General features: G+C 32.2%; 58 protein-coding genes and 3 pseudogenes (1 of these 61 running past the window's edge). 50 read left to right on the top strand and 11 right to left on the bottom strand.

The genetic code is table 11. From position 1 onward, the window contains the following. Positions 1-23: 23 nt before the first annotated feature. The 4 genes from T473_RS0103615 to T473_RS0103625 all read right to left on the bottom strand — a co-directional run bounded on the left by T473_RS0103615 (position 24) and on the right by T473_RS0103625 (position 4,185). Positions 24-1,103 carry a 2,3-butanediol dehydrogenase gene (locus T473_RS0103615; RefSeq protein ID WP_024620672.1) on the bottom strand — a complete coding sequence of 360 codons (1,080 nt, stop codon included), beginning with the start codon at positions 1,101-1,103 and terminating at the stop codon, positions 24-26. Between the two features lie 321 nt (positions 1,104-1,424). After that, positions 1,425-2,462, bottom strand: a complete 1,038-nt coding sequence (locus T473_RS19610; protein WP_330369361.1) for a sigma-54 interaction domain-containing protein — start codon at positions 2,460-2,462, stop codon at positions 1,425-1,427. Positions 2,463-2,644: 182 nt separating this feature from the next. Further along, positions 2,645-3,370 carry a GAF domain-containing protein gene (locus T473_RS19615; protein ID WP_330369362.1) on the bottom strand — a complete coding sequence of 242 codons (726 nt, stop codon included), beginning with the start codon at positions 3,368-3,370 and terminating at the stop codon, positions 2,645-2,647. 158 nt (positions 3,371-3,528) lie between these two features. Next, positions 3,529-4,185 (bottom strand): Crp/Fnr family transcriptional regulator, encoded by a 657-nt coding sequence (locus T473_RS0103625; protein WP_024620673.1) that lies wholly within the window; start codon positions 4,183-4,185, stop codon positions 3,529-3,531. 97 nt (positions 4,186-4,282) lie between these two features. On the opposite strand from T473_RS0103625, the gene T473_RS0103630 reads away from it, so the two are divergent. After that, positions 4,283-4,471 carry a 4Fe-4S dicluster domain-containing protein gene (locus tag T473_RS0103630; protein WP_024620674.1) on the top strand — a complete coding sequence of 63 codons (189 nt, stop codon included), beginning with the start codon at positions 4,283-4,285 and terminating at the stop codon, positions 4,469-4,471. Between the two features lie 6 nt (positions 4,472-4,477). After that, complete coding sequence (locus T473_RS0103635) at positions 4,478-5,053, top strand: 4Fe-4S binding protein (RefSeq protein WP_024620675.1); 576 nt, start codon at positions 4,478-4,480, stop codon at positions 5,051-5,053. A 277-nt stretch (positions 5,054-5,330) separates the two neighbouring features. Here T473_RS0103635 and T473_RS18435 read toward each other — a convergent pair whose 3' ends face one another. Then, the gene (locus T473_RS18435; protein WP_161627533.1) at positions 5,331-5,480 is read right to left on the bottom strand and encodes a hypothetical protein; all 150 of its coding nucleotides are present in this window, start codon (positions 5,478-5,480) and stop codon (positions 5,331-5,333) included. A gap of 649 nt (positions 5,481-6,129) precedes the next feature. On the opposite strand from T473_RS18435, the gene T473_RS0103645 reads away from it, so the two are divergent. The 9 genes from T473_RS0103645 (at position 6,130) to cplR (ending at position 14,947) form a co-directional block, all read left to right on the top strand. Further along, positions 6,130-6,837: a lantibiotic protection ABC transporter ATP-binding protein gene (locus T473_RS0103645; RefSeq protein ID WP_024620676.1), complete on the top strand. Its 708-nt coding sequence runs from the start codon at positions 6,130-6,132 to the stop codon at positions 6,835-6,837. A 1-nt stretch (position 6,838) separates the two neighbouring features. Then, positions 6,839-7,570 (top strand): lantibiotic immunity ABC transporter MutE/EpiE family permease subunit, encoded by a 732-nt coding sequence (locus T473_RS0103650; RefSeq protein WP_024620677.1) that lies wholly within the window; start codon positions 6,839-6,841, stop codon positions 7,568-7,570. Position 7,571: 1 nt separating this feature from the next. Next, complete coding sequence (locus tag T473_RS0103655) at positions 7,572-8,315, top strand: lantibiotic immunity ABC transporter MutG family permease subunit (protein ID WP_024620678.1); 744 nt, start codon at positions 7,572-7,574, stop codon at positions 8,313-8,315. A gap of 172 nt (positions 8,316-8,487) precedes the next feature. Next, positions 8,488-9,153, top strand: a complete 666-nt coding sequence (locus tag T473_RS0103660) for a response regulator transcription factor (protein ID WP_024620679.1) — start codon at positions 8,488-8,490, stop codon at positions 9,151-9,153. Next, positions 9,144-10,658: a sensor histidine kinase gene (locus T473_RS16145; RefSeq protein WP_024620680.1), complete on the top strand. Its 1,515-nt coding sequence runs from the start codon at positions 9,144-9,146 to the stop codon at positions 10,656-10,658. The genes T473_RS0103660 and T473_RS16145 overlap by 10 nt, the downstream gene beginning before the upstream one ends. Positions 10,659-10,790: 132 nt before the next feature. Next, positions 10,791-11,243, top strand: a complete 453-nt coding sequence (gene lspA / locus T473_RS0103670) for a signal peptidase II (protein WP_024620681.1) — start codon at positions 10,791-10,793, stop codon at positions 11,241-11,243. Further along, the gene (locus T473_RS0103675) at positions 11,243-12,160 is read left to right on the top strand and encodes an RluA family pseudouridine synthase (RefSeq protein ID WP_024620682.1); all 918 of its coding nucleotides are present in this window, start codon (positions 11,243-11,245) and stop codon (positions 12,158-12,160) included. Before lspA ends, T473_RS0103675 begins: the two co-directional genes overlap by 1 nt. Before the next feature lie 324 nt (positions 12,161-12,484). After that, positions 12,485-13,018 (top strand): bifunctional pyr operon transcriptional regulator/uracil phosphoribosyltransferase PyrR, encoded by a 534-nt coding sequence (gene pyrR / locus T473_RS0103680; RefSeq protein WP_024620683.1) that lies wholly within the window; start codon positions 12,485-12,487, stop codon positions 13,016-13,018. A gap of 276 nt (positions 13,019-13,294) precedes the next feature. Next, a complete protein-coding gene (gene cplR, locus T473_RS0103685) occupies positions 13,295-14,947 on the top strand; it encodes an ABC-F type ribosomal protection protein CplR (protein ID WP_024620684.1) in 1,653 nt (550 codons plus the stop codon). A gap of 88 nt (positions 14,948-15,035) precedes the next feature. Here cplR and T473_RS0103690 read toward each other — a convergent pair whose 3' ends face one another. Then, positions 15,036-16,814: an Rqc2 family fibronectin-binding protein gene (locus tag T473_RS0103690; RefSeq protein ID WP_024620685.1), complete on the bottom strand. Its 1,779-nt coding sequence runs from the start codon at positions 16,812-16,814 to the stop codon at positions 15,036-15,038. Between the two features lie 177 nt (positions 16,815-16,991). On the opposite strand from T473_RS0103690, the gene dapF reads away from it, so the two are divergent. From dapF to T473_RS0103785, 20 genes and pseudogenes are all read left to right on the top strand, one after another. Further along, positions 16,992-17,822, top strand: a complete 831-nt coding sequence (gene dapF / locus T473_RS0103695) for a diaminopimelate epimerase (RefSeq protein WP_024620686.1) — start codon at positions 16,992-16,994, stop codon at positions 17,820-17,822. Between the two features lies 1 nt (position 17,823). Beyond that, positions 17,824-18,705 (top strand): YicC/YloC family endoribonuclease, encoded by an 882-nt coding sequence (locus T473_RS0103700; RefSeq protein ID WP_024620687.1) that lies wholly within the window; start codon positions 17,824-17,826, stop codon positions 18,703-18,705. A gap of 54 nt (positions 18,706-18,759) precedes the next feature. Continuing rightward, entirely contained in the window at positions 18,760-19,377 is a 618-nt protein-coding gene (gene gmk / locus T473_RS0103705; RefSeq protein ID WP_024620688.1) for a guanylate kinase, read from the top strand. A 2-nt stretch (positions 19,378-19,379) separates the two neighbouring features. Then, positions 19,380-19,646, top strand: coding sequence for a DNA-directed RNA polymerase subunit omega (gene rpoZ, locus T473_RS0103710; protein ID WP_024620689.1), 267 nt, complete (start codon positions 19,380-19,382; stop codon positions 19,644-19,646). Between the two features lies 1 nt (position 19,647). After that, on the top strand, positions 19,648-20,841 hold the full coding sequence (coaBC, locus tag T473_RS0103715) for a bifunctional phosphopantothenoylcysteine decarboxylase/phosphopantothenate--cysteine ligase CoaBC (protein WP_024620690.1): 1,194 nt from the start codon (positions 19,648-19,650) through the stop codon (positions 20,839-20,841). A gap of 114 nt (positions 20,842-20,955) precedes the next feature. After that, positions 20,956-23,445, top strand: a complete 2,490-nt coding sequence (gene priA, locus T473_RS0103720) for a primosomal protein N' (RefSeq protein ID WP_024620691.1) — start codon at positions 20,956-20,958, stop codon at positions 23,443-23,445. An 89-nt stretch (positions 23,446-23,534) separates the two neighbouring features. Continuing rightward, a pseudogene (gene def / locus T473_RS16150) lies at positions 23,535-23,974 on the top strand (peptide deformylase). Positions 23,975-24,053: 79 nt separating this feature from the next. Next, positions 24,054-24,497, top strand: coding sequence for a peptide deformylase (gene def, locus T473_RS0103730; protein WP_024620692.1), 444 nt, complete (start codon positions 24,054-24,056; stop codon positions 24,495-24,497). A gap of 15 nt (positions 24,498-24,512) precedes the next feature. Continuing rightward, positions 24,513-25,441, top strand: a pseudogene (gene fmt / locus T473_RS16155) (methionyl-tRNA formyltransferase). An 8-nt stretch (positions 25,442-25,449) separates the two neighbouring features. Then, the gene (locus T473_RS19620; RefSeq protein WP_330369364.1) at positions 25,450-25,665 is read left to right on the top strand and encodes a hypothetical protein; all 216 of its coding nucleotides are present in this window, start codon (positions 25,450-25,452) and stop codon (positions 25,663-25,665) included. Continuing rightward, complete coding sequence (locus T473_RS16160; RefSeq protein WP_330369365.1) at positions 25,662-26,207, top strand: DUF116 domain-containing protein; 546 nt, start codon at positions 25,662-25,664, stop codon at positions 26,205-26,207. The genes T473_RS19620 and T473_RS16160 overlap by 4 nt, the downstream gene beginning before the upstream one ends. Positions 26,208-26,237: 30 nt before the next feature. Next, complete coding sequence (locus T473_RS0103745; protein ID WP_024620693.1) at positions 26,238-26,930, top strand: zinc metallopeptidase; 693 nt, start codon at positions 26,238-26,240, stop codon at positions 26,928-26,930. A 128-nt stretch (positions 26,931-27,058) separates the two neighbouring features. Continuing rightward, entirely contained in the window at positions 27,059-28,384 is a 1,326-nt protein-coding gene (gene rsmB / locus T473_RS0103750) for a 16S rRNA (cytosine(967)-C(5))-methyltransferase RsmB (RefSeq protein ID WP_024620694.1), read from the top strand. A 7-nt stretch (positions 28,385-28,391) separates the two neighbouring features. After that, positions 28,392-29,423: a dual-specificity RNA methyltransferase RlmN gene (gene rlmN, locus T473_RS0103755; protein WP_024620695.1), complete on the top strand. Its 1,032-nt coding sequence runs from the start codon at positions 28,392-28,394 to the stop codon at positions 29,421-29,423. A gap of 18 nt (positions 29,424-29,441) precedes the next feature. Further along, positions 29,442-30,194 (top strand): Stp1/IreP family PP2C-type Ser/Thr phosphatase, encoded by a 753-nt coding sequence (locus T473_RS0103760; protein WP_024620696.1) that lies wholly within the window; start codon positions 29,442-29,444, stop codon positions 30,192-30,194. Positions 30,195-30,210: 16 nt separating this feature from the next. Further along, entirely contained in the window at positions 30,211-32,148 is a 1,938-nt protein-coding gene (gene pknB, locus T473_RS0103765; protein ID WP_024620697.1) for a Stk1 family PASTA domain-containing Ser/Thr kinase, read from the top strand. A 199-nt stretch (positions 32,149-32,347) separates the two neighbouring features. Then, positions 32,348-33,030: pseudogene (gene fabG / locus T473_RS16165) on the top strand (3-oxoacyl-ACP reductase FabG). A gap of 99 nt (positions 33,031-33,129) precedes the next feature. Beyond that, complete coding sequence (gene rsgA / locus T473_RS0103775; RefSeq protein WP_024620698.1) at positions 33,130-34,014, top strand: ribosome small subunit-dependent GTPase A; 885 nt, start codon at positions 33,130-33,132, stop codon at positions 34,012-34,014. 1 nt (position 34,015) lies between these two features. Next, entirely contained in the window at positions 34,016-34,690 is a 675-nt protein-coding gene (gene rpe, locus T473_RS0103780; protein WP_024620699.1) for a ribulose-phosphate 3-epimerase, read from the top strand. Continuing rightward, a complete protein-coding gene (locus T473_RS0103785) occupies positions 34,687-35,328 on the top strand; it encodes a thiamine diphosphokinase (protein ID WP_024620700.1) in 642 nt (213 codons plus the stop codon). Before rpe ends, T473_RS0103785 begins: the two co-directional genes overlap by 4 nt. A gap of 444 nt (positions 35,329-35,772) precedes the next feature. On the opposite strand, the gene T473_RS0103790 is transcribed toward T473_RS0103785, so the two are convergent. Continuing rightward, positions 35,773-36,528 carry a MerR family transcriptional regulator gene (locus T473_RS0103790; RefSeq protein WP_024620701.1) on the bottom strand — a complete coding sequence of 252 codons (756 nt, stop codon included), beginning with the start codon at positions 36,526-36,528 and terminating at the stop codon, positions 35,773-35,775. 193 nt (positions 36,529-36,721) lie between these two features. Between T473_RS0103790 and T473_RS0103795 the strand changes: the two genes are divergently transcribed. Beyond that, positions 36,722-36,877, top strand: coding sequence for a hypothetical protein (locus tag T473_RS0103795; RefSeq protein WP_024620702.1), 156 nt, complete (start codon positions 36,722-36,724; stop codon positions 36,875-36,877). Between the two features lie 170 nt (positions 36,878-37,047). On the opposite strand, the gene rpmB is transcribed toward T473_RS0103795, so the two are convergent. Then, positions 37,048-37,236: a 50S ribosomal protein L28 gene (rpmB, locus tag T473_RS0103800; RefSeq protein ID WP_024620703.1), complete on the bottom strand. Its 189-nt coding sequence runs from the start codon at positions 37,234-37,236 to the stop codon at positions 37,048-37,050. Positions 37,237-37,577: 341 nt separating this feature from the next. On the opposite strand from rpmB, the gene T473_RS0103805 reads away from it, so the two are divergent. The 6 genes from T473_RS0103805 to T473_RS0103830 all read left to right on the top strand — a co-directional run bounded on the left by T473_RS0103805 (position 37,578) and on the right by T473_RS0103830 (position 43,360). Next, positions 37,578-37,925 carry an Asp23/Gls24 family envelope stress response protein gene (locus tag T473_RS0103805; RefSeq protein ID WP_024620704.1) on the top strand — a complete coding sequence of 116 codons (348 nt, stop codon included), beginning with the start codon at positions 37,578-37,580 and terminating at the stop codon, positions 37,923-37,925. Between the two features lie 18 nt (positions 37,926-37,943). After that, a complete protein-coding gene (locus T473_RS0103810) occupies positions 37,944-39,581 on the top strand; it encodes a DAK2 domain-containing protein (protein ID WP_024620705.1) in 1,638 nt (545 codons plus the stop codon). Positions 39,582-39,658: 77 nt separating this feature from the next. After that, entirely contained in the window at positions 39,659-41,719 is a 2,061-nt protein-coding gene (gene recG / locus T473_RS0103815; RefSeq protein ID WP_024620706.1) for an ATP-dependent DNA helicase RecG, read from the top strand. Between the two features lie 60 nt (positions 41,720-41,779). After that, a complete protein-coding gene (gene rsmD, locus T473_RS0103820; protein ID WP_024620707.1) occupies positions 41,780-42,343 on the top strand; it encodes a 16S rRNA (guanine(966)-N(2))-methyltransferase RsmD in 564 nt (187 codons plus the stop codon). Further along, a complete protein-coding gene (coaD, locus tag T473_RS0103825; protein WP_024620708.1) occupies positions 42,336-42,833 on the top strand; it encodes a pantetheine-phosphate adenylyltransferase in 498 nt (165 codons plus the stop codon). The genes rsmD and coaD overlap by 8 nt, the downstream gene beginning before the upstream one ends. A gap of 2 nt (positions 42,834-42,835) precedes the next feature. Then, positions 42,836-43,360, top strand: coding sequence for a hypothetical protein (locus T473_RS0103830; RefSeq protein WP_024620709.1), 525 nt, complete (start codon positions 42,836-42,838; stop codon positions 43,358-43,360). Positions 43,361-43,417: 57 nt separating this feature from the next. Here T473_RS0103830 and T473_RS0103835 read toward each other — a convergent pair whose 3' ends face one another. The 3 genes from T473_RS0103835 to T473_RS0103845 form a co-directional block, all read right to left on the bottom strand. After that, a complete protein-coding gene (locus T473_RS0103835; RefSeq protein WP_024620710.1) occupies positions 43,418-43,984 on the bottom strand; it encodes a tyrosine-type recombinase/integrase in 567 nt (188 codons plus the stop codon). A gap of 84 nt (positions 43,985-44,068) precedes the next feature. After that, on the bottom strand, positions 44,069-45,292 hold the full coding sequence (gene ylbJ, locus T473_RS0103840; RefSeq protein ID WP_024620711.1) for a sporulation integral membrane protein YlbJ: 1,224 nt from the start codon (positions 45,290-45,292) through the stop codon (positions 44,069-44,071). Positions 45,293-45,373: 81 nt separating this feature from the next. Further along, on the bottom strand, positions 45,374-46,762 hold the full coding sequence (locus tag T473_RS0103845; RefSeq protein WP_024620712.1) for a nucleotidyltransferase: 1,389 nt from the start codon (positions 46,760-46,762) through the stop codon (positions 45,374-45,376). A gap of 379 nt (positions 46,763-47,141) precedes the next feature. Between T473_RS0103845 and T473_RS0103850 the strand changes: the two genes are divergently transcribed. From T473_RS0103850 to T473_RS0103905, 12 genes are all read left to right on the top strand, one after another. Next, complete coding sequence (locus T473_RS0103850) at positions 47,142-48,338, top strand: acetate/propionate family kinase (protein WP_024620713.1); 1,197 nt, start codon at positions 47,142-47,144, stop codon at positions 48,336-48,338. A 165-nt stretch (positions 48,339-48,503) separates the two neighbouring features. Further along, the gene (locus T473_RS0103855) at positions 48,504-49,034 is read left to right on the top strand and encodes a YceD family protein (RefSeq protein WP_024620714.1); all 531 of its coding nucleotides are present in this window, start codon (positions 48,504-48,506) and stop codon (positions 49,032-49,034) included. Between the two features lie 13 nt (positions 49,035-49,047). Then, entirely contained in the window at positions 49,048-49,224 is a 177-nt protein-coding gene (gene rpmF, locus T473_RS0103860) for a 50S ribosomal protein L32 (protein WP_024620715.1), read from the top strand. Between the two features lie 427 nt (positions 49,225-49,651). Next, on the top strand, positions 49,652-50,209 hold the full coding sequence (fapR, locus tag T473_RS0103865) for a transcription factor FapR (protein WP_024620716.1): 558 nt from the start codon (positions 49,652-49,654) through the stop codon (positions 50,207-50,209). 75 nt (positions 50,210-50,284) lie between these two features. Then, the gene (gene plsX / locus T473_RS0103870) at positions 50,285-51,346 is read left to right on the top strand and encodes a phosphate acyltransferase PlsX (RefSeq protein ID WP_024620717.1); all 1,062 of its coding nucleotides are present in this window, start codon (positions 50,285-50,287) and stop codon (positions 51,344-51,346) included. 25 nt (positions 51,347-51,371) lie between these two features. Beyond that, entirely contained in the window at positions 51,372-52,358 is a 987-nt protein-coding gene (locus tag T473_RS0103875; RefSeq protein ID WP_024620718.1) for a beta-ketoacyl-ACP synthase III, read from the top strand. Positions 52,359-52,370: 12 nt separating this feature from the next. Further along, positions 52,371-53,300, top strand: coding sequence for an enoyl-[acyl-carrier-protein] reductase FabK (gene fabK / locus T473_RS0103880; protein WP_024620719.1), 930 nt, complete (start codon positions 52,371-52,373; stop codon positions 53,298-53,300). Positions 53,301-53,310: 10 nt separating this feature from the next. Then, positions 53,311-54,261 carry an ACP S-malonyltransferase gene (fabD, locus tag T473_RS0103885; protein WP_024620720.1) on the top strand — a complete coding sequence of 317 codons (951 nt, stop codon included), beginning with the start codon at positions 53,311-53,313 and terminating at the stop codon, positions 54,259-54,261. Next, complete coding sequence (fabG, locus tag T473_RS0103890; protein WP_024620721.1) at positions 54,261-55,010, top strand: 3-oxoacyl-[acyl-carrier-protein] reductase; 750 nt, start codon at positions 54,261-54,263, stop codon at positions 55,008-55,010. The genes fabD and fabG (T473_RS0103890) overlap by 1 nt, the downstream gene beginning before the upstream one ends. Before the next feature lie 86 nt (positions 55,011-55,096). Next, complete coding sequence (gene acpP / locus T473_RS0103895; RefSeq protein ID WP_024620722.1) at positions 55,097-55,321, top strand: acyl carrier protein; 225 nt, start codon at positions 55,097-55,099, stop codon at positions 55,319-55,321. Positions 55,322-55,351: 30 nt separating this feature from the next. Then, complete coding sequence (gene fabF / locus T473_RS0103900; RefSeq protein ID WP_024620723.1) at positions 55,352-56,590, top strand: beta-ketoacyl-ACP synthase II; 1,239 nt, start codon at positions 55,352-55,354, stop codon at positions 56,588-56,590. 266 nt (positions 56,591-56,856) lie between these two features. Beyond that, on the top strand, positions 56,857-57,671 hold the 5' portion of the coding sequence (locus tag T473_RS0103905; protein WP_024620724.1) for an ABC transporter ATP-binding protein. Its footprint extends 319 nt past the window's final position; only the first 815 of its 1,134 coding nucleotides appear in the window; its start codon is at positions 56,857-56,859; its stop codon lies beyond the right edge, outside the window.

Genomic DNA, 57,671 nt, shown 5'->3' on the forward strand with positions numbered 1-57,671 from the left:
TATATATCTAGTATATATTTAAATTATTCATTTAATAATGATTTATCTGGTGTAACAATTATCTTAACTTGTTTTTTCTTCTCAGGACCCGTTAGTGTGCCAAATCCTTCTTCAACGATATCGTCAAGATATACTTTTTTAGTTATATATCCATCGGCTTTGATTCTGCCATCATCCATTAATGCAACTGTTGCAGGGAATTCATGTCTATACGCTAAAGTACCCACTATTTTCTTTTCTGTAAATACTAATTGATTAGGGTTAAAACTTACATCGCCTTCCCAAATACTTGTTATTACCATAGTCCCATTATATTTCAAACTATTAAGACCTGTATCAAATCCAATTTTAGCTCCTGTAGTTTCAAATGCAAAATCTACACCAACGCCACCAGTAAGCTTTTTAACTTCTTCAGCGATATCAACAACATTAGGATCGAGTACAACATCTGCACCTGCTCTTTTTGCATACTCTTGTCTTATAGATTTCCTTTGTAAAACCACCACTAATTTTGCTCCAGCAGCTTTTAAGCATTCTATAGTTGCAAGACCAATTGGACCCGAACCAAGTACTATAGCAGTGTCTCCTACATTGAAATTGGCAATTCTTATAGAGTGCAGAGCGACAGCCATCGGCTCTATTAATGCCCCTTGTTCATAAGTCATACTGTCCGGTAATTTATGTATATATTCTTCTGGGAATACAGTGTACTCTGCAAGTCCGCCACCGCTACCGCATAGACCATGAAATCCTAATGATGAACATAAATTATATTTGCCTTCTAAACAAGCAGGACATTCTCCACAAACAACCATGGGTTCTACAACAACTCTGTCGCCAGTTTTAAAGTTAGTTACACCTTCTCCTATTTCGACTACTTCTCCTGAAAACTCATGTCCAAGAACTACTGGAGCTTGATTCTTACTTAATGCATGTGGTTGGTCAACTGGTATAAAAATAGGGCCTCCTAGATACTCATGTAAGTCTGAACCGCAAATTCCACACCATTTAACCTTGATTTTTACATTGCCCTTACTAACTTTAGGTTCATCGATTTCTTCGACCCTAATATCGTTTTTATTGTACCAAAGCGCTGCCTTCATAGTAAAAATTACCTCCTAATTATAATGATTGAATATATAGTTAAATTTCTAACATATAATTAGAGCAAATTTTATACCAAAGTTCAATTTTGTATAATTTTCTTAATAAATATTATTATTTATTTATTTATTTCTATATAAACGTTTATAATCAGCTAATTATATTACGGATTTTGTGGAAATTTAATAAAAATATAAATTCTAATTCATAAAAACATATTTATAAATTAACGAGTAATCTCACTTTGATACATTACGATGTGATTCATTTTGAGACTAATTATAATGTAATCTCATTTTGATACATTATAATTACTATGTTTATTCTATATTTATTTCTTTTATATTGTATTTTTTGAACTTCCTATATATAGTAGCCCTGCTTATACCTAATAATTCTGCAGATTTTAATATATTTCCATCACAGAGATTAATAGCTTTGATTATATTTTCTTTTTCCAAAATATCAAGAGGAACTATTTTATCGGTATTATCTAATACATCTTCTAGGATATCTTTTTTTATTTGTACTTTATCTGTAGATGATATAGAAATTATATTATTTTCACTGGAATAAAAATCTCTCTCGATAACATTTCTTAATTCTCTAACATTTCCCGGCCAATCGTATTTTTTTAGATGATTTATATAATCATTTTTTATAATCTTGTATCTAGACTTATTTTTCAAATTAAGATTATCTATAAAGTACTTTGCTAGAAGTTCTATATCTTCTTTTCTATCCTTTAATGGAATTGTTTTGATGTTCATTACATTTAATCTATAATACAGATCTTCTCTAAAAGTTTTATTTGAAATTTCTTCTTTTAACTTTTTATTTGTCGCTCCTATTATTCTAACATCTAATTTCTTCTCATAATTTCCGCCGACTCTGACAATGGTATTATTATCTAAGACCCTCAACAGTTTTGATTGCATGTCTAATGGTAGCTCGCCTAATTCATCTAAAAAAATAGTTCCACCATCTGCAAGCTCAAACTTACCAGGATGTCCTTCTTTAGCAGCCCCAGTGAAAGCTCCTCTGTTATAACCAAAAAGTTCGCTTTCCATTAAATCTCTTGGTATAGAAGCACAGTTTATAGCTACAAAAGGACCATTACATCTTTCACTATAGTTGTGTATAGATTGAGCAATTAGCTCTTTACCAGTACCGCTATCACCCTCGATTAATATATTACAATCACTCGAAGCTGCTTTCTTAGCAAAATTTATCATGTCCTTCATATTATTATTATTGGTAATTATGTCTTTGAAATTGTAAGTAGCGTTATAGCCTACCACTTTACTTACAAACTTATGTACAGATTTACTTTCTCTAAAAGTTATAACTAAGCCCATAAACTTACCATTTACATTCATTGGTACTACGTTTGAGATACATTTAATTATATTGTTTTTAATATAAAAATCACATTCTATACTGTTGAAATGTTCGTTGCTATTTTTGGTAATATAGTCAAAGTTTAAATTTTTTAATAACTTTTTAATATCTAATTTAAGAATTTTATCTCGATCGAGATCTAGAATACTTCTGCTATATTATTAGCTCTTTTAATATTGAATTTTTCATCTATAACTATCATACCTTCTACTATGGAATCAAAGGTTATATTTAATAAGTTATAGGACATAACAAGTTCTAATTGTTTCTCTATAGATTTTGCAGCAGCAATAACTATTCCTAAAGTATGCAAATGTGCATCTTTATAAATACCGGACATATTAATACATCCCAAGATATTACCATCATTATCGTGAATTGGTGCTGATGAACATGTCCACGAATGCTGTTTTATTCCATAGTGTTCAGCGCCTATAGTTTGAATAGGCTCGTTTAAATACAGACAAGTTCCTATTGCATTAGTGCCTACTGTCTTTTCTGACCATAAAGATCCTTTAGTAAACCTCAATTCTTCAGCCTTATTTAAAATACTATCATCGCCAATAACCTCTAATATATATCCTTCTTTATCAGTAAGGAACAAGGCAAAACCTGAACCGGATATAGTTTTATATATACTGTCCATTATCGACTGCGCCGCCGATACTAATTCGATATTCTCCTTTATCTTAATTTCTACAGGAATTTTATATTTATTGATACCACTACCATCCATGTAATCAACATTATATTTTTTACACCTTACCCAAGAATCTACTATATTTTTCTTTACTGTCTTATCGACTTTACCGTATTCAACAAAATCTCTCCATGACTTTACATCTAGTTCCTTACATTTATTCATAAAATCACCCTTATCCTAGAAATATATAAATAAAAGCTTTTGTAACTTATATTGCAGTTAATTCTCCAAGTATATATCGTAACTTCCAACTTTTACGCTCAAGAGCTCATGCTCTTAGCATACATAAAATTTATCATTCTTTCAACATAACATAGTGATTAATTTTCATCATACAAATTTTTTAATTTCTCCTCATCTACAATGGAGATTATTCCGCGTTTTGTTTTTAGAATGCCATCTTTTTGCATATAATTCAAAAGACGGCTAATTACCTCTCGAGCAGTTCCAAGGTGTTTTGAAATTTCTTCGTGGGTTATACTTAAATCTACCGTGTTATGATATAGGTATTCTTCATACAAAAATAAGGAGATACGACTAATCATATTTTTATTTAAAATCTGGTCTAAAAGCCACATTATATCAGAAAAGCGGGAAGACATAAGTTCATTAGTATAATTTGAAACAGATAAAGAGGTTTTCATTAGGTTTTCATATATATGTGCTGGTATTACGAAAACAGTTGTATCCTCTTCTGTTTCTAGCATAATATCAAATGTTATGTCCTTAAAAATACAAGATGATGAAAATAAACACATATCATAGTTGAAAAGCTTAAATAATGTTATTTCTTTTCCGCTATCAGATATTGTGTAAACTCTCAGTTTTCCGCTCTTGATTATAATAAATTCACATTTTTCTTTTTCAGTGATTAGACTTTTAGAAAGATATTTTTTTTCAAAACAATTTTTTTGAATGAGTTGCTTTTCTTTGGAAGATAGTTTATTCCAAAATGGTAAATATTCATTAATATTCATAATTACCCCCTTATCATTTCGTAACAATATCACATACAAGATTTATTATAAATGATATATATATATAGCACAATGAAAACGGATAGGAGGAAATAGAATGAAGAAAAAAGCAGTAGTAGACAAAAAACTTTGTGTTTCGTGTGGTAGTTGTTTCAAGGTATGCCCAGTCAAAGCTATTGAAATAGTCAAAGGTATATATGCAGAAATAGATAAAACTAAATGTGTTGGTTGTGGAAGATGTGTAAAAGAATGTCCAGCTTCAGTTATAAGTTTACAGGAGGTATAGGTTAAAATGAAAAATAAAAAAAATTGGTATGATTATTTATGGATAATTTCAGCTTTATATTTGATATTAGGATTATTTAATATTCTGTTTGCTTGGTTAGGACTTCTTTGCTTTTTCATACCATTAATAATTTCAATATTTAAAGGAAACAAGGCTTATTGTAATAAGTATTGCGGAAGAGGGCAATTATTTCAGCTGTTAGGAAATAAATTCAAGTTGTTGAAAGATAAAGATATTCCTCACTTTATGAAAAGCAAATGGTTCCGATACTCTTTTCTAGTATTCTTTCTGTTAATGTTCATAAATATGTTATTCATTACTGTTCAAGTATTTATACACGCTTCCAATCATAAAGAAGTAATAACTTTATTTTGGACATGGAAAGTTCCATGGGAGAGCGTATTTGGTAGTTTAAACGTTCCTGCTTGGATCACACAATTTGCATATGGATTTTATAGTATGATGTTAACCTCAACACTTTTGGGTTTAATCACAATGTTTTTATTTAAACCTAGGTCTTGGTGCGTATACTGCCCTATGGGAACAATGACACAAACTATTTGTAAAATAAAAAACAAATAGATTGGACGACAGCAGCAGAAATTCAAAAATGCACTATGAAATGGGGTTATATATCGCAAAGTCGATTTCAGTTAAATACGGCGGGGATTTATATATATCTAATTCAAAAACTACAGGTGGGGGACTGGTAAGTATTAGAATACCGATTAGGAAAATTAAGAGTCAATAATGACAGTCATGGTGTTATGTGTATAATATGTACATACGCAATTAGCTTGTACATGTGAAAATTGCATGTCGCCATGGCTTTTTGTATAATATAATAATATTTGGATAATTAATTAGTAGGAGGAACGAGTATTGATATATGCGTTCCATAGTGTTCAGCGCCTATAGTTTGAATGAGTTCGTTTAAATACAGACAAGTTTCAATTGCATTAGTGCCTACTGTCTTTTCTGACCATAAAGCTGCTTTAGTAAATCTCAATTATCAGCCTTATCTAAAATACTATCATCGCCAATAATCTTTAATATATATCCTTCTTTGTCAGTAGGCAAAACCTGAACCGGATATAGTTTTATATATACTGTCTATTATCGACTGCGCCGCAGATACTAATTCGATATTCTCCTTTAGCTTAATTTCTACAGGAATTTTATATTTATCAAGACCACTGCCATCCATGTAATTAACATTATATTTTTTACACCTTACCCAAGAATCTACTTTTTTCTTTACTGTCTTATCGACTTTACGTATTCAACAAAATCTCTCCATGACTTTACATCTAGTTCCTTACATTTATTCATAAAATCACCCTTATCCTAGAAATATATAAATAAAAGCTTTTGTAACTTATATTGCAGTTAATTCTCTAAGTATATATCATAACTTCCAACTTTTACGCTAAAGAGTTCATGCTGTTAGCATACATAAAAATTTATCATACTATCAAAATAGCCGTTAAAACTTATTTGAATTATTTATTTATGTTTAATATCGATACTTAAGTCGGATAACTTACTTTAAATCTATTTAGTTTTACATACATTAAAAATTATAATCTTTTTTAATCCTTATAAATTCCTTAAAATTGTTTTTTATAATGAAATTACAAATGAGGGAGGTATTAAATATGAACAATTATATACTACAAACTACAAATTTAAGTAAAACTTATAAAGAGCAAGAAGCAGTTAAAAATGTTTCTATAAATATAAAGAAAAATTCAGTCTATGGTCTTTTAGGACCAAATGGTGCAGGCAAATCTACACTGCTAAAGATGATTACTGGAATGATTAAACCAACTTCAGGAGAAATATTTTTCGATGGAGGAAAGTGGAGCAGAGATGATTTAAATAATATTGGATGCTTAATTGAGTCGCCACCACTTTACGATAACTTGACAGCTACAGAAAATTTAAAGGCTAGAACATTGCTTTTAGGTATTCCAGATTCTAAAATAGACGAAGCTTTAGAAATAGTGGATTTAAAAAACACTGGCAAGAAAAGAGCTGGTCAATTTTCAATGGGGATGAAGCAAAGACTTGGAATTGCAATAGCGCTTTTAAATAATCCAAAATTGCTTATATTAGATGAACCTACAAATGGGTTAGATCCTATAGGTATACAAGATTTAAGAGAGCTTATCCACAGTTTACCACAAAAAGGAATTACTGTTATAGTATCTAGCCATATACTCTCAGAAGTTGAAATGATAGCAGACCACATCGGTATAATAAGTGATGGGGTACTTGGTTATGAGGGTGAAATGGATAGAGGGCAAGATTTAGAGAAGCTATTTACTGATGTTGTTAAAAAAACTAGGAGAGAAGGGGTATAATATGTTAAATTACTTAAAATCAGAGCACTTAAAAATGAAAAGGACATTTGGAAAAAAGTTAATATTTATACTACCTTTAGCTCTATTAGCGTTGACTTTATCACTAGGTGCTATGTACTTTCAAGTTAATTCTTTGAATTGGTGGTACACTACGCTGTTGCCGGGATTAATAGCTTTATATTCAGCTATGGTAAATCAAAAAGAAGATAAAAAACTCTCTTACAGAGCTGTTTTATCACTTCCAGTGGATATGCATAAAGTTTGGATTTCTAAGATAATATTAATACTATTAAGTATATCAGTAGCATCAGCATTTATAGTATTAGGAGTATTTGTAGGTGGATTATTTTTACCAAAACTAGTAGATTACACTACATCACAGATTTTACTTGCATTTGTAGCTATGGCAGTAACAACGATGTGGCAGATTCCTTTATGTTTATTTATAGCTAAGAGATTTGGTTTTATGTTGACTTTACTATTTAATGTAGTGCTTTCAATTTTTGGTACGATCACAGCAGTGGAATCATTGTGGTGGTTATATCCTTATGCCTGGACACCACGTATAATGACTACAATTGTAAAAATTCTTCCAAATGGATTATTGGCAGAACCTTCAAATCCTATGATAGATACAAGTACGGTTCCGACTGTTTTTTTATCTTCATTGATAATTTTTACATTAGTCACATTTATTACTACAGGATGGTTTAGAGGACAAGAGGTGAAATAATATGGATGAATTATATAGATGTTTAAAATCAGATTTTTATAAGCTAAGACATACTTCAGTATTAAAGTTGCACATTGTTATACCAGTGGCTATAAGTTTTATATTTTTAATGTACTTTAAGACTACAAATTACAAGATAAGCACTATGGTAAGCGCTTATCTAGAAGTAGTGGCTGTAGGATTCCCGCTTATTATATCTATAATGACTAGTTTAGTAGTAGATCAAGAAGAGGGAGCGGGTCAATTTCAAGTACTCCTTGCAAGTACTAAGAAAAAGTCAGTGACATTTTTAAGCAAGTTAACTTTACTTATATGTTTAGCAATTATATCTGTTGTAATTTCTGTTGGTATATTTGGGATTGGTATAAAAGGAATGAGTATTTATTTTTATATAAAATCAGTTTTATATTTAGTAGTAAGTAATATTTTTATATACATACTACATTTAATTTTAAGCTTAAAGTTTGGAAAAGGGGCATCGATAGGAGTAGGTTTAGTTGGAACATTAACATCTGCACTAATGTTAACAGGTCTTGGTCAAAAAATTTGGTCATGCACTCCATGGGCTTGGGGAGGCAGATTTTCCGACTATATTGTTTTACAAGAGGTCGATCGAAATTTAGTCTCTATAGTTAGCGCTGAGATTAAAAGAGGTTTAATTCCAATGTGTGTTTTAACCGTATTGATTTTAATATTTTCAACTTTATGGTTTAAAGGTTGGGAAGGAAGAAAAGTTTACGAATAATTTGATGTATTTTAAATAAATACAAATAGCTAAATTAAAATATGTTATTATTAATAATTAATAGAAGTATTTAAATGAAATAATTGAATCAGATTGATTTAAAGTATTTTAAAGGGGTTATGAAATACGGTTATATATACTTATATGATGCAGTTATACAAAGGAGTTTATTATGGGGAAGATACTAGCAATTGATGATGAAGAAGATATATTAATTTTAATTAAAAATATACTAAATAAAGATGGGCATACTGTTTTAACTATAAGTGATTTAACCGTGTCAGATATGTCATTAGATAGATTTGTAGATTACGATCTAATACTTTTAGATGTAATGATGCCAAATATAGATGGATTTACTCTGTGTGAAGAAATTAGAACTACAGTAGATTGTCCAATAATATTTTTGACTGCCAAGACTATGGAAAACGACATAATGTACGGTTTAGGTCTTGGAGCTGACGACTATATCACCAAACCTTTTGGTGTTGGAGAATTGCGAGCTAGAGTAAATGCTCATTTAAGAAGAGAACAGCGAGAAAAGCACAGTTATCTAGTGATTTCAGATGTAAAGTTCAGCTTGGCAGGCAAAGAGGTATTTGTAAACGATGAACGTGTAAATTTTACAAAGAGCGAGTACACAATATGTGAATATTTAGCAAAAAATAATGGGCAGGTATTTTCAAAAGACAGAATTTATGAAGCCGTTTATGGTTACGATGGTGAAGGAAATAGCTCAGCGATTGCTGAACATATAAAAAATATAAGGTCGAAGTTTGATTCAGCTGGATTATCTCCAATAGAGACTGTTTGGGGAGTTGGTTATAGGTGGAAGTAAAGGTGAGAGCTGATTCTTTGAGAATGACATTTTTAAAATTTATTGCTTCGGCAGGTATCGCAGTATGTATAGTTGCTGCTATTCTTATAGTATCTATGAGATATATCGATATTTCGGGTTTTATTTTACCGGCTAATTACAGTGAAAAGCTAGCCATGTTATCGAAAGATACATTGTCTAAATCGAGTAAAATAACTCCTGATAAAATACCTGAAGGAAGTGAATATGCTTTAATTGATAAAAACTATAGAATAGTAGACTCAGATATAGACCCCAAATTACTAAATAATGTACTCGAGTATGTTAAATCAGATGATAAACAAGATAACAGTATAAATCACAATGATTTTTTGTATCAGATAGATAGAAAAGACGGTTATTTAGTACTTAAATACACATTGGAATCTAGATATAAGTCAGAGACTCTCAATCGAGTACTTCCAAAAAGCGATAACGTTATTCTAGCTGTGTGGGTTATATTAGAAGCAGTTACGGTTATTGCTGTAGCATTTTACTTTGCAAATAGATTAAAAAGAAATCTAGAACCCTTAATAAGAGCGACTGATAAAATAAGAGAACAAGATCTAGAGTTTGAAATAGAAAAAACTAAAATTGAGGAATTCAACGATGTTATTTGCTCATTAGATGAACTAAAAGTAGAGCTTAAGAAATCACTAGAAGAGCAATGGAGAGTAGAAGAGAGTAAAAAAGAACAGGTATCTTCTCTTGCTCACGATATAAAGACACCGATTACTATAATAAAAGGAAACTCAGAACTCTTGTTGGAATCTGAATTAGAAGAATATCAGCAGCTTTATCTTAAATATATATTAAAAAATTCAAATCAAATTGAGGCGTATTTAAAGAAATTAATTGAGATATCACAAGAGGTAAAAGGCGAAGAAATAAATATTGTAAGGGTTAAGAGCTCAGAGTTTTTAAAAGATATCAACGATCAAATAATGGCGATGTGCAATGCTAAAAATTTACAATTACACCTAAAAGAAAAAGATGTTCCAGAAGAGCTGTATTTAGACCACGATTTGTTAAGTAGAGCTATTATGAATCTTGTATCAAATGCGGTAGATTATTCATCACAAAGCAGTATATTAACATTTTCAGTTAGAAAAATGGTATCTGAGGATGAAGAAGATAGCAAAAAAGTCGGAAGTGAAGAGAATAGACAAGGAAATAAAGGCCGCAAAAAAGTCGGAAAAGAATATGCTAAAAAGGGAAGTAATGAAGGTAGTAGAGAAGATTTTATAGAGTTTACGGTAGAAGATAGTGGCAGTGGATTTCCTGAGAAGAACATAGCACATGTAACTAAACAATTCTATATGGGTGATAGCAGCAGAAATTCAAAAATGCACTATGGAATGGGGTTATATATCGCAAAGTCGATTTCAATCAAACACGGCGGGGATTTATACGTATCTAATTCAAAAACTACAGGTGGGGGATTGGTAAGTATTAGAATACCGATTAGAAAAATTAAGAGTCAATAATGACAGTCATGGTGTTATGCAGTATAATATGTACATATGCATTTTATTTGTACATGTGAAAATAGCATGTCGCAATGGCTTTTTTTATAATATAATAATATTTGGATAATTAATTAGTAGGAGGAACGAGTATTGATATATGCGTTAATAATAGTAGTACTTTTAGGGATAGATCAGATATCAAAGTTATTGGCACTAAAACATTTACAAGATGTATCGACGATACCGATTATAAACAATATATTCCACTTTACTTATGTGGAAAATAGAGGTGCTGCATTTGGGATGTTGCAAAACAATCAAATTATATTTGTTGTAATAGCTTTAATAGCATCGATTTTTGGAATGTACTATTTATGTACTAAAAAAATTCACATAGTGGGTAAAATAGGAATAATGCTTTTGATATCAGGAGCATTAGGAAATCTTATAGATAGAATAAGACTTGGATTTGTTGTAGATTTCTTAGATTTTAGAATAGTATGGCAGTACGTATTTAATATAGCTGATGTATTTGTTGTTGTTGGAACGATCCTTCTGTGCATTTTCATTTTATTTTTTGAAAGTAAAGAGAAGGTGAAGTAATGGAAGAAATTAAGATTTTTACAGTTGAAGATTTTTATGGAGAGAGATTAGATGTATACATATCGGAAAAATTTCAAGATTTTTCAAGAAGTGCTGTACAGAAAATAATAAAAAATCAAAAGGTTAAAGTAAATGGAAAGATAGAGAAACCTAGGTATACAGTAAAACTAGGAGACCGTCTTGAAGTTGAAATTCCAAAGTCTTCTAAAATAGAGATAGTACCTCAAGATATACCACTCAACATAATATATGAGGATGAGGATCTATTAATCGTAAATAAAGAGCAGGGAATGGTCGTTCATCCAGGAGCAGGTAATTATGAAAATACATTGGTAAATGCACTTTTATTTCATACAGATGGTAAATTATCAACTATTAATGAAGATGATACAAGACCTGGAATAGTTCACAGAATAGATAAGAATACATCTGGGTTATTGATGGTAGCTAAAAATGACAAATCTCATATTTTTTTAGCAGATCAGTTAAAAGAGCACTCTATAAAAAGAGAATACCAATTTATATGCTATGGTGTTGTAGATGAAGACCATATAACTGTAGATAGACCAATCGGAAGGAATCCAAAAGATAGGCTGAAGATGGCAGTGGTAGAGGGCGGAAAAAATGCAATAACCCATTTTGAAGTTATTGATAGATTTGATAAGTTTACACATATGAAGGCTAGGTTAGAAACAGGAAGAACACATCAGATCAGAGTTCATGCCAACTATATAAAACATCCACTTTTAGGTGATAACGTGTATGGTCATAAAAAAGAAAAAATTAAATTAAATGGTCAGGTTTTACATGCTAAAAAACTTGGATTTGTGCATCCGACTACTAGAGAATATATGGAGTTTGATTCAGAGCTCCCAGAGTACTTTAGAGAACTTTTAATAAAGTTAAAGTCTATGTAGATTTACACAGCAATAAAAGATGTTGAAAGATCTTAACAAAAATTGTATACTTAAATATACTAGTAGCGAATTTTAGAAGTCTTTAAATGATACAGAGATGTCATAAGCCAGAGGAAGAATACTTTATTTTTTCGATATTTAGGAGATTATAACTTCTTGTCTTATGATAAGAGGTTTTTTTATTTACATAAAAGAATTTTGCAATAAGATACTAAAAAAAATCAGTTAAATATTAATTAAAGGGGAGGAGCTTTGTCAAAGTAGAATTTCAGATCTAATAATTATTTTTTTAAATCTAATAATTATTTTGACAATACTAAAACTATGGTTGAAAAAGCATTATTGATGGATGAAAAAGCTATGGCGAGGGCAATAACTAGAATAAGCCATGAGATAATTGAAAAAAACAAAGGCGTAGAAGATGTAGTATTAGTAGGAGTTAGGACTAGAGGGGTACCAATAGCAAAAAGAATAGCTAAAAAGATAGGGCAAATAGAAGGTGCCGAAGTTAAGACAGGATTTATAGATATAACACTTTACAGGGATGACCTTGAAAAAATAGATACTGAGCCTATTGTAAATGGTTCTTATCTTGATTTCGACATAAATGGTAAAACAGTTGTGTTGGTAGATGATGTACTTTATACTGGAAGAACTGTTAGAGCTGCTTTGGACGCATTGGTTGATATAGGAAGACCTAATGCTATTCAGTTAGCCGTTTTAGTAGATAGGGGACATAGAGAGCTACCGATAAGAGCTGACTATGTCGGTAAAAATGTGCCAACTTCTACACAGGAAATAATATCTGTAAAATTGATTGAAGCAGATGGAGAAGATTCAGTTACTATTAACGAGTAATTATAAATATATTTTAAAAGTATTAGACTAATATTGAATATTTTGATATAATGACCTTGAAATCAAATACGTGTAAAGAAAGGGTAAGGAACTAAGAATATGAGAATGTAATTTATTTGAATTAATTTAAAGCACAGAAATTAAAAAATCTATTTATATAGATTTGATTTTATGATGCTTAAATTAAGGAGAGTAAGTTATTTCATAATAGCTTAGTTTGCATACCCTTTTTTGGTGTCTCTCTTTATATTTAAGTATCTATGAGGAGGGATTTTTTTGTTATTAAGTGTAAATAAATTAAAGAAAGTTTACGGTGATAGAACAATTTTGAATATAGATACTTTCAATGTGTTTGAAGGTGATAGAATTGGATTAGTCGGAGGAAATGGAGAGGGAAAAAGCACTTTATTGAAGGCTATAATAGGCGAAGTAGATATTGATGAAGGGAGTATATTTTTAGACGACAGTTACTCATATATCTCTCAGCTAGACAATAATTTCGATGCTTGTGAAGATAGTAAAGCAAAAAGTCTGTTAAATGCACCTGGAGATTTTAGAGACACTCTATCAGGAGGAGAAAAGACAAAACTCAAAATTGCACAGGCTTTAAAAGATGATATAAAACTTATTATAGCAGATGAGCCGACTGCTAATATTGACACAAAGAGTGTAGAAATACTGGAAGATATGTTTAGAAGCTTTAGAGGATCTATGATTATAGTATCTCATGATAGAGAGTTTTTAAATAAGATGTGCAATAGCATAGCGGAATTAAAAGGTGGAGAGCTAAAGATTTATCCAGGCAACTATTCAGATTACTTAAACCAAAAGAAGCTTGAAACAGATAGAGAAGACTTTGAATACCAAAGTTATATAAATGAGAAGAAGAGACTTGAAAAGACAATGTTAGGTCAGAAGAAGATGAGCAAGAATATTAGAAAAACTCCAAAGAGAATGGGGAATTCTGAAGCCAGACTTCATAAAATGGGTGGACAGCAACAAAAGAAAAAAATTGATAATACTGTAAAATCAATTCAGAGTAGAATTGACCACCTAGAAGTTAAACATAAACCTAAAGCAGATAAAGAAGTAAAAATAATTATAAAAGAAGGTCTAGAGGTAGTAGGTAAGAATGTTCTTGAGGCAAAAAAACTTAGTTTAAAAGTTGATGATAAACTTTTATTAGATGAAACCTCATTTAAGGTAAAAAGAGACAGTAAAGTGGCTCTTATCGGTGAAAATGGCACAGGAAAGACAACTTTACTTAAGGAGATAGTAAAGAATGATAACGAGAACTTGAGGTTAAATCCAAGGGTTGTAATAGGTTATTTTGATCAAGAACAAAAAATTTTAAATGACGATAGAAGTATTATAGATAATATAAAATCGAAGTCCTCATTTGACGAAACTTTCATAAGGATCAATCTAAATCTATTTGGATTTTCTCAGGACGATATCTATAAAAAAGTAGGTGTTTTAAGTGGTGGAGAGAAGGTTAAGGTATCTCTTTGCAAGATTATACTTGAAGATAACAATCTGCTCGTTTTGGATGAGCCGACGAACTACTTAGATATTGTATCTATTGAAGCTTTAGAGCAGGCTATAAAAAGTACTAATAAAACCGTATTGATAGTATCTCATGATAGGGATTTTATTTCGAACACTTGTGATACTGTACTAGAAATAAAGGATAAAAAGGTTGAAGAGTATAATTCAGGTTATGAAGATCACCTTATTTTTGAAGAAAGTGGTAAAAAGAGCTGTAAGGAAAACAAGGACCTGAAAAGCGATGAGATATTAATTCTTCAAAATAAATTGAGTTTTTTAATATCTAAAATGTCTATAGAAAATGATGAAAAGAAAAAAGACAAACTTGAAGAAGAGTATAATTCTTTACTTGAAAATATAAAGGATTTGAGAAGTTTATAGTTTGTTTATAAAATAAATTAGAGTTAGTCAATCGGCAGGTAGACCTGTCGTTGGCTAACTCTTTTTATTTATGTTATGGTTAGTACATTTATTTGTCTTTTGGTTTTAATTTAGCTACCATTTCTTCAGTTGGAGTTACATAAAGAGTACTGTTTGTTTCGTAGATTACCATTCCGGGCTTAGAGCCACTAGGTTTCTTAACATTTTTCTTTTTAGTGTAGTCTACAGGAACTTTTGAAGACATTTTTGATTTACTAAAGTATGCAGCTAGCATAGCTCCTTCAAAAATTGTATCATCGCTAACTTCTTTGCCTGCACATTTTATAATTACGTGTGATCCCGGGATATTTTTAGTGTGCATCCAAATATCATCGTAATCAGCAATTCTAAGTGTCAAATGATCATTTTGCTTGTTGTTCTTACCTACGAGAATTGTAGTTCCATCTGATGATATAAATTTATGTGGTGAAGTTGTAAGAGCTGTTTCCTTTTTGGGTTTGGCTTTACCTTGTGATTTTGCATATCCAAGTTTGATTAATTCTTCTCTTATATCCTGTAGTTCATCCATATTTTCGCAGTTATCTATACTTAGAACAATGTTTTCTAGATAGTTTATCTCTTCTTCATTTATAGCCATTTGATGTGTTATCTCTTTTTTAGCAGTTTTTAGTTTATTGTACTTTTTGAAGTACTTTTGGCTATTTTCAGAAGGCGTAAGATTTTCATTCAACGGGATTTTTATATTTGAATAGTCTGGAGAGTAGAAGTTTTGAACTTCGATCTCCTTCATACCTTTTTCTACCATATAAATATTGGCTGTTAAAAGTTCGCCTTTTAATTTGAATTCATCTGCGTGTTCAGAATCTAAAAGCTCATCATTCTGCTTTTTCTGTTTGTTGTAAAGCCTATCAAGCTTTATTGAGATGCTTTTTCTAAGGTCAGATGCACGCTGATGAATCCTATCCTTTACATCTCTAGTTAAATAGTAGTTTTCTAGGATTTCACACATACTTTCTCTCGATATAGATTCTAAATTATTATAAAGAGTTAAGTTTAAACAACTGAAATCTATATACTTATCGATGCTTTTATCCACTATTATTGATGGAAGATATTTATTGTTGGATATATCTTCAAATAGTCTATCAAATTCAAGATATAAATCAGCTAAATCGCTATCTGAAACTTCTGTTACGTCCTTTTTAGGATCGACATCTGCTCTAAAACAAATTTCCTTGGCAATAATTGGACTAATACCTAAATATTTAGAATAGATAGCTTTAAATACAGGACCTTCATAAGCTTTTATTGATTCGATAAATTCATCTTTATTTACTTTATCTAGAGGATTGAGTTTATCCTGTGCAGGAGGAAGCTCATATGTAAGTCCAGGTAGAATTTGACGAACTCTACTTATACTTACTGGAACTCTCTTTGCAGAATCAAAGATTTTACCGCTCTCTGATCGAGCAAGAATAATATTGCTGTGTCTGCCCATTATTTCTACAATAATATCTTTAGTAGTTTTTTCTTTTAACTCATCATACGATTCTACGCTTATTTTTATGATTCTCTCAAACCCTATCTGAGAAACTCCTGTAATAATACCGCCCTGTATATGCTTTCTAAAAAGCATACAAAACACTGGTGCTTTTTTAGGATTTTCTTTTTTATAATTGTTAGCAATATAAACTCTCGGGTTAGATGCACTCGCACTGAGTACTAATTTATAGTTATTTGGATTATTTCTTATATTTAAAACAATTTCATCGTTTTCTGGTTGAGATATTTTATCGACCTTTCCGCCGACTAGTTTTGATGATAATTCGTCCACTATAGAATGTATAACTAAGCCATCTAAAGCCATAAAACTCACTCCTTTCATAGGCACTTAGTGCCAATAAACTAATTATACTAAAAACACCCCGAAATAGAAACTTATATTTAAATTAGCTATATGTATTATTTTGCAATTATTACTGTTAATATCACCATACAAGAGGTATAATATAGTATTAGGATAAACTAAATAAGGAGCGATATTATGAAATTCTGGAAGTTACATGGAATTGGGAATGATTTTATTGCTATAGATGGAAGGTTTGATGGAATTGATCCAGTAGACTATTCTGCACTTGCTAAAAAAGTGTGCAATAGAAAATTTTCTGTCGGAGCAGACGGTTTTCTAGTTGTAAAAGATACGGATAAGGCTGACACTGAAATGGTTTACTACAATTCTGATGGATCGCGTGGAGAGATGTGCGGGAACGGTCTTAGATGTTTCTGTAAATATGTGTACGACAACAGTATAGTTAGAAAAGAGACAATCAGCGTGGATACGCTTGATGGAATTAAAAATGTAGTTTTAAGCACAGACAGTGGAAATCTAAATTCTATAAAGGTAAATATGGGAAAAGGAAGTTTCTGTTCAAAAGATGTTCCTGTAGTTACGGACAAGGAAATGTTTATAGATGAGGAGATCGAAATTTTAGATAAAAAACTAAAAGCGACTTCTATTCTTATGGGGGTACCTCACACTGTAATATTAGTAGACGATCTAAATGTAAATTTCACAAAGAAATACGGAAGAGAAATTGAGAAAAGCGATCTTTTTCCTAGAAAGACAAATGTTAACTTTGTAAAGGTAGATGACAAGTACAACATATCTGTAAGAACATGGGAGAGAGGTTGTGGCTATACGTTAGGTTGCGGAACGGGTATGACAGCTTCAGCGATGGTATGTGATTATCTAGGTAAAGTTGAAAAGAGTGTAAATGTAACTTCTGAAGGTGGAACGGTTAGAATTGATATAGAGGACTCAATGTATATGACTGGTCCTGCAGTAAAAATATGTGAAGGATTTTTGGAGGTTTAGTATGGCTATAAGTATGACTGGCTTTGGTAGGGGTGAGTATAAAGACGACAACTACTACTTTTTAGTTGAATGTAAAACTATCAATCATAAGTATTCGGATATTAATATAAGAATGCCGAGAAAAATATTATTTTTAGAAGAAAAAGTTAGAAATATTGCTAAGAACTATATACGAAGAGGTAGAGCAGATATATACATCAAATTTGAAATATTGGGTAATGAAGATGTAAATTTAAAACTCGATGAAAATTTGGCTGCTCAATATGTGGACATACTAAAGAAATTAAAGGATAAATTTGACTTAGCCGACGATATCAGTGTAATGAGTGTAGCGAAGTTTCCAGATGTAGTATCAACTGAGGAGAAAGAAGAGGATGAAGATCTTATTTGGACAAAATTAAATGAAGCTCTAGAAGAGACATTTATAAAGTTAAAAGAAATGAGATCTGAAGAAGGAAGTAAATTAGCTGAAGATATATCTATGAGATGTGATTTCTTAAGTAAATACATCGAAGATATAGAAGGATTTTCAGATAGAGTTGTTGAGGATTACAAAGAAAAACTCAATGCAAGAATCAATGACTTGGTAGATGATCCTAGCGTAATAGATGAAAGTAGACTAGCTCAAGAAGTTGCTATATTTGCTGACAAGAGCAGTATAACTGAGGAGATAGTTAGATTTAAGAGTCATATTGATCAACTTAAAAAGACTGTTGTAAAAAATGAGTCGATAGGTAGAAAGATAGACTTTTTAATTCAGGAGATGAATAGAGAGACAAACACTATTGGATCTAAATCATCAGACTTAAATATTACTAACTTAGTAGTAGAAGTAAAGAGTGAACTAGAAAAAATTAGAGAACAGATACAAAATATAGAGTAAAATAATGATATAATTTAATATCATAATGTTTTAATTTAGAAGGGAATTAAGTAGATGTTTAAGAGAAAGGGACTTTTGCTAGTTGTATCAGGGCCATCAGGTGCTGGTAAAGGAACAATTTGTAAGGCGTTGCTTAAAGCAAATGAAGATATAAAGCTTTCAGTATCCGCTACTACTAGAAAACCTAGAGTTGGAGAAATAGATGGAATTAATTATCATTTTGTAAATAAAGAAAAATTTCAGGATATGATTTCTCACAATGAATTTTTGGAGTATGCTCAGATTTATGATAATTTTTACGGAACACCTAAGTCGTCTATTATAGAAAGTTTAAATAATGGACAAGATATATTATTAGAGATAGAAATGCAGGGTGCTATGCAGATAAAAAATGTATATCCTGAAGGAGTATTTATATTTGCTCTTCCGCCTTCACTTGAAGAACTAAAAAACAGAATTGTAGGAAGAGGCACAGAAACAATGGAAGAAATAGATAAAAGATTTGGATGTGCCTATGAAGAAATTAAACTAATAGAGGATTATGACTACTTTATATTTAATAAAGATATTGACACATCTGTTAAAGAGATACAAAATATAATAGCATGTGAAAAAAATAGAGTTAAAAGATACAAAGATATTATTTTAGATAAATTTAAGGAGGAATTATAATTATGTTAAAACCATCTATAAATGAAGTTCTTGAGAGGATTGACAATAGATATTTCTTAGTAGGAACAGTAGCAAAGAGATCTAGAAATTTAATCGACGGTGCAGAGCCGCTTGTACCGACTAAAGATAAAGAAAAGCCTGTTAGCATAGCTACTAGAGAGGTTGCAGACGGTATTTTAACTTACAGATTGCTTACTGAAGAAGAAATAGAAATAGAAGAAGCTAGACATTATGAAGAACAACATCAACATTTGAGAGAAGAAGACTAAAATGTTAAATGGTAAGACAGTTATTTTGGGAGTAAGCGGTGGTATTGCAGTATACAAATCATGTGATCTAGTAAGTAAACTAAAAAAATTAGGGCTAAATGTTCACGTAATAATGACCGAAGCAGCTACAGAGTTTGTTTCACCGTTGACATTTCAGTCGTTAAGCCAAAACTATGTAGTTTCAGATATGTTTGCTGAACCGAAAACTTGGGATGTAGAGCATATTTCTTTAGCAAAAAAAGCCGATTTATTTTTGATAGTACCTGCTTCAGCTAATGTAATAGGAAAAATTGCAAATGGTATAGCTGATAATATGCTTACAACTACAGTTATGGCAACAAAAGCACCAATATTAATAGCTCCAGCCATGAATACAAATATGTACGAAAATGTTATAGTTCAAAAAAATATAGAGTTTTTAGAAGATCTTGGGTACAAATTTGTAGATCCAGATAGCGGAAGACTTGCATGTGGAGATATAGGGGCAGGGAAACTTGCAAATGTAGATATTATAGTGAGTAGAGTTGTAGATATGCTAAATGTCGAACAAGATCTTAAAGGTCAAAAGATAGTTGTAACTGCGGGACCAACTGTAGAGAGAATAGATCCAGTGAGATACTTATCCAATAGATCTACTGGAAAAATGGGTTATTCAATAGCATCAGAAGCAGCTAAAAGAGGCGCTGAAGTAACTCTAATTTCTGGACCGACAAATCTAAAAGCCCCAATTGGTCTATCAAGATACATACAGATTGAATCTGCTGAGGATCTATTTAATGCAATGGTAGATAATTTTGACGATAATAAGGTGTTTATACAGAGCGCCGCTGTGGCTGATTATAAACCGAATGAGTATTCTGATAAAAAGATTAAAAAGAGCAATGATGACCTAGTTATAAATTTAGGTAGAAATAAAGATATCGCTTATGAAATCGGAAAAAATAAAAAAGATAAAGTTTTAGTAGCATTTGCGGCTGAAACAAATGACCTAGTCAAACACGCTAAAGGTAAGATCGCAAAGAAGAACTTAGATTTTATCGTGGCAAATGATTTGACACAAGAGGGCGCGGGATTTAAAGCTGATACTAATATAGTTAAAATAATAGATAGAGAAGGCAGTATTGAAGAATACCCGATTATGAAAAAAGAAGAAGTAGCAAATATAATATTAGATAAAGTAAAAAATATTTTATAGAAAATAAATAATCTGTCTGTGTTGGCAAAATAATTGGGCCTATACATAGATAGATTATTTTATTTGGTGTAAAATAAAGGATAGAGATAAAAAAGGTAGGGAGAGGGATTAGAAATGGCAAGTTACGCTGAGGTTGTTGTAAGAAGCAATTCTACGTATACCGATAACCTATTTACATATCAAATCCCTGATTATTTTGAGGGCAAAATAGAAGTCGGTCACAGAGTACTCGTACCTTTTGGGAGAGGAAATAAACCAGTTGAAGCTTTTGTGTTCAAATTGATTAATAAATTTGATGAGGCTTTTAAAATTAAGAATATAGTTGAGATACTAGATGAAAATCCGATTTTTAGAGAAGAAGATATAGAGTTGGTATCTTGGATGAAAAATAGATATTTGTGTACTTATATAGACTGTATAAATCTTATATATCCAAAAGGCTACAAGTTGGATAATTATAAAGTTATCTCTCATGGAGATAAAATTAAAGACATTGGCGTGGATTTAACTCAAGAACTTTTGGATGATTTAAAAGAAGATGAAAAAGATGTAATAGAAAAACTTCTTTTTAGTAAAGGAAAAGTAAAGGTTGATAAGTTAAACTATATAAAGAATGTAAATAATGTGATATATAGGCTTGAGAAAAAAGAATTTATAAAACTAGGCTGGGAGTACGACGATAGAGAAAATGAAAAGATGATATGTTATGTATCACTTTGCTTTAAGGGTGAAGAACTCGAAAAATACATTAAAGACAATAAGCTTAGAATAGGAAAAAGCCAGAAAAAAGCGATTGATTTTTTAAATGACAATGATGATGTAGAGATAAATGATTTAATGGAAATACTAGGAGTATCTAGACAGAGTATAAATGCACTGTCGTCAAAAGGTGTGATAGAGTTGGATTTCAAACCTTACTATAGAGAACCGGAGTTTAACTTTAAATCAGAAAATAAAAAAGTGAATCTGAATGAAGAGCAGATAAGTGCTGTAAATACAGTGACTTCTCAGATGTTTGAAGAAGATAAAAAGCCTTATTTGATACATGGAATAACTGGAAGCGGTAAAACAGAAGTGTACATGGAGATTATAGATCATGCGCTTAGTCAAGGGCTTAGCAGTATTTTATTAGTTCCAGAGATCTCTCTTACACCTCAGACAATATCTAGACTTAAAAATAGATTTGGACCTATAGTTGGAGTTTACCACAGCAAACTTTCAGAAGGTGAGAGACACGATGTATATAAAGCTATAAAAGCTGGTAAAGTAAGAATACTTATAGGAGCAAGATCAGCTTTATTTGCGCCTTTTGATAACTTAGGGGCGATTATTATAGACGAATTTCACGAGACATCGTATAAAGCCGAAAATAACCCTAAATTTAGTGCAATAGAAGTCGCTAGATATATGTCTATAAAAAATAATATTACATTAGTATTTGGATCGGCTACTCCTTCAGTTGAGGAGTACTACAGAGCAAAAACAGGAGAGTACAACTTAATTGAAATAAATAAGAGAGCAAACAACAAGCCGCTTCCAAAGATAAAAATAGTAGATATGAAGAAAGAACTTGATGTAGGGAATACAAGTATTTTTAGCAGTGAACTCATCAAAGAGATTAAAAGGACAATAGTAAGTGGTAGTCAAGCGATACTATTCTTAAATAGAAGAGGCTATGCAAATTTTGTATCTTGTAGAAAATGTGGGTATGTATTTAAGTGTAACGACTGTGATATATCGCTTACTTATCACAAGTACAATAATTCTGGAATATGCCACTACTGTGGTTACGAGACTACAATTCCCAGGACTTGCCCAGAATGTGGAAGTGAACATATAAAACCTTTTGGTACTGGAACTCAAAAGATTGAAGAGGAATTAAAGACTATTCTTCCAGATGTAAAGACACTTAGGATGGATAAAGACACTACATCTAAAAAAGGTTCTCTAGAAAAGATTCTAAATAAATTTAAGGATAAAGAAGCGGATATACTGATCGGAACTCAAATGCTAAGTAAAGGTCTAGATTTTGAAAATGTAACGCTTGTCGGAATTTTGTCTGCAGATATGATTTTAAATTTCCCTGATTTTAGAAGTTTTGAGACGACTTTTCAGCTTATAACTCAAGTTTCTGGGAGAGCAGGAAGGTCAGATAAAGAGGGAGAGGTAGTACTTCAGACATATGATACTGATCATTACGCTATTAGACATGCAATTAATTACGATTATGAAAGCTTTTACGAGGATGAAGTGAAAATAAGAAAGGCTTTTGGTTACACACCTTTCAGCAATATGATGAGGGTTGTGGTAAGCGGTGAAGACGAAGTAGATGTTAAAAAGAGTATCGACAACTTACACAGTTCATTAGTATACTTATTAAAAGAAAGAGGAATAGACAATTTCGATTTTATATTAGGACCAAATCCATGTTCTATAACTAAAATAAAGCAAAACTATAGATGGCAAATATTATTTAAAGACGACAATATTGAAATTAATCTTTTAAAGGGTATAATAAAATATATATGTATAACAAAGAGAGATTTTGTCTTTAATAAAAATGTAAATGTTTCAATTGATATAAATCCAAACACAATTTTATAGTAAAATAATTTTGTGGTTAAATAAAATAGAAAAGTGGAGTTTGTAAATAAATATAGAGATTATATGTACAAGTTAAGAGGAGGATCAAAATGGCACTTAGAAGAATTGCACAAATCGGAGAAGAGGTACTTAGGAAAAAATCGAGAAAAGTAGAAAAAATAGATGATAGAATACTACAGTTACTTGATGATATGGCGGAAACAATGTATGAAGCTGAAGGTGTAGGGCTTGCAGCACCTCAAGTTGGAATACTAAAGAGAGTAATAGTGATAGATATAGGAGATGGTTTAATTGAACTTATAAATCCTGAGATAGTAGAATCTTCTGGTGAGCAAATCGACTCTGAAGGTTGCCTAAGTGTTGAAGGAGAATCAGCAGAAGTAAGAAGACCAATGAACGTTAAGGTAAGAGGGCTTAATAGAGAAGGCGTAAAGGTAGAATACGAAGCTGAAGAATTTTTGGCTAGAGCATTCTGCCATGAGACAGACACTTAGAAGGTGTACTGTTTGTAGATAAGACAGAAAAGTAAAGAAGTTGTTTTAGGCGTTCTGGCTTATAAGTTTAACAAATAAAAGTAGTGACTTTAATGAGTTAAAGGGGGGCGAAAAATGGCACTTAGAAGAATTGCACAAATTGGAGAAGCAGTATTAAGAAAGAAATCAAGAAAAGTAGAAAAAATAGATGATAGAATACTACAGTTGCTAGATGATATGGCAGAAACAATGTATGGAGCTGAATACGGTGGTGGACTTGCTGCACCTCAAGTTGGAATACTTAAAAGAATAATAGTAATAGATCTAGGAGAAGGATTAATCGAACTTATAAATCCTGAGATAATAGAGTCTTCAGGTGAACAAATTGGACCGGAATCTTGTTTAAGTGTGCAAGGAAAATCGGGAAAAGTAAAAAGACCGATGTATGTTAAGGTAAGAGGTCTTAATAGAGAAGGTTTAGAGATTGAATACGAAGCTGAAGGATTACTAGCTAGAGCGTTTTGCCATGAGACAGATCATTTAGATGGCGTATTATATGTAGATAAAATCGAGAAGTAATAGGAGCTGATATTTATGAAGATTGTTTTTATGGGAACACCAGAAATAGCAGTCCCATGTTTAGAGAAAATGATAGATGAAAAACACGAAATTTTAGGTGTGGTAACTCAGCCAGATAAACCAAAGGGTAGAGGCAAAAAACTTGCAATGTCACCTGTAAAGGAGCTTGCAGTTAAGCATGATATAGATGTATATCAACCAAAGAGAGCTAGGGATGAAGAATTTATCAATGAGATAAAAATATATCTCCAGATTTGATAATAGTTGTAGCTTTCGGTCAGATACTTCCAAAAGAGATACTAGAAATACCTAAATACGGTTGCGTGAATGTACACGTTTCACTGCTACCTAAGTATAGAGGTGCAGCGCCTATTAACTGGGTTATAATAAATGGCGAAGAAAAAACAGGAGTATCAACAATGTACATGGATGAAGGATTGGACACTGGTGATATTATACTACAGCATGAGATAGACTTGAACAATGAAATTACGGCAGGAGAGCTTCGCGATAAGATAATGTATATCGGGGCTGATTTACTTAAAGAGACAGTTGAAATGATAGCTGAAGGCACTGCTCCTAGAACAGTTCAAATTAATGAGGAGTCGTCTTATGCTGCGATAATGAATAAAAGCCTTGGGAAAATAGATTTTTCTAAATCAGCTAAAGAAATTCATAACTTAGTTAGAGGTGTAAATCCTTGGCCTAGCTCTTATACAACTTATGAAGACGATACAATGAAGGTTTGGAAGACTAAAGTAACTGATAAAGATAGCGAGGACAAACCAGGAACTATTGTCGATGTGAATAAAGAAGGTATAGGAGTCTGTACAAAAGATAAAGTTATTCTTTTAGAGGAGATTCAGATGCCAAACAAAAAAAGAGTATTGGTAAGTGAATATATAAAAGGTAACACAATAAAAACTGGGGTAGTGTTAAACTAGGTGAGGATATGACTGAGATAAAGAAGTACTCAGTGAGTATATGTATTTTGATTTTAGTGCTTGGAGTTTTAGTAGGAGCGGTAGATTTATTTGTGACTAGCTATAACGATATATTTTCAAAATTAATTATAGCTTTATTTTTTATAGTTGTGACAATTATTATTTTTTCGACTTTCGTAACGTATTTAGTTGTAAACGAAAAAAAGTTAATTCAACTATTATGAGATTTAACTTTAACATAGTAAATATACTATTTCCTATTGTTACATATATATCCTCTGTACTTAAGATATCAAAAGATGATATGAGAAGGGTATATATTAAGCTAAACAATGAATATATATACAGTGGTAAATATAATTTTGAACCAGAGGATATAATAATACTTATACCTCACTGTGTTCAAAATAACTTATGTAAATTGAAAATCACTAATGATATAGATAACTGCAATAAATGTGGTCTTTGCAGTGTAAAAGATTTAGTTGATCTAAAGTATAAACACAATGTAAAAGTATTTGTAGCTACAGGCGGAACTTTGGCTAGAAAGATAATTATAGATAATAAACCAAAAGCGGTCATAGCAGTAGCTTGCGAAAGAGACCTTACATCAGGAGTTCAGGATGTAAGCAAAATACCAGTGCTAGGAGTTTTTAATAAAAGGCCAAATGGACCTTGCTTTAACACTGGTGTGGATATAGAGGATGTGGAAGAAGCAATAGATTTTTTGAGGGGAAACATTGGTTTTAAGCACAGTGAATATTAATTTACAAATAATTAGGAGAGTGTTATATAAATGAATTACGGATACTGGGGATTTGACCCAACTATGATTATATTAATACCAGCTTTATTATTCACTATGTATGCTCAGTTTAAAGTTAGTTCAACTACTAATAAATACTTAAAAGTACGTGCTTACAGTGGATATACAGGAGAACAGGTAGCTAAAAGGATACTTAGTGTAAATGGATTAAACGATGTTAGAGTAGAGCCTATAGGAGGGCATCTGAGCGATCACTACGATCCTAGAAAGAAAACTGTAAGATTATCTCAAGATGTGTACTCGGGAACTTCGATAACTTCTATTTCGGTTGCAGCACACGAGTGTGGGCATGCTATACAACACGCTCATGGATATGTGCCTCTAAGCATAAGAAGTTCGTTAGTTCCAGTTGTAAGCTTCGCATCAAGCGCTTCGTGGATACTTATTATACTAGGATTTATAATGAGTGGTCCATTTTTGAAATTTGGGATAATTTTATTTTCACTTACAGTTTTATTCCAAATAGTTACACTACCAGTTGAATTTAACGCATCTAGTAGAGCAGTGACTCAGCTTGCTAGTCTAGGGATTGTCGATGAGGGTGAAAAGAGACAAAGTAGAAAAGTTCTTACAGCAGCAGCGCTTACTTACGTTGCAGCAGCTCTAACAGCAGCACTTCAACTACTTAGGTTAGTTTTGATAGCTCAAAGAAGAAACGATTAATAAGAAAATAAACAATAATTTTAGGCTGAAAATATCGATTTACTTCCAACGAGTAGATAAACTCGTAATGTCAGTTATTAGATATTTTTAGCCTAATTTACTTTTACTAGCTTGAGGAGAGAAAAATTATGAACGCAAGAGAGTTTGCATTTAAAGTAATATGTGATATAGAGACGAACAAGAACTATTCAAATATCTCAATTAATAAGCATTTTAAAAATATCGAAATTAAAAATGCAGAACGTGGTTTTGCAACAGAACTAATCTACGGTGTAGTAGAAAATAAATACTACATAGACTATATAATCAATAAGCTTTCAAAGATAAAAGTAAAGAAGATGTCTACATTTGTTAAGACTATACTTAGAATGGGAACGTATCAAATACTGTTTTTAGATAGTATCTCTGACTACGCGGCTGTGGATGAGTCCGTAAAGCTTGCTAAAAAGTACGATAAGAGATCATCAGGATTTGTAAATGCGATCCTAAGAAATGAAATAAGAAGCAAAGAGACTATTAAAAATATTGATGAAAAGGATGAAGTGAAGGCTCTTTCGATAGAGTATTCGTATAATCCATGGATGGTGCAAAATTGGATAGAAAAGTTCGGCATAGATTTTACTAGAGATTTATTGGAAGAAAACAGTAAAAAACCAAATCTTTATATACGTGTAAACACTACAAAAACTACTAGAGATGAGCTTATAGAAAAGTTAACTAAAATGGGAGTTGAGTGTAGTAAGGTAAGTTTTATAGAAGAGGCAGTAGAAGTTAAAAATTTAAAAAATATTGAAAATAATGAATTATTTAATCAGGGATTATTTACAATTCAAGATATAAGTTCTATGATAGTAGGGAAAACTATTAATCCAAAAGAAAATTCTTTAGTTTTGGATGTCTGTAGTGCACCTGGTGGAAAGACTACGCATGTTGCTACAATTATGAATAATACAGGAAAAGTTGTAGCTAGAGATATTTTTAATCACAAGTTGAAGCTTATTAAATCTTCTGTAACTAGATTAGGACTAAACAATGTAGATGTGGAAGAATATGATGCACTAAAATTCGATGAGAGAAGTGTAGACAGGTTTGATTATGTACTTACAGATGTGCCTTGTTCAGGGCTTGGAATAGTTAAGAGAAAGCCAGAAATAAAGTTTAAAGAAAAAGAAGATTTAAAAGAATTACCTGCAATTCAGAGTCAAATTATAGGTAATGCGTCTAAATATGTAAAGATAGGTGGCACACTTGTGTACAGTACATGTACCATTCAAGACGAAGAAAATATGAATGTTGTCAAAGCATTTTTAAAAGATAATGAAGGATTTAAACTAGATCCTATAGATTCAGTAGAAATAGATTTAGAAGAACAAAACAGCGGAGTGCTGAAGATTTATCCTAATGTGCACGGTATGGATGGATTTTTTATAGCAAAATTAGTGAGAGTTAGGTAGTGATAAAGTGGAAGATAAAAAAGTAGCGCTAAAAAATTTTACCGAAGATGAGATAAAGGAATACATGAAGGAAATTGGAGAAAAAGCTTTTAGAGGAAGTCAGATTTTTTCATGGATATATAAAGGCGCAGAAAACTTTGATGATATGAAAAATATTCCCAAATCTTTAAGAGAAAAATTAGAGCAAAACACTTATATAGGAACTTTAGAACAGGAATTAAAATTAGAGTCTAAGATAGATGGAACAAAAAAATATTTGTTTTTATTGGCCGACGGAAATATAATAGAAACAGTGATGATGGACTATGGAGATAGAACGACAGTATGTGTTACTAATCAGGTAGGATGCAGAATGGGATGTAACTTCTGTGCATCTACAATCGATGGTCTAGTCAGAAATCTGGAGCCGTGGGAAATTTTAGATCAGATTATGCAGGTCCAAAAGGACACTGGCAAGAGAGTATCAAACGTAGTAATGATGGGAAGTGGAGAGCCACTAGATAACTTTGAAAACTCTAAAAAATTCTTGGAGATTGTCAATGAAGAGAATGGCTTGAACTTAGGATACAGGCATATAACACTATCTACTTGTGGTATTGTACCTAAGATTTACGAGCTTGCAGATTTAGAAATACCGATAAATCTTGCAATATCTCTCCATTCGCCATATGATAGTATTAGAAAAGAGATAATGCCTGTTGCAAAATCTTACACTATCGATGAAATCATAAAGGCTTGTCGTTATTATATAAAAAAGACAAATAGAAGAATCACTTTTGAGTACTCATTGATAAAAGGTGTAAATGACTCTGAAAAAGAAGCAAATGCACTGGCTAAGCTACTTAAAGGTATGTTATGTCATGTTAATCTTATTCCTATAAATAAAGTAGATGAGAGGGAATACGAAAAACCTGATAAAGTATATATTTACAAATTTAGAGACAATCTAGAAAAACACAATATACCTGCTACAGTTAGAATATCAAGAGGTTCTGATATAAGTGGAGCTTGTGGTCAGTTGAGAAGAAAATATAAGTGATAACAAGGAGGAAATCGTATGGATTATAGTTGTGCCTCCCATATAGGAAAAATAAGAAAGAACAATGAAGATTACTGTGAGGGAGAAATTATAGAAACAGAATTTGGGCCTATGGGCATATTTGCAATAGCTGACGGTATGGGTGGCCATAATAAAGGCGAAGTTGCGAGTAAATTGGCAGTTTCCAACATAATTAAATTTCTAAAAGAAAATCTATTGCAGAGAGAAAGTATTAAAATTGACTATATAGATGACGTTCTAAAACAAGCTTATAACAATGTAAATACGATAATACACAATAAATCTAAAGAAGCTTTGGAATTTGATGGTATGGGTACAACGCTAGTAACTGCAATAATCTACAACAACAACATTTATGTTGCAAACGTAGGCGATAGTAGATGCTATTTGTTACACGACAGAAAATTTGATAAAATAACAATAGACCATTCTGTAGTTGAAGAACTTATAATGGCAAAAGTTATTACAGAAGAAGAAGCAAAGACTCATCCTCAAAGAAACCATATAACTCGTGCTGTAGGCACAGACGATATGGTTGTTGTAGATATATTTAAAAAGAAGCTGAGAGATGGAGATTTTATTCTCATGGCTACAGATGGGCTTACTGGATTTGTAAATGATAATGAAATAAGACAAACAATAATTGAATTTAAAGAAGAAGATATAGATGAAATAAGCGCTAAATTGATAAATATGGCAAATGATGTTTCTGGTAAAGATAATGTTTCGGTTATCTTAATAAGAGTATAATTAGGACGGTGATAATGTGGGAGAAACAATTTTAGGAAATAGATATGAGATCATAAGAAAGATTGGCGATGGGGGTATGGCCTTTGTTTACGAGGCTAAAGACAAGTTGCTAAATAGAACCGTAGCTCTAAAGGTCCTTAGACCAGAGTTTGTTGATGACGAAGAATTTTTAACAAAATTTAAGAGAGAAGCTGAAGCGGTAGCGAGTTTATCTCATCCAAATATAGTTAATGTGTACGATGTAGGCGAAGATGGCAAAGTTCACTATATAGTAATGGAGTTTATAGATGGGCAAAACTTAAAGGAGATTATTCAAAACGAGGGAACTTTAGATGAATACACTGCTTTAGATATAACCAAGCAGATTTCATTAGCTCTTGGTGCTGCCCATAAAAAGGGCATAATACATAGAGATATAAAACCTCATAACATACTTATCTCAAATGAAGGTAGAGTAGTTAAGGTAGCTGATTTTGGTATTGCGAAAGCAGTATCGAATACAACTGTAACTAATATAGGGAGTGTTATAGGTTCTGTTCACTATTTTTCACCGGAGCAAGCTAAAGGTAAGTTTGTGACTAATAGTGCAGATTTATACTCATTAGGTATAGTTTTATATGAGATGCTATTAGGAAAAGTTCCTTTTAGAGGGGACAGCCCTATTTCAATAGCTCTTCAACATATTAACGATGATATCGAGTTTACATCTGATGAAAAAGTTAGTATACCACAGAGCGTAAGAACATTAATAAAAAAATTAACTGAGAAATCTGCTTCAGATAGATACCAAACTGCTGAAGAATTGATTGAAGATATTGATTACATTGAGAAAAATATTGATCTAGATTTTATCAAAGAGTACAATGACTTTGAAACTAAAAAGATAGATCCTAAAAAATTAAACTTAGAAAATCAGTCGGTATCAGAGAAGTTAAATCCGATGTCAATTCCAGATCTGGAAGAAGATGATAGTTACCTTGAAGACGAGTACGAAGATGAAGATGAGTACGAGGATGATGACTATGAAGAAGAAAATAGAAGATCAAAAAGGCGAGAGAGAAGAAAGAAGAAGAAAAAGAAAGATAGTCCAAAGACTAAAAAGAGATTAAGAATTGCGGCTGTAATACTTATAATTATATTAATGGCTCAATTCGCATTTGCATATAAAATGTTTATAAAACCGGCACTTGGAGGGGACTCTGTTGCTCCAAATCTTGTAAATATGACATTAGAAGAAGCTAGGTCTGAGTTAGATAAAATGGGAGTTAGCATCAAAGTAAAAAGCAGTGAATACAGTGAAGACGTAGAAGAAGACTGTATAATTTCACAGACTCCCCCCGAAGGTACAAAGTTGGATAAAGGAGATGTAGTAGCTGTAGTATTAAGTAAGGGGGCAGATACTATATCGGCTCCAGAGGTTGTAGGACTTACGCTAAGTGATGCAAAAGAAGCTCTCAAGGATGCAAATCTTAAACTGGGAACGGTCAAGTACGAGTATAGCAGCAGTGAAAAAGAAGGAACAGTGCTAAGTCAAAGTCCTAGAGCAGGATCTACAAACGTAAAAGAGGGAGATAGAATAAACCTTGTTGTAAGTAAAAAATCAGATGAATCTGATGTTATAGATCCAGATGAAAATAAAAATGATGAAGATACTACTCAGCCGCCGGATTTAGGAACTGGAAATGAACCAGGAACAGGAACAAATCCAGGAAATGGAAGTGGAACAAATCCAGGAAATGGAAATGGAAGTGGAACAAATCCAGGAAATGGAAGTGGAACAAACCCAGGAAATGGAAGTGGAACAAACCCAGGAAATGGAAATGGAAGTGGAACAAATCCAGGAAATGGGAATGGATCAGAATCAGGAACTGGATCAGAACCAGGTGGTTCAGGGTCAGGATCAGGAAATGGATCAGGTGGAACTGGAGGATCTGGCAGTACAGATACTGAGTAAATAGGGATGCCACATAATTTATCGATTGTTGGATTTAATAAAAATACAATGTATTTTATAGGGCTGTCTCAAAATTTTGAGACAGCCCTGATTTTATGTAATAAAAATATATTTATATAAATAAATTTTTGAGGTGAGATTGATGATACAAAAGAAAACTGTTTTAATTACAGGTTCTTCTAGGGGCATTGGAGGCAATATGGCTGAGAAGTTTGCTAGGGAAGGCTATAATGTTTTAATAAACTACAATAAGTCTAAGGGTAAGGCTGAGGAACTACAGGCTAGATTACAAGGTGAAGGTCTTTCTGTTAAAACATTCAAGGCTGATGTAAGCAAGAGAGATGAAGTTGAGGCTATGTTTGAGTACTGTTTAAAAGAGTTTGGAGATTTAGATGTTCTTGTAAATAATGCGGGTGTAGCTAAGGGAATTCTATTTACTGATATTTCTGATGAGGACTGGGACAATCTTATGAATGTAAATCTAAAAGGAGTGTTCCATTGCGCACAAACTGCACTTAGACATATGATTTCTGAAAAAAGGGTAAAATAATAAATATATCTTCTATATGGGGAATAACTGGTGGATCATGTGAAGTTCACTATTCTGCATCAAAGGCGGGAATCATAGGTCTTACAAAGGCACTTGCAAAAGAAGTTGGACCTTCTAATATACAGGTAAATTGCATAGCTCCCGGTGCTATAGTTACGGATATGTTGGAGCAAATAGATGGAGATGACCTAGAGCTATTTAGACAGGAGACTCCTTTGATGAAGTTAGGAAAACCTGAAGATATATCTAATTGTGCACTATTTTTAGCATCGGATAAGGCTGATTTCTTTACAGGACAAGTATTAAGTCCAAATGGTGGAATTGTTATTTAGGTAAAAATATATTAAAATTATAGATAAGATAGATAAAAGTATTATTTTGGTAAATAATATTTTTTATAAAAGCGCAACTATAAATAGAGGAGGTATTTAATGTTAAAGGGACAAATTGTGAAAGGAATAAGTGGTTTTTATTACGTAGATACAGAAAATGGACTTTACGAATGCAAAGCTAGGGGAATACTTAGAAAAGATAAAATTACACCACTAGTTGGCGACCGAGTAAAGATGAATGTGCTAGATGAAGTGGAGAAAAAGGGAATAGTAGAAGAAATTGAGGGCAGAGATTCTGAACTTATAAGACCTCCTATAGCAAACGTAGATAAGGCACTAATTGTATTTGCAATAAAAAACCCAAACTTAAATTTATCCCTTTTAGATAGATTTTTGGTTCTTTCTGAGAGAGAAGGATTGGAAACTGTAATTGTATTTACAAAGATAGATTTGGATTCAGAGGCGACTTTAGAAAGTATTAAAAATGTTTATGAAAGTTGTGGATACAATGTAATACCTGTAAGCAATGTGGACAATTTAAATGTAGATAAAGTAAAAGATGAGTTGAAGGATAGTATAACTGTTTTTGCTGGACCATCTGGAGTTGGTAAGTCGAGCTTGCTAAATGAAATAGATGAAGACTTTAAACTTCAAACCGGAGAAGTAAGTGATAAGATAAAAAGAGGAAAGCATACTACAAGACATGCAGAGCTATTTAAACTTGAATTCGGTGGAATGGTAGCAGATACACCGGGATTTAGTTCTCTTTCTGTAGATGATATAGAAGAAGACGAATTAAAAGATTACTTTATCGAGTTTGCGGAGTACGGAAAATGTAAATTTGGAAACAAATGTATACACGAAAATGAACCGAAATGTGGTGTAAAAGAAGCTGTAGAAAATGGATATATTTCAAAAGAAAGATACGACAGCTATTTACAGCTTTTAGGTGAAATTAGAGAATTCAACAGTAGGAGGTATTAATATGATAAAGTTAGCGCCGTCGATATTATCGGCTGATTTTGCAAGATTACTTGAGGATGTAAAAAAGGTTGAGACTGCAGGTTGTGAGTATTTACACATAGATGTAATGGATGGTCATTTTGTACCAAATATAACTTTGGGACCGGCAATAGTAAAGAGTTTAAGAAAAGATGTAGATATGGTATTTGATGCACACCTTATGATCGAAAATCCAGATATGTACATAAAGGATTTTGTGAATGCAGGATGCGATATTATAACAGTTCACCAAGAAGCTTGTGTACATCTTCACAGAACGATACAAAATATAAAATCCCATGGAATCAAGGCAGGAGTATCATTGAATCCAGCTACACCAGTGGATAGTATTAAACATGTACTCGAAGATGTAGATATGGTTCTTTTAATGTCTGTTAACCCTGGATTCGGAGGTCAATCATTTATACCGTGTGTACTGGATAAGATTAAAGAAGTTAAGAGTATGATCGATGAAAAAGGTCTAAATGTAGATATAGAAGTTGACGGTGGAGTTAAAAGTTCAAATATTGCAGATGTAGTAGCTGCTGGGGCGAATATAATAGTTGCTGGATCAGCGATATTTAACAGTGACAGTATCGTAGGATCTGTTAAATCGTTGAGAGAAAATGCTTCAATGAACCAGGCGAAACTAGTATGAAAATAGGTATAATACTTAACGGAGAAATAGACGATTACAAAAACACCAAAAAAATTATGCTGGATGAAAAATACGACTGTATTATTTGCTCAGATGGTGGGGCAAATCACACGTATGAAATGGATATAACTCCAAACTATATACTTGGGGATTTGGACTCAATCGATCCAGATAGAATTGATTATTATAAAGAGGCAGGAGTATCATTTAAGAAGTTTCCATCTAAGAAGGATGAAACAGACACGGAGTTATGTATATACTTAGCCAAGACCCTTGGAGCGGATCAGGTAGATTTTTATGGCGCTCTTGGGGGTAGAATAGATCATACATTAGCAAATGTTAAGTTGCTTTACTATACTAAAGAAGAAGGAATTTATTCTAGAATTTTATCGACTAAGGAAGATATGTACTTAATAGAAGATAGTGAGATGGTATTACATGGGAACAAAGGTGATACAATCTCTGTAGTAGCCACTAAGGGCGATGCTGAGGGTGTTACACTACTAGACTTGGAATATCCCCTTGACAGGTATTTTATGAAGTTCTCAAAGCCTATTGGTATATCGAATGTTATGTTAAAGGATACCTGTAGAATAAAGGTTGAAAAAGGATGCGTATTTGTAATTAGAAATAAATAATTTTAAAAATTTTACTTCTCGTTCCTAGGTAATCTTGTTTCTTCACACATATTTATCATCTCCAAATTATTTTTTCAAATGGTAGATGTCTATCACAGATACTTTAATACTACATAAAAAAGCAAGGCCAAATTCAGATGGCCTTGCTTTTTTACTGTAAATTGATTTAATAATTATATCATTTTTTAAAACTTAAATCAAAGGAACAAAAAATAATATAATGATATTATCATTGAGTTCACTCCAGAACGAGAGACACAGACAAGTCATATTTCACTCATTAGCTCACCTTTCAGACGTTATTTCGCTCCGATCGATATCATATTAAATTGTTGTTTATTTATGAATTTCTAAGTTAACTCTAGTTAGAAGTTAAGAGGATAGGGGTCACTTATCAATATAAAATTTGTAATTTTATGTTGACATGACAAATCCCTACTAAATCTACTCAGTATAAGCATAGATAGCATCTCTAAGAAACTCAGTAAGCCCAGGTTGATCTCTATCATAATAGGCAGTAAATCTCTCATCATCCACATACATCTGCGCTAAGACCCTATGAGCTTCTTTAGAATAGCTACTCCAAGTGTAGCCTAACCATCTTCTGTGTAAATCTGCAACTTCATGTGCCAAATGAGATTTAGGATCTCCTATTTTATAAGCTTCATTGAGTTTTTTAAGAATTTCTTTACTCATTTCATCCATCGCTTGGTAATCATCCTCTGTCATGCCTTTAAACTTTTTATACGACTCATCTATACTTTCCTTACCGTACTTTTCTCTTATTTCATCGCCATACTTTTTATCGTTTTCGCTAATAAGCTTATCTTTAAAGCCTTCAAATTTTTCTTTATCACTCATTTTTACTTCACCTTCTTTTAATTTTATAGTTTTTTCAACATTGGCAAGCAAAAGTTCTATCTGTTGTTTTTTCTCTATCAGATTTTTATGGTGATCTTTAAGTGCACCTAATTCATCGAATTCAATTGAGTTTACAATGTGTTTAATACTATCTAATTTTAGTCCAAGTTCTCTATAAAAGAGAATTTGCTGAAGTTTATTGACTTCTTTCTCTCCATATATTCTGTAACCTGAAGAATTAATTCTACTTGGTTTTAAAAGTTCGATTTCATCGTAAAATCTTAAAGTTCTTGAACTAATGCCGGCTAATTTAGATAATTTGTATACTGTGTACTCCATAAAGCGCCTCTATTCTAATTATTTTGTATTGTTTACCGATGTTAATTTTTAATATATACCTTTACGTAAGGTAAGTGTCAAGAGTTAGCTAAAAATATTTTAAATTTTTTTCATTATGGTATAAAGAGAATTGAATTCGAATAAGTTTAATATATAGAAAGGTTTATGTACTAAGGATATGTGGAGGTGTGCTATGAGAAACAACAACAAATCTAAAGTTTTAATAGGTATGCTTTGTTTATCTATAGGTGTAGCTACAATTTTATCAATAATACTACCTGGTTGGATTTGGTCCACACTTACTGCATTGATACTTATTGGATGTGGAGCGCTATTATTTTTTTGTTAGGTGATTTTACTATATAGTCTGGGGTGATTGTCGGTGAAAATAGTTACAATTAGATTGCCGAGATGGATATCTAATATAATACTTAGATTTATGAGAAAATTTAAAAGAAAATAAAAAGTAAAAAAGCCTACTTTCGGAAGTAGGCTTTTATAGTATAAGTCAAATTTGACTTATGGTCTTTCAACTTTACCAGAACGTAGACATCTAGTACAAACTTTTACTCTTCTAGGAGTTCCATCTATTAGAGCTCTTACATTTCTTAAGTTAGCTGACCATGTTCTTTTATTGTGTTTATTTGAATGTGTTACTTGGTTTCCTGATACTCTACCTTTTCCACATACACTACATATTTTTGCCATTTCTGTACACCTCCTTAAATGATAACTATTTAGAGACTAAAAACATATTTATATTATCATAAATATCAAAGACTTTCAATAGAAATATATATATTTACTTAACATATATTGAAGAAATTCCGATTATCATATAAAATTATATATATATTTTCTTTTAAAGTAAATACGTTTGGCGTAAAAAATTTAATAAAATATTTAAATTATTTGCTATATTTTAGCTAAACACGTTTAAACGAGAAGAGAAGGTTTAAATTATTCTTTATTTATAGTATGATATGATTATATTTTATAATACAATAGGAAGAATAAAGAATATAATAAAAATTTAAGGGGGTTAAAGTATGAATGCTATAACTAACCAATATGGATATATAAGAATAGATAATCAAGTCATTGCTCAAATAGCTTATAGAGCGGCTATGGAGAGCTACGGTCTTGTTGGACTGGCTTTTAAATCTAAAGGAATAGTAGAACTTTTAAAAGGCGAGAATGCTACTAAAGGTGTAAGAGTAGAGGAATTAGAAGAAGATACCATTGCAATAGAGCTTTATGTTATAATACAATACGGTACAAATATATCTACAGTTGCCAACAACATAATTGAGAGAGTTAAGTATGTTGTTGAAACTATGACTAGCTTAAAAGTAGGCAGAATAGATATTAATGTACAAGGTATCAGAGTTAAGTAATTTCTCGGGAGGAAGAATATGATTCAATATATAGATGGAAAAAAGCTTAGAGAGATGTTTGTATCAGGTGCAAACAATCTTCAAAATCACAAGGATTTAGTTGACAAGCTGAATGTTTTCCCAGTTCCAGATGGTGATACAGGTACTAATATGTCTCTTACAATATCTTATGCCATACAAGAACTGTCTAAAGTAGCAAATGATGATATTACAGATATAGGGAAGGCTCTTTCTAAAGGTTCTCTTATGGGAGCTAGAGGAAACTCTGGGGTAATTCTATCTCAGATTATAAGAGGTATAGCTAAATCAATAGAAGGAAAAGAAAAACTTTCTACACAAGATTTAGCTAAAGCATTAAAAAATGGATCAGATACTGCATACAAGGCAGTAATCAAACCAATAGAAGGAACAATTCTTACAGTAGTAAGAGAGAGTGGAGATTATGCTGTAAAGTTAGCAGCTAGAGAAAAGGACATAGTTAGATTTATGTCTTTGCTTGTTAAAGAATCAAACGCATCTCTAAAGAGAACGCCAGACCTTCTAAAAAATCTAAAAGATGCTGGAGTCGTAGATTCTGGAGGTAAAGGTCTAGTATGTATTTACGAAGGAATGTACGAGACTTTACTTGGAAATTCAATAGTTAAAAATGATAGATCAGCAAGCTCAGTTTCAAGTGTACAAGTACAACATAATGCAAATATATCGAGTGAAGATATTAAGTTCCAGTACTGTACAGAATTTATACTAGAGAGCGATAAAGTAGAAGACACGACTATAAGAGATATAATGTTAAACTACGGTGATAGTTTAGCTGTAGTTGGCGATGATGGAGTTATAAAAGTACACGTTCACACTAATGATCCAGGAAGTGTATTACAAGAAGCTCTTCAGTATGGTCAACTTATTACTACAAAGATAGAAAACATGAAACTACAACATGAAAATACTTTATTAGAGATAGGTAAAGAATCAGAACAAGTAAGTGCTACAGTAGAAGAGAAAGACTTCGGATTTATAGCTACATCTATGGGTGAAGGTCTTGCAAAGATATTTAAAGACTTCGGAGTGGATCATGTTATTGAAGGCGGTCAAACGATGAACCCTTCTACGGAAGATTTTATGAAGGCTATAGATAAAATAAGTGCCAAAAATATTTTCCTGCTTCCAAACAATGGAAATATAATTATGGCCGCTAATCAAGCAAAAGAATTGAGTGATAGAAACATAATCGTACTTCCCACTAAAAACACTCCACAAGGTTTCTCTGCTTTAGTAAGCTTTAACGGAGAAGCAAGTGCAGAGGAAAACGAAGAAGCTATGTTAGAGGCTCTTAAAGCTGTTAAATCAGGCCAAGTTACATTTGCTGTAAGAGATACAGTTATGAATGAGATAGACGTTAAAGAAGGCAATATAATAGGTATAGCTGAAGGAAATTTACTTGCAGCAGGTGAAGATGTAGAAGAGACTACTGTTAGATTGGTAGAAGACCTAGTAGATAAGGACACTGCAATAATAACTTTATTCTATGGAGAAGATGTTACAGAAAGTCAAGCTTCTGATTTAGGAAATATACTAGAAGCTAAATACGAAGATATTGATATTGAACTATATTATGGAGGACAACCTCTTTATTACTATTTAATTTCAGTTGAATAATGATATTAATAGTCCTGTATAATCAGATTACTTTTTTAAGTAGGATTATACAGGACTTTTGTATAGTAGGTGATAGTGTGAATAATTTAAATAAAGATGTGCAATTTATCAAAGGTATCGGGCCACAGAGAGCTGCAAAACTTGAAAAACTAGGAGTATTCACTCTTAAGGATTTACTATATTATTTTCCAAGAACCTTTGAAGATAGAAACAACATTAAAAAAATTGCACAGTTAGAAGATGAAGAAAAAGTAACGATAAAAGCGATTATTACAAACGTAAATACTTTTAGCCCGAGAAAGGGCATGACGGTAACCAATATAAATGTAAAAGATGAAACAGGTTATGCTAGGCTATCGTTTTTCAATAGAGGATACATTAAAAATACTTATAAATCAGGAGACAGTATCTTAGTATTTGGAAAAGTGAAAATAAGAAATGATAAGATCGAATTGAATTCCTGTGAAATAGAATACCTTACAAATGCTCCAAAGCAGACTGGAAGACTTATGCCAGTGTATCCTCTTACATATGGTGTTACAAATAAAGATGTTATGAATATGGTGAAGGCAGCTATCGAATCAGAGGAAATTGAGATAGAAGAATACATGCCCAAAGCTATAATAGACAAGTACAATTTGTGCGATATCAAATACGCAATAAAAAATATACATACGCCTGCCAGTAAAGAAAATTTGAAAGTAGCTCTTTATAGAATTATTTTTGAAGAACTTTTAATCCTCCAACTAGGTCTGTTTATGTTTAAAAGCGGTAGAAGTGAGTCAAAGGGAATAGAGTTCACAAGAGACGATGGACTCGATAAAATTCTGGATTCATTGGCATTTAAACTTACTAAGGCACAATCTAATTCTCTTAATGAGATAATTGAAGATATGGGGTCAAATAAAGTAATGAACAGATTAGTTCAAGGGGATGTCGGTAGCGGTAAGACTATAGTAGCTATGCTAGCACTTGCAAACTGCGTTCTGAACGGTTATCAAGGGGCTATAATGGCTCCTACAGAGATCCTAGCACATCAGCACTATGAATCGTTCAACGAAGTATTAGGGGGCTTTGGTATTACTAGTGAACTTCTAGTTGGCAGTTTAACTAAGAAGCAAAAAGAAAATATACTTGAAAGAGTAAAAAATAAAGAAATAGATATATTAATAGGTACTCATGCTTTGATTGAAGATAAGGTGGAATTCCATAATATTGGATTAGTTGTAACCGATGAGCAACACCGCTTTGGAGTTATGCAGAGAGGAAAGTTATCTCTAAAGGGAGACAATCCAGATATACTAGTTATGACTGCGACTCCAATTCCAAGAACATTAGCACTTATTCTTTACGGAGATTTGGATATATCGATTATAGATGAATTGCCTCCCGGAAGAAAACCTATAGAGACCATTGCAATAGAACAGAAAAAAAGAGATTCTGCGTACAATACATTGGTAAGAGAAGAGGTAATAAAGGGGAGACAGGTGTATATAGTTTGCCCGTTAGTGGAAGAGAGTGAGGCTATAGAAGCTCAGTCTGCAGTTGAACTAGTAGAAGATCTGAGGATAAACTACTTTGATGATTTAAGATTAGGTCTTATTCATGGAAAAATGAAGGCAAGTGAAAAAGATAGTGTAATGAGTGATTTTAAAGAAGGTAAAATAGATATACTTGTATCCACAACAGTTATAGAAGTTGGAGTGAATGTGCCAAATGCGACTCTTATGATAATAGAAAACGCAGAAAGATTTGGACTAGCTCAACTTCACCAGCTTAGAGGTCGAGTGGGTAGGGGAAGTCATAAGTCTTACTGTATACTGATTTACAACCCAAAAAACGAAGTATGTAGACAAAGAATGGCAATAATGGAAGAGACCAACGACGGATTTAAAATTTCTGAAAAGGACTTAGAAATTAGAGGTACTGGTGAGTTTTTTGGAACTAGACAACACGGTTTACCTGAATTAAAAGTTGCAAATCTATTCCAACATATCAAGATTCTAAAACTAGCTCAAAAAGAAGCAAGATACATGCTTGGAGAAGATAGAAAACTTCAACATAGAGAGAATCAATTGCTTAAAAAAGAAATTTTAGAAAAATTTACGGATATATTAGAAGAAGTAGCTCTTAATTAGTCAAAATTTATGTTAAAATATATTTTGAGCTGAATTTTGTAATAAGAAGGAGAACAAAAGATGAGGATAATATCTGGTAGAGCAAGAGGACTAAAACTCAATGCTCCGAAGAATAAAGATATACGCCCTACAACGGATAGAATTAAAGAATCTTTATTTAATATTATCAATCCGTATGTACTCGATAGCGAGATTTTAGACCTATTTGCAGGCACAGGTTCACTTGGACTTGAATGTCTTTCAAGAGGGGCAAAAGAATGCGTATTTGTCGATTCTAGCAAGGAGAGTATTAAGGTCTTAAATTCAAACATAAAAAAAGCAAACTTTGTAAATGAAAGCCAAGTTATAAATTATGAGTTTAATAATGCTCTAAACTCACTAAAACTAAAAAATAGAAAGTTTGATATCGTATTTTTAGATCCTCCATATTACGAGAATATGTTTATAGAGGCGATAAAAAAAATTGATAACTTTGATTTAATATATGAAGATTCAATAATAGTAGTAGAGCACGACAGCGTTGATAAATTTCCCGATACTTTGGGAAGATTAAAAAAACATAGAAATAAAAAATACGGAAATACAACACTAACTTTTTATAAACTGGAGGATAAAAATGAATAAGCAAGTAAGGAAAGCGATGTTTGCTGGTAGTTTTGATCCAATAACAAATGGACATCTAGATATAATTAATAGAGCGTCTCATATATTTGATGAACTTCAGATAGGTGTTCTAAATAATCCAAATAAACAAGGACTATTTACATTTGATGAGAGAGTGAATTTAATCGATTCGTGTATTTGCCATTTAGATAATGTAAAGGTAGTTTCTTTTAATGGACTTCTTGTAAAGTACTGTGAAGAAAATGGAGTAGATACCTTAGTTAGAGGGATTAGGACTGGAACTGATGTAGAATATGAACTTCAAATGGCTCGAATGAACAAAGAGCTAAGTCCTAATATAGAAACTATAATGTTGCCAAGTAGTACCAATTATTCTTTTATAAGCTCTTCCCTTATAAAAGAGGTATTGATATTTGATGCAGACATCAAAAACTTGGTTCCAGAGATTGTTTTAAAAGAATTAAAGAAAAAGAACCAAAAGGGGGATTAGTTATGAAGATAGATTTAGAATTATTAGATTTATTTGCAGAATTAGAGGGGATAGTTAAAAATGCATCAACTCTTCCTTTTTCTCAAAAATGTACTATAGATCGAGAAGAAATTTTAGCTGTGGTAAACGATATAAAGACCTTAATTCCAGAAGAAATCAATCAAGCTGTGTGGATCAATAAAGAGAGACATAAACTTATAAGTGAAGCTAAACAAGAGGCGTCAAACATAGTTGAACAAGCTAATAAGGAAGCTGAAAGAATTAGAAGAGATTATTCAGATGAAGTTGAGAGCATGAAGAAGAATTCTGAAGAAGCTGTTAAAGCTTATGTAGAGTCTAGTGAGCCTATGAGAAAAGCGGAAGTACAAGCTAGAGACCTTGTGGAAAAATCAGAAAATATTGCAAATGAAATTAGGGTTGGAGCTATTGAGTACGCAGAAGATGTACTATCTAGTGTAGAGTACAATTTAAAGAATATATTAGAAGAAATAGAGGAAAATAGAAAAGAATTAAGACCAAAAAAGTAAATTTAAAAGACTTAGAAGATTGTTAACTTCTAAGTCTTTTTAGCTATCAAACATAGGCTATTCGATAAAAAAATTTTCACTTGCTTCGTTCACCGGTTGTTTTGAAGCGCCGATATATTTTTGAGTAGTTTCTATAGAGCTGTGATTCAATAACTCTTTTACTATTTCAAGGTTGTAATTATTGTTTTTGAATTGAGTAGTAGCAAACAATTTTCTAAAACTATTTGTACTGATATTTTGTAGTCCCAGATATTTGCAAATAATTCTTAGCTGTTTTTGTATTGTTTTAACCTTTATGTCAATTAAGTAATCATCTTCTAGTAAAGTTCTGTTTTCTACATATTCTTGAACTACTTCAACGATATTTCTGTTTATAGGACGACTTTGAAGTTGGCCAGTTTTTTTATTCTCTGTTTCTAAAGTATTGCCTTTAAAATTTGAGACCTTAAGTTTAAGGATATCTGTTATCTTAAGACCCAAGTTTGTTTCGAGCATCAGAGCCAATGCAATTCTTTCGTTTTTTCTAAAAATCTTTTCTTGGCCATTTTCAAGATATTTAAATCCCTTGTGTAATAGTTTCATTATTTTCCTGTATTCATCAATTTCGACAGCCCTTGTTAACATAATTAATCACTCCAATCAGTTTGATAATCTATGTTTATATAATGATTCTCTGATAAGATTAATTATACTATATTTCACATCTGATTAGTTAATTTTATTAAACTTTTTGTGTAAATATTTAGAAAAATATCTAAACTTGTTCATCTTTAATGTAGCAGATACTACATAAGTCGAAATTGTTATGTAAATAATGATTCTGTAGTAGTTCATGTAGGATATCCATAAGACATTGTCGAATATTATATTGTTAGACAGATTAAAAGTCGATGTAACAACTGAAGTTTTAAAAATAGGGTAAAGTAAAAATAAAAATACTGCGGCAAATAAGCCGTGCAATAGTTTACTCGATATGTAGAGTCTTATATTGATATCTGTTTTAGCGAGGAAAGTACAGCACTGTGATAGTATTGAAAGTCCACTAAATCCAATTAAAAAACTGGCAAGTGTAGCCTTAATTTGCTCAGAGCTACCCATAATCTGTGAGATCTTGTTACACCCGATCGTTATTTCAAAGATTCCACTTATAAATGCGTTGCAGAGTTCTTCGGTAATGCCGAACAAAGATAGAGGGATATGTATTATAAATGAAATAATATGTATTATATTAAATAGAGTCAAAACTCTAAATACTACAGAAAATATAATTACAAATCCACCTATTGTGAGTAGCGTATTTACCCCGTTATAAACTGCATTTCCAAACATAACAAAAAAATTGCTATTTGAATTTTTAGTTTCTACAACATTTTTGATATTTGCTTTTAAAGATTTTTTATTTTTAGGAAGAGATTCCCACCCGTAGTTTCTAAATAGAAGCCCTACCGTAATTGTGCCTAGGTAGTGGCAAATAATCATTAAATAACCTAGAGCAGAATCTTTGAACATTCCTGTTCCTACAGATCCGATGATAAATAAAGGCCCAGAAGTAGAGCAAAAGGATACCAGCCTTTGGGCCTCGGTTTGTGATATTTGTTCTTTAATTCTAAGTTCAGAAGCAAGTTTGGCTCCGACAGGGTACCCAGATATAGTTGAAATTGCAAAGACTAAAGCGCCTTTTCCAGATACATTAAATACGAACTTTGTTATAGGATTTATAATAAAACCTATAATATCTATAACTTTTAAATCTACAATCAAGCTTGCCCCTACTATAAAAGGAAGGAGGGAAGGAACTAATATATCGATCCAAATATCAATTCCTTCTTTGGCAGCAGTTATAGCTTCAACTGGAAATATCACTATTCCAATTATGAGTATTAAAACAACTAAAGCTGGAGCCAAGAATATAAAGATTTTTTTATTATTCATATACATAGATCACCTAATTATAATATTTTATTTCTATACAGAATGTATATTAGTAAGGCGTTATTTTTATGAATAAGTAAATTAATCATTTAGATAAAATGGTTGCACATAGTAGTCGTAAGGGCCCTTAAATTTATTCCCGATTTTTTTAAAATATACTGCATTGTATATATTTGAAGCTTTTATATCACTTTCGATAAAAGTTTTAAACGTTGGATCATTTAAGAAGAACTCTATATTTGAGAATTTGTTTATTATATTGATATTAGAGTTATTTTTAATTTCTTTAATAATCTCTCGGCCTTTGTTATTAAAGGCCAGAATTCTAATATAAGGCATCTTATCTATTTCCTTTGCTATTTTTATTTCATCTTTTGTGATGCCAAGAAGGATGTTATTTAGAATTCTTTTTACTTTAGTCATGGTATACCTTTTGCTTTTAACTGAATTTACGAGATCATAAGTATTGTTTGCTGAAAAAGCTTCTGTATATATCTTATTTTCAATACCTTCATTTACCTCGAAAAAATCAGAGAGTTTATCTTTATCTCTAAATACGGAAGTTTTTAAAGAGTCAAAAAACATTTCGTCATACATAAGTGGAATATTTTCTTTTAATTTATCTTTTAGTATTTTGTAGGAAGTATATGGCATTGTATCGATTAATGAATCCAAAATGTCATTGTAATAGATAGCACTGCTATTGCCAGAGTCGACAGTACTTCTGTTGTTAGAATCAAATATACAAATGTTTTTTAATTTATTTCTTATTGCAGTTGCAGATGATATATTTCCCGTTATATCTGTTGAATTGTATTCCGACTGAATTCTTTTTATAGTTTGAGGCTGAATAGAACTGTTTAATTTTATAAGTCTTTTAATGTATTCTATACCGAGTATGTTATTTGGATTGTTTAAAACTTTTTCAATATCATCAACATCATCTAAGAATGTGCTGTATTTAGAAAAATAAGCAGCTTCTTCGCCCGTATTGTTGTCATCGTGTTTAATTTTTTCTATATAATCTATAAGGGCTTTACTTCTAGCAACTGGAAAAAGCATTCCAAGGTCTAGATAACTTTTTAGAAAAGTTTTAAACTCTAAAGGTTCAGATGATAAAATTTCAGCGATTGTATATAGAACGCCTATATCTCCAACTTCGCTACCAAAACAAATGGAATTTACGCAGTTCAATGAATCTAATGTAGTTATGGCGCCTTGTGAGAACAGCTCAGCGCTTTGACAAGCATAAAGAGTAGGTAACTCTACGACTAGATCTACTCCAGCTCTGACAGCCATTTCTGCTCGAGTATGCTTGTCTAAAATCGCGGGTTCCCCTCTTTGTAGAAAATTTCCGCTCATTACTGCTATAGTATGGGTGGAATTAGTTTTTTTCTTAGATTCATTTAAATGAAACAGATGACCATTGTGAAATGGATTGTATTCAACTATAAGTCCTAATATATTCATAAGATTCTCCTTCTAATATCTATCATTAAATATCTATCATTATATATAAATTTTACCAAAAGTATTTGTATAATGTAACTATACTTATTGATTATAATTTGTAGATAAAGTATGGTTACATTTTTATTATAGCAAAACTATACACACATAAAATTATTGTTATAATGTTTTTATATTTTTCGTATAAAAAAAGCCATATAGTTGCATGATTCTGAAAATAATGAGTGAAAGGTATATACTTTTATATAAAAAAGTGGTATATTGTTTATGTTAAAATCGTTAATAATATAGTGAAATAGCTATATTAATGAATATAACTTAATTATTTGTCTAATATAGAGTTGTATACATAACTGTTATAAAATTTAGGAGGATGAAAATGAAAGTATTAGTATTAAACTGCGGAAGCTCTTCACTAAAGTATCAATTAATAGATACAAACGGTGAAGAAGTATTATGTATAGGATTAGTAGAAAGAATTGGGATAGATGGATCAATTCTTAAACATGAAAAACAAGGTAAAGACGATAAACTTGTTATAGAACAACCTATGAAAGATCATAAAGATGCGATAAAGCTTGTACTTGACGCTGTAGTAGATGCAAAATTCGGTGCAGTTAAAGACATGAAAGAAATAGATGCAGTTGGACACAGAGTTGTTCACGCTGGTGAGAAATTTGCATCATCTGTAGTTATAACTCCAGAAGTAGAAGAAGCTCTTAAAGAGTGTATAGACTTAGCGCCACTTCACAACCCAGCAAATATAATGGGAATAGATGCTTGTAAAGCTATACTTCCAGGTGTACCAATGGTAGGAGTATTCGATACTGCATTCCATCAAACTATGCCAGAATCTTCATACTTATACGGATTACCTTATGAGTTATACACTAAATACGGTGTAAGAAGATATGGATTCCATGGAACTTCTCATGATTACGTATCTCAGAAAGCAGCAGAAATGCTAGGAAAAGATAGAAAAGATCTTAAAATAGTAACTTGTCATTTAGGTAATGGTGCGTCTATAGCAGCTATAGACGGAGGAAAATGTGTTGATACATCAATGGGATTCACTCCTCTTGAAGGATTAATAATGGGAACTAGATGTGGAGATATAGATCCAGCTATAATACCATTCTTAATAAGAAAAGAAAACTTAGACGCTGACGGAATAGACAACCTTATGAATAAACAATCAGGAGTTTATGGAATGTCAGGAGTATCTGCAGACTTTAGAGATATAGAAGATGCAGCAGCAAAAGGAGATAAAAGATCTCAAGTAGCTCTAGAGACTTACGTTAAGAGAGTACAAAAATATATAGGTTCATATGCAGCAGAAATGAACGGATTAGATGTAGTAGTATTCACTGCTGGTGTTGGTGAAAACGGAAAAGCTTTAAGAGCGGAAATGGCATCTAATATGGAATTTTTAGGATTAAAATTAGATAAAGAAGCTAATGACGTTAGAGGTAAAGAAACTGTAATATCAACAGCTGATTCAAAAGTTAAGATTTTATTAATTCCAACTAATGAAGAATTAATGATAGCTAGAGATACATTAAGACTAGTAAAATAATTATAGAAATTTATTAATAAAAAGTTGGAACATTTGTCATAATAATTATGACAAATGTTTTAGCGTTTATTGAATTTTTCGAAAACCATCTATCAAGTAAAAATACTTGACAAATAAATGCTGGATTTGTATAATAAGTTTGGTAAAGTTTTGAGGTGAATTTTAATGATAATCAGTGTTGAAAAACTTAACAGAAAAGAAACTGAAAAGACAGTCTTGAATTTTAGTGAAAATATTGGTACTATTAGTTATCGTGGAGATGTTTTTAATTTAGCATCGCCTTTAAATCTTCAAGGTACGATAACAAAGTCGAAATCTGGATTATACATAGATGTTGATGTTGATTTCACTATTGTTGAAAATTGTTCAAGATGTCTAAAAGATGTTAAAGTGCCTTTAAATTACAATATACAAGGTTTCCTTGTAAAAGAGGAAAACTATGTAGAAGACGATTTCGAAAATTTCGATGCGTTTTTCTACGATGGATCTGAAATGGATCTATTAACTATAGTAGAACAGACCTTGGATTTTAATTTACCGAGCAAGGCTCTTTGTGATGAACAGTGTAAAGGCCTATGTTACAAATGCGGAGCTGATTTAAATATAAAAGAATGTTCTTGCAATGGAGATACAAATGACGAGGGCAATATTGACCCGCGTTTTGCTAAATTAAAAGACTTATTTAAAAATGACTAAGGAGGTGGCGTAAATGGCAGTACCAAAGCGTAAAACATCTAAATCAAAAAGAGATATGAGAAGAGCAGCTAACTCAAAAATGGAAGCAACTAGTTTCGTAAGTTGCCCACAGTGTCATGAGCCAAAATTATCACACAGAGTGTGCCCAGATTGTGGATATTATAAAGGTAAAGAAGTAGTATCTAAATAGTATTTAAAGAGGTTGCCTCAAAACTGATTGACCGACTGCTTGTGTTTATAAAGCAAAATTAATTGCTTCTAATTTGACTGATTTTACAAGTGATTGGTCAATCAGTTTTGATGGATTCAATCTTATGGGAAAAGGCTTAAAGTAAAAATATTTAGTATTTTTATGATTATAAAAAGGTTGTTTTAAGAGCGATTATTAAATCGCTTTTGAAACAACCTTTTTTGAGCATGAATCAGAAAAAAAGAGACTGAATATATAGTTTTAATTTAAGGTATTATAGTAATTAGCAGAAAATAAATAAATTTTGATAATATAAATTCAAATTAAATAATATAAAATAAGTAATTTAGTATTGAAAAACTTTATTTGATATTATATACTACTATTAGTAGCTGGTACTAATTACTGCTATGAATTTGGAGGTTATATGAAGAAAAAGAGTAAGGCCCAAAGACAGAAAGAGCTGGTTGAGATCTTAGAAGGGGATCCTTTCTACACTGACGAAGAGCTATCTAGTGTATTTAATGTCAGCATCCAAACGATAAGGCTTGATAGGATGAGTCTAAACATCCCAGAACTTAGGGAGAGACTTAAAACTATAGCAGAAACTCAAGGCTCCAAAGTCAAGACTCTTGGAAAACAAGAGATAATAGGAGAGATAATAGAGTTATCTGTTGGGCAACTTGGTATATCCATGCTAGAGATCACGGATGATATGATTTATACAAAGACCAATACAGTTAGAGATACATATGTTTTTTCTCTGACAAGTTCGCTTGCAATGGCGATAGTTGACGCTCCAAAGGTAATATTAAGGTCTGCAAATGTAAATTGTATAATAATGATAGAGGATAAAGATAGACTCATAGCAAAAGCGGAAGTCCACAAGAAAGAGGACAGAAAGCATTTTGTAAAAGTCGTTGTAAATAGTAGGAATCACGATCAAGTATTTAAAGGAGATTTTATATTTGAAGAGATAGACTAGTATATACGATTTTAATATGGTTATGTACTAGTCTAACTGTTTGCATAAAATTTCGTTAATATAGGAGGCAAAGATATGAAAATAGTTATTGATGGAATGGGCGGAGATAATGCACCTTCTTCAAATGTTGAAGGAGCGGTTGAGGCAATTAAGGAATACAATATAGATATTGTAATAACAGGAGATAAAGAAATATTAGAAATAGAATTATCCAAATATGAATTTGATAAAAGAAAATTAGAGATATTAGGAACTACTGAAGTTATAGAAAATGAAGATAAACCTGTTAAAGCTATAAGAAGGAAGAAAGATTCTTCTATGGTAGTAGCACTGAACCTTGTAAAAGAGGGAAAAGCGGATGCGGTAATTTCAGCTGGTAATACAGGTGCACTTCTTGCGGGAGGACTGTTTATAGTTGGAAGAATTAAAGGAGTAGATAGACCTTGTCTTTGTTCGGCGATCCCGAATGTAAAAGGTGGAATGACTTTAATTGCAGACTGTGGTGCCAATGCAGATTGTAAACCGAAAAACCTTTGTGAGTTTGCAGCTATGAGCAGTATATACTCTAAGAAGGTACTGGGTGTGGATAACCCTAGAGTCGCTACTGCAAATGTAGGGCTAGAAGAAGGTAAAGGGAATGAGTTAGTTAAAAAATCTTATGAAGATATTAAAAAATTAAATCTAAACTTTATCGGAAATGTTGAAGCAAGAGAGATACTGAATTCTTATACAGACATAATCGTATGTGATGGATTTACAGGAAACATGCTTCTTAAATCTGCAGAAGGTGTTGCTCTTTCAGTGCTAGAACTGATAAAACAGAGTTTTGTATCTAGTACTAAGAGCAAGATAGGAGCATTTTTACTAAAAGATGATCTAAAAAAACTAAAGAGCTTTATGGATTATTCTGAGTACGGAGGAGCCCCTCTTTTAGGTTTAAATGGAGGAGTAATAAAAGCTCATGGTAGTTCAGATGCAAATGCTATAAAAAACGCTATAAACCAAGGAATAAAGTTTACTAAAGGTGAAGTAGTAAAGGATATAGAAGAGTTCATAAAAGATTTTTCAAAAGAAAGTGAAAACGACAAAGACGATCACGATGTAAAAGACAGCAACAAAAATAGAGATGAAGAGTAAAGCTCTTTGGAGGTTTAATATAGTTATGAAGATAAAATCTGGAATATTAGGGGTTGGAAGCTATTTACCCGAAAAATGTGTTGATAACTTTTACTTTGAAGGTATTATGGATACATCTGATGAATGGATTACAACTAGAACAGGGATAAAAGAGAGAAGAGTTGCATCTGAAGAAGAAGCTACATCTGACTTAGCTATAAAAGCTTCATTAAAGGCTTTAGAATGTGCCAATTTGGCTCCTGAAGACATAGACCTTATAATTTTAGCTACTCTTACTCCTGATATGCTCTTACCGTCGACAGCTTGTATAGTTCAAGAAGGAATTGGTGCAGTTAATGCTGCTGCATTTGACATTTCAGCCGCTTGCACAGGTTTTGTATACGCTCTTACTATTGCAAAACAGTTTGTGGAAAACGACACTTACAATAATATTCTTGTTGTTGGATCAGAAGTTAGTTCAAGAGTTTTAAACTATGAAGACAGAGCTACATCTGTGTTGTTTGGTGATGGATCAGGTGCTGCTGTAGTTGGTAGAGTCGAAGACGGCGGTATACTTTCTACATACTTAGGAGCAGATGGTAAAGGAAAAGACTATCTGAAAATACCAGCAGGTGGTTCAAGAAATAGAGCAAGTCAAGATACTGTACAGAACAATATGCATACAATACACATGGCTGGTAGTGATGTATTCAAATTTGCAGTTAGAAAGATGGCTGAAACTTCTCAAATTGCAATAGAAAAAGCGAATTTGGAAGCAAAAGATATAGATTTATTCGTACCTCATCAAGCAAATGCGAGGATAATAGAGGCATCAGCTAAGAGATTGGGACTTAGCATGGACAGTGTATTTGTAAATTTAGATAAATACGGAAACATGTCAGCTGCTTCTATACCAGTAGCCTTGGATGAAGCGTATAGAGAAGGAAAAATAAAAAAAGGTGATAAGATAGTGGTAGTTGGATTTGGTGGGGGTCTTACATGGGGATCTTCGGTAATCGAATGGACATTATAAGGGAGATTATTTATGAATAGAATATGTGAATTATTGGATATTAAATACCCTATAATACAAGGTGGAATGGCTTGGGTTGCAAATGCGCCGCTTGCTGCTGCAGTATCAAATGCAGGAGGGTTAGGAATAATAGCCGCTGGAAATGCACCTAAAGAAATTATAAAAAATGAGATTGATAACTGTAGAAAATTAACTGACAGAACTTTTGGAGTAAATGTAATGCTACTTTCTCCATTTGCAGATGACATTATAGACTTAGTAATAGAAGAAAAGATTCAAGTAATAACAACAGGAGCAGGTAACCCTGCAAAACATATGGATAGATTAAATGAAGCAGGAGTAAAAGTAATACCTGTAGTTCCGACTACAGCACTAGCTCAGAGGATGGAAAGATTTGGAGCTACAGCAGTAATAGCTGAGGGAACAGAAGCTGGTGGTCATATAGGTGAAGTTACAACGATGGTACTTATACCTCAAATAACAGACAGCGTTAGCATACCAGTTATTGCAGCTGGAGGAATAGCTGACGGTAGAGGAATAGCCGCATCATTTGCTTTAGGTGCTCAAGGTGTTCAAATCGGAACAAGATTTATATGTAGTGATGAGTGTACAGCTCATGAAAACTACAAACAACTTGTTATAAAAGCTAAAGACAGAGATGCATTAGTAACTGGAAGAGTAACGGGACATCCAGTAAGAACTCTTAAAAATAAATTATCAAAGGATTTTATTAAAATGGAAGCAGCAGGTGCTACACCAGAAGAATTAGAAGCAAAGGGAGTAGGTGCACTAAGAATGGCTACTGTATATGGCGATAAAGACAAAGGATCATTTATGGCAGGTCAAATAGCTGCAATGGTTAAAGATATAAAGCCATGTGAAGAAATAGTTCAAGATTTAGTTAAAAAGGCAAAAGAAGTAATGCCTAACATAAATTTGTAGGAGGAATGTTATGGCAAAAATAGCACTAGTATTTCCAGGTCAAGGAGCACAGTATACAGGAATGGCAAAGGATCTGTATGAAGGCAACACTATAGCTAAAGTAATAGTGGACAAAGCGTGTAAGAATCTCAACATGGATATCAAAAATATGATGTTTGAAGGTCCAGATGAAGAGCTTTCAAAAACAGAAAATACTCAACCTGCGATATTGATACACAGTATAGCAGCTTATGAAGCTTTAAAAAGCGAAATAGATCTAGAATTTGATGTTTGCCTGGGATTGTCTTTAGGTGAATACAGTGCACTTGTTACAGCTGGTGTACTAGATTTCAGTGATGCTGTAAAGCTTGTTAAAAAGAGGGGAAAGTACATGCAAGAAACTGTACCTCTTGGGGAAGGCACTATGGCAGCAATATTAGGTATGGATAGAGAGACTTTAAAAAAGATAATAGATAAAATAGAGGGAGGAATTGTAGAAGTTGCAAACTACAATTCTCCGGGTCAGATAGTAATTTCAGGTGAGACAGAAAAAGTTCGCGAAGCTATGGAAAAATGTAAAGATAGTGGAGCTAAGAGAGCTGTCGAGCTAAGTGTAAGCGGTCCATTTCACTCGTCTATGCTAAAAGAAGCGGGAGAGAAGTTGTCTTTGGAGCTGAATAAGGTAAATATAAAAGACTCTAGCATAAAAGTAGTATCAAATGTCAATGCTGACTACTACAGTGGAAAATACAAAGATCTTTTAGTAAAACAAGTTAGTTCATCAGTGCTTTGGGAGGATTCAATATCTAAACTTATAGATGAAGGTTACGATACATTTATTGAAATTGGGCCAGGAAAAACACTTAATGCATTTATAAAGAAAATATCCTCACAAAAAGATGCAAAAGTAGAAATTCACAATATTGACGGGATAGATTCTTTTGATAAATTTGTAAGTAAATATAGAAATGGGGAAATCTAATGATAAATTTTACAGATAGAACAGCCGTTGTTACAGGGGGATCACGTGGTATAGGTAAAGAAGTCGCCAAAAAGCTGGCATCTTTAGGAGCCGATGTAGTGATCAACTATACTTTAAACGAAGAACAAGCGAATATTACTAAATCTGAGATAGAAGGTATGGGAGTTAAGTGCATGGTTGTACAGTGCGACGTATCTAAATCAGATCAAGTAGCTGAAATGATGGACTCAGTAGTAAAGGAATTCGGAAAAATAGATATACTAGTAAACAATGCTGGTATAACCAGAGATGGACTTCTTATGAGAATGAAGGAAGAGGACTTCGATAAAGTAATAGATATTAACTTAAAAGGAGTTTTCAACTGTACAAAAGCTGCTACTAAGTACATGATGAAGAAAAAGTATGGTAGAGTAATAAACATGTCATCTATAGTTGGAATTATGGGAAATCCAGGACAGACAAACTACTGCGCATCAAAAGCAGGGGTAATAGGATTTACTAAGGCGTCTGCTAGAGAGCTTGCATCTAGAAATATAAATATTAATGCAGTAGCACCTGGATTTATCGATACAGATATGACTCAAGTACTATCTGAAAATATAAAAAATTCAATGCTTGCTAATATTCCTAAAAAAACTTTCGGAAAGCCGGAAGATGTTGCAAACTTAGTCGCATTCTTAGCAAGTGATATGTCTGAATATATAACTGGCCAAGTTATAAATGTAGACGGCGGGATGGTAATGCAGTAGTCAATAAAATTGTGTAATGGTAACATGATAACTTGAAAAAGTTATTTTAATTAAATATATTAAATAGAAAATTAGGAGGAAACATAATGTTTGATAAAGTTGTAGAAATAATAATAGACCAATTAGGTGTAGAAGATAAGGTAATAACAGCAGAAACATCATTAATGAAAGATTTAGAGGCCGATTCACTTGACGCTGTAGAAATAATAATGGCTCTTGAAGACGAATTCGAATTAGAAATACCAGATGAAGATGCTGAAAACTTCAAGTCAATCGGTGATATAGTTAAATATATCGAATCACAAAAATAGTAGTAGGCTGACAAATAGTGGAGGTATTCTATGAACAATAGAAGAGTAGTTATAACGGGGCTTGGATGTGTCACACCAGTTGGAAATGACAAAGATGAATTCTGGAAGAACATCAAATCAGGAGTATCTGGAATAGATACAATAACTAAATTTGATGCTAGCACATACCAAACACAAATAGCTGGAGAAGTAAAGAACTTTGATCCAGAGCAGTTTATAAGCAAAAAAGAAGTAAAGAGAGTAGATAGATTCACTCAATATGCAATTGCCTCTGCAAAGATGGCAGTTGAAGATTCTAAACTAGACTTAGAAAAAATAGATCAATATAGATTTGGAGTTATAATAGGATCTGGCATAGGTGGAGTGGAAACAATAGAAACACAACACAAGATCATGTTAGAAAAAGGGAATAAAAGAGTAAGCCCCTTCTTTGTTCCAATGATGATCGGTAATATGGCAGCAGGCCAAGTTTCGATATTCTTAGGTGCAAAGGGACCAAATACAAATGTGTGTACGGCTTGTTCATCAGGAACTCATTCAATTGGAGATGCCTTTAAGATAATACAAAGAGGCGATGCTGATTTAATGGTATCTGGAGGTTCAGAAGCATGTGTTACAGGTCTTGCTTTTTCTGGATTCTGTAATATGAAGGCTATGTCTGTTAGAAACGACGATCCAAAGGCTGCATCTCGCCCATTTGACAAAGACAGAGATGGGTTTGTAATGGGAGAGGGAGCGGGGATACTTATTCTTGAAGAATTAGATCACGCATTGAATAGAGGAGCAAAGATTTACGCTGAGGTTGTTGGATATGGATCTACTGCAGATGCTTATCATATAACTACACCTGCTGAAAATGGTGAAGGGGCAGCTAGATCTATGAAGATGGCAATGAAAGATGGAAATATAGATATAGGTGATGTAGATTATATAAATGCGCATGGTACATCAACTCCATATAACGATAAGTTCGAGACAATGGCTATAAAGTCTGTCTTTGGGGACAAAGCATACGATTTATGTGTGTCATCAACTAAATCTATGACTGGACACTTACTAGGAGCCTCAGGGGCAATAGAAGCCGTTATATGTGCACTTAGTATAGACGAAGGATATGTGCCTCCTACAATAAATCTAGATAACCAAGACGAAGAACTTGATTTAGATTATGTTGCTAATGTAGGGAGAGAAAAAGAAGTCACATACGCTCTATCAAACTCATTAGGTTTTGGTGGTCACAATGCAACATTAGCATTTAAAAAATACTAGAGAAATTTTTACAAAACTGATTGAATTATTGGATTCGCTCCACGGCCTATTATGGTAAGCAAAAAGTGTCGCGAAACACAGTGATTTAATCAGTTTTTTTATGCTATAAAAAATAGTTTATAAATAAATGATACTTGAAATACTTTAAAGTTAGAGATGTATTACCTTGCTTATATTTGCATAATTAACTCATTATGTTATAATCAATTAAACAACTTATATTATTAAACAAAGTTGTTTGTAGTAGCAAGAGGAGATGATTTTATATGATAGAGATAAAAAATGTAACGAAAAAAATTGGAAAAAAAACTATATTAAAGGATATTTCACTATCGATAGATACGGGAATGTTGGTTGTTCTTATAGGATCTAGTGGTTGTGGAAAGACAACAACGCTAAAGCTTATAAATAAATTAATAAAACCAACATCAGGAGAAATATATATTGACGATAAACCTATTTCAAAGCAAAATGTTATCGATTTAAGAAGGAATATTGGGTATGTGATTCAGAATACAGGTCTGTTTCCACATACAATTAAAGAAAATATTGAATTAATTCCAAGATTGAAGAAAGAAAAATCAATACAGGAAATAGAGCAAAAGACTGTAGATTTACTTAAAATGGTCGATTTAGATAGTAGTGAGTACTTAAACAAATACCCTTCAGAATTAAGTGGTGGACAGCAACAGAGAATAGGTGTTGTAAGAGCGATAGCAACAGATGCTGATATAATACTTATGGATGAACCTTTTAGCGCACTAGATCCGATAACTAGAACTACACTTCAGGAGGAATTATTCAATTTACAAGATGAACTAAAAAAGACAATAATATTTGTTACTCATGATATGGATGAGGCATTAAAGATTGCAGATAAAATTTGTATAATGGAAAATGGTTGTATAGCGCAGTTTGATACCCCTGAGAATATACTTAGAAAGCCAGCAAATGATTTTGTAAAAGACTTTGTAGGAGAAAATAGACTTTGGGATAATCCTGAGTATATAAAAGCTAAGGATATAATGATAAAAAAACCTATATCTGTTAAGGGAAACCGTAGAGTTACTCAAGGAATTGA

Source organism: Clostridioides mangenotii TR (assembly GCF_000498755.1).
Lineage (GTDB): Bacteria > Bacillota > Clostridia > Peptostreptococcales > Peptostreptococcaceae > Metaclostridioides > Metaclostridioides mangenotii_A.

What these genes read in the sequence shown, in the direction of transcription:
- fapR (WP_024620716.1), top strand. Translation starts at nt 49,652, where the DNA reads ATGAAGAAAAAGAGTAAGGCCCAAAGACAGAAAGAGCTGGTTGAGATC.
- priA (WP_024620691.1), top strand. Translation starts at nt 20,956, where the DNA reads ATGGCAAGTTACGCTGAGGTTGTTGTAAGAAGCAATTCTACGTATACC.
- gmk (WP_024620688.1), top strand. Translation starts at nt 18,760, where the DNA reads ATGTTTAAGAGAAAGGGACTTTTGCTAGTTGTATCAGGGCCATCAGGT.
- T473_RS0103645 (WP_024620676.1), top strand. Translation starts at nt 6,130, where the DNA reads ATGAACAATTATATACTACAAACTACAAATTTAAGTAAAACTTATAAA.
- fabD (WP_024620720.1), top strand. Translation starts at nt 53,311, where the DNA reads ATGGCAAAAATAGCACTAGTATTTCCAGGTCAAGGAGCACAGTATACA.
- rsmB (WP_024620694.1), top strand. Translation starts at nt 27,059, where the DNA reads ATGAACGCAAGAGAGTTTGCATTTAAAGTAATATGTGATATAGAGACG.
- T473_RS0103810 (WP_024620705.1), top strand. Translation starts at nt 37,944, where the DNA reads ATGATTCAATATATAGATGGAAAAAAGCTTAGAGAGATGTTTGTATCA.
- pyrR (WP_024620683.1), top strand. Translation starts at nt 12,485, where the DNA reads ATGGTTGAAAAAGCATTATTGATGGATGAAAAAGCTATGGCGAGGGCA.
- T473_RS16160 (WP_330369365.1), top strand. Translation starts at nt 25,662, where the DNA reads ATGAGATTTAACTTTAACATAGTAAATATACTATTTCCTATTGTTACA.
- rpe (WP_024620699.1), top strand. Translation starts at nt 34,016, where the DNA reads ATGATAAAGTTAGCGCCGTCGATATTATCGGCTGATTTTGCAAGATTA.
- coaD (WP_024620708.1), top strand. Translation starts at nt 42,336, where the DNA reads ATGAATAAGCAAGTAAGGAAAGCGATGTTTGCTGGTAGTTTTGATCCA.
- T473_RS0103790 (WP_024620701.1), bottom strand. Translation starts at nt 36,528, where the DNA reads ATGGAGTACACAGTATACAAATTATCTAAATTAGCCGGCATTAGTTCA.
- T473_RS0103850 (WP_024620713.1), top strand. Translation starts at nt 47,142, where the DNA reads ATGAAAGTATTAGTATTAAACTGCGGAAGCTCTTCACTAAAGTATCAA.
- T473_RS0103650 (WP_024620677.1), top strand. Translation starts at nt 6,839, where the DNA reads ATGTTAAATTACTTAAAATCAGAGCACTTAAAAATGAAAAGGACATTT.
- T473_RS0103805 (WP_024620704.1), top strand. Translation starts at nt 37,578, where the DNA reads ATGAATGCTATAACTAACCAATATGGATATATAAGAATAGATAATCAA.
- rpoZ (WP_024620689.1), top strand. Translation starts at nt 19,380, where the DNA reads ATGTTAAAACCATCTATAAATGAAGTTCTTGAGAGGATTGACAATAGA.
- rsmD (WP_024620707.1), top strand. Translation starts at nt 41,780, where the DNA reads ATGAGGATAATATCTGGTAGAGCAAGAGGACTAAAACTCAATGCTCCG.
- T473_RS0103630 (WP_024620674.1), top strand. Translation starts at nt 4,283, where the DNA reads ATGAAGAAAAAAGCAGTAGTAGACAAAAAACTTTGTGTTTCGTGTGGT.
- T473_RS0103830 (WP_024620709.1), top strand. Translation starts at nt 42,836, where the DNA reads ATGAAGATAGATTTAGAATTATTAGATTTATTTGCAGAATTAGAGGGG.
- plsX (WP_024620717.1), top strand. Translation starts at nt 50,285, where the DNA reads ATGAAAATAGTTATTGATGGAATGGGCGGAGATAATGCACCTTCTTCA.
- T473_RS0103835 (WP_024620710.1), bottom strand. Translation starts at nt 43,984, where the DNA reads ATGTTAACAAGGGCTGTCGAAATTGATGAATACAGGAAAATAATGAAA.
- rsgA (WP_024620698.1), top strand. Translation starts at nt 33,130, where the DNA reads ATGTTAAAGGGACAAATTGTGAAAGGAATAAGTGGTTTTTATTACGTA.
- fabG (WP_024620721.1), top strand. Translation starts at nt 54,261, where the DNA reads ATGATAAATTTTACAGATAGAACAGCCGTTGTTACAGGGGGATCACGT.
- def (WP_024620692.1), top strand. Translation starts at nt 24,054, where the DNA reads ATGGCACTTAGAAGAATTGCACAAATTGGAGAAGCAGTATTAAGAAAG.
- rpmF (WP_024620715.1), top strand. Translation starts at nt 49,048, where the DNA reads ATGGCAGTACCAAAGCGTAAAACATCTAAATCAAAAAGAGATATGAGA.
- fabF (WP_024620723.1), top strand. Translation starts at nt 55,352, where the DNA reads ATGAACAATAGAAGAGTAGTTATAACGGGGCTTGGATGTGTCACACCA.
- T473_RS0103660 (WP_024620679.1), top strand. Translation starts at nt 8,488, where the DNA reads ATGGGGAAGATACTAGCAATTGATGATGAAGAAGATATATTAATTTTA.
- T473_RS0103700 (WP_024620687.1), top strand. Translation starts at nt 17,824, where the DNA reads ATGGCTATAAGTATGACTGGCTTTGGTAGGGGTGAGTATAAAGACGAC.
- T473_RS0103690 (WP_024620685.1), bottom strand. Translation starts at nt 16,814, where the DNA reads ATGGCTTTAGATGGCTTAGTTATACATTCTATAGTGGACGAATTATCA.
- rpmB (WP_024620703.1), bottom strand. Translation starts at nt 37,236, where the DNA reads ATGGCAAAAATATGTAGTGTATGTGGAAAAGGTAGAGTATCAGGAAAC.
- T473_RS0103655 (WP_024620678.1), top strand. Translation starts at nt 7,572, where the DNA reads ATGGATGAATTATATAGATGTTTAAAATCAGATTTTTATAAGCTAAGA.
- ylbJ (WP_024620711.1), bottom strand. Translation starts at nt 45,292, where the DNA reads ATGAATAATAAAAAAATCTTTATATTCTTGGCTCCAGCTTTAGTTGTT.
- T473_RS19620 (WP_330369364.1), top strand. Translation starts at nt 25,450, where the DNA reads ATGACTGAGATAAAGAAGTACTCAGTGAGTATATGTATTTTGATTTTA.
- T473_RS0103855 (WP_024620714.1), top strand. Translation starts at nt 48,504, where the DNA reads ATGATAATCAGTGTTGAAAAACTTAACAGAAAAGAAACTGAAAAGACA.
- T473_RS0103760 (WP_024620696.1), top strand. Translation starts at nt 29,442, where the DNA reads ATGGATTATAGTTGTGCCTCCCATATAGGAAAAATAAGAAAGAACAAT.
- T473_RS0103785 (WP_024620700.1), top strand. Translation starts at nt 34,687, where the DNA reads ATGAAAATAGGTATAATACTTAACGGAGAAATAGACGATTACAAAAAC.
- acpP (WP_024620722.1), top strand. Translation starts at nt 55,097, where the DNA reads ATGTTTGATAAAGTTGTAGAAATAATAATAGACCAATTAGGTGTAGAA.
- T473_RS0103675 (WP_024620682.1), top strand. Translation starts at nt 11,243, where the DNA reads ATGGAAGAAATTAAGATTTTTACAGTTGAAGATTTTTATGGAGAGAGA.
- fabK (WP_024620719.1), top strand. Translation starts at nt 52,371, where the DNA reads ATGAATAGAATATGTGAATTATTGGATATTAAATACCCTATAATACAA.
- T473_RS0103745 (WP_024620693.1), top strand. Translation starts at nt 26,238, where the DNA reads ATGAATTACGGATACTGGGGATTTGACCCAACTATGATTATATTAATA.
- dapF (WP_024620686.1), top strand. Translation starts at nt 16,992, where the DNA reads ATGAAATTCTGGAAGTTACATGGAATTGGGAATGATTTTATTGCTATA.
- T473_RS0103875 (WP_024620718.1), top strand. Translation starts at nt 51,372, where the DNA reads ATGAAGATAAAATCTGGAATATTAGGGGTTGGAAGCTATTTACCCGAA.
- coaBC (WP_024620690.1), top strand. Translation starts at nt 19,648, where the DNA reads ATGTTAAATGGTAAGACAGTTATTTTGGGAGTAAGCGGTGGTATTGCA.
- T473_RS0103615 (WP_024620672.1), bottom strand. Translation starts at nt 1,103, where the DNA reads ATGAAGGCAGCGCTTTGGTACAATAAAAACGATATTAGGGTCGAAGAA.
- T473_RS0103635 (WP_024620675.1), top strand. Translation starts at nt 4,478, where the DNA reads ATGAAAAATAAAAAAAATTGGTATGATTATTTATGGATAATTTCAGCT.
- T473_RS0103845 (WP_024620712.1), bottom strand. Translation starts at nt 46,762, where the DNA reads ATGAATATATTAGGACTTATAGTTGAATACAATCCATTTCACAATGGT.
- T473_RS19615 (WP_330369362.1), bottom strand. Translation starts at nt 3,370, where the DNA reads ATGAATAAATGTAAGGAACTAGATGTAAAGTCATGGAGAGATTTTGTT.
- T473_RS0103625 (WP_024620673.1), bottom strand. Translation starts at nt 4,185, where the DNA reads ATGAATATTAATGAATATTTACCATTTTGGAATAAACTATCTTCCAAA.
- T473_RS19610 (WP_330369361.1), bottom strand. Translation starts at nt 2,462, where the DNA reads ATGGGCTTAGTTATAACTTTTAGAGAAAGTAAATCTGTACATAAGTTT.
- T473_RS0103795 (WP_024620702.1), top strand. Translation starts at nt 36,722, where the DNA reads ATGAGAAACAACAACAAATCTAAAGTTTTAATAGGTATGCTTTGTTTA.